Annotated in this window: 68 protein-coding genes (2 of these 68 running past the window's edge); 33 read left to right on the forward strand and 35 right to left on the reverse strand. The window is 62.0% G+C overall.

Annotation, left to right across the window (positions count from 1 at the left end):
* The 3 genes in view from AC13F2_RS15575 to ubiA are tightly spaced (at most 5 nt apart) and all read right to left on the reverse strand, a layout consistent with a single transcriptional unit that may run on beyond the window.
* Positions 1-74 carry the 5' end (the start) of a tRNA (cytidine(34)-2'-O)-methyltransferase gene (locus tag AC13F2_RS15575; RefSeq protein ID WP_222829001.1) on the reverse strand. The gene continues 379 nt to the left of window position 1, outside the view, so only the first 74 of its 453 coding nucleotides appear in the window; it begins with the start codon at positions 72-74; the stop codon falls past the left edge of the window.
* Positions 75-79: 5 nt separating this feature from the next.
* Positions 80-706 carry an SOS response-associated peptidase gene (locus AC13F2_RS15580; protein WP_482964912.1) on the reverse strand — a complete coding sequence of 209 codons (627 nt, stop codon included), beginning with the start codon at positions 704-706 and terminating at the stop codon, positions 80-82.
* Entirely contained in the window at positions 706-1620 is a 915-nt protein-coding gene (ubiA, locus tag AC13F2_RS15585; protein WP_482964911.1) for a 4-hydroxybenzoate octaprenyltransferase, read from the reverse strand. Before ubiA ends, AC13F2_RS15580 begins: the two co-directional genes overlap by 1 nt.
* A gap of 39 nt (positions 1621-1659) precedes the next feature.
* On the opposite strand from ubiA, the gene AC13F2_RS15590 reads away from it, so the two are divergent.
* Genes AC13F2_RS15590 through AC13F2_RS15600 form a run of 3 tightly spaced genes read left to right on the forward strand, consistent with a single transcriptional unit; the run spans position 1660 to position 4149 of the window.
* A complete protein-coding gene (locus tag AC13F2_RS15590) occupies positions 1660-2415 on the forward strand; it encodes a 16S rRNA (uracil(1498)-N(3))-methyltransferase (protein ID WP_482964910.1) in 756 nt (251 codons plus the stop codon).
* Between the two features lie 41 nt (positions 2416-2456).
* The gene (locus tag AC13F2_RS15595) at positions 2457-3827 is read left to right on the forward strand and encodes a glutamate--cysteine ligase (protein WP_482964909.1); all 1371 of its coding nucleotides are present in this window, start codon (positions 2457-2459) and stop codon (positions 3825-3827) included.
* 19 nt (positions 3828-3846) lie between these two features.
* Positions 3847-4149, forward strand: coding sequence for a putative quinol monooxygenase (locus AC13F2_RS15600; protein ID WP_103024376.1), 303 nt, complete (start codon positions 3847-3849; stop codon positions 4147-4149).
* On the opposite strand, the gene AC13F2_RS15605 is transcribed toward AC13F2_RS15600, so the two are convergent.
* The 5 genes from AC13F2_RS15605 to AC13F2_RS15625 all read right to left on the reverse strand — a co-directional run bounded on the left by AC13F2_RS15605 (position 4150) and on the right by AC13F2_RS15625 (position 9874).
* Positions 4150-5505 carry a methyltransferase family protein gene (locus AC13F2_RS15605; protein WP_482964908.1) on the reverse strand — a complete coding sequence of 452 codons (1356 nt, stop codon included), beginning with the start codon at positions 5503-5505 and terminating at the stop codon, positions 4150-4152.
* Positions 5506-5560: 55 nt separating this feature from the next.
* Positions 5561-6904, reverse strand: a complete 1344-nt coding sequence (locus AC13F2_RS15610; protein ID WP_103024374.1) for an outer membrane protein assembly factor BamB family protein — start codon at positions 6902-6904, stop codon at positions 5561-5563.
* Between the two features lie 43 nt (positions 6905-6947).
* Positions 6948-7748, reverse strand: a complete 801-nt coding sequence (locus AC13F2_RS15615) for a tetratricopeptide repeat protein (RefSeq protein ID WP_482964907.1) — start codon at positions 7746-7748, stop codon at positions 6948-6950.
* 117 nt (positions 7749-7865) lie between these two features.
* Positions 7866-9011 (reverse strand): glycosyltransferase family 4 protein, encoded by a 1146-nt coding sequence (locus tag AC13F2_RS15620; protein ID WP_482964906.1) that lies wholly within the window; start codon positions 9009-9011, stop codon positions 7866-7868.
* The gene (locus tag AC13F2_RS15625) at positions 9008-9874 is read right to left on the reverse strand and encodes an alpha/beta fold hydrolase (protein WP_482964905.1); all 867 of its coding nucleotides are present in this window, start codon (positions 9872-9874) and stop codon (positions 9008-9010) included. The genes AC13F2_RS15620 and AC13F2_RS15625 overlap by 4 nt, the downstream gene beginning before the upstream one ends.
* A 75-nt stretch (positions 9875-9949) precedes the next feature.
* Here AC13F2_RS15625 and AC13F2_RS15630 point away from each other — a divergent pair, with 75 nt between their 5' ends.
* Together AC13F2_RS15630 and astD are read left to right on the forward strand one after the other, a co-directional pair.
* Entirely contained in the window at positions 9950-11371 is a 1422-nt protein-coding gene (locus AC13F2_RS15630) for a protein adenylyltransferase SelO family protein (protein ID WP_482964904.1), read from the forward strand.
* A gap of 65 nt (positions 11372-11436) precedes the next feature.
* Positions 11437-12849 carry a succinylglutamate-semialdehyde dehydrogenase gene (gene astD, locus AC13F2_RS15635; protein WP_397491154.1) on the forward strand — a complete coding sequence of 471 codons (1413 nt, stop codon included), beginning with the start codon at positions 11437-11439 and terminating at the stop codon, positions 12847-12849.
* A gap of 6 nt (positions 12850-12855) precedes the next feature.
* Here the strand turns inward: astD and AC13F2_RS15640 are convergent, their stop codons facing one another.
* Both AC13F2_RS15640 and AC13F2_RS15645 read right to left on the reverse strand, forming a co-directional pair.
* The gene (locus AC13F2_RS15640; protein WP_482964903.1) at positions 12856-13566 is read right to left on the reverse strand and encodes a hypothetical protein; all 711 of its coding nucleotides are present in this window, start codon (positions 13564-13566) and stop codon (positions 12856-12858) included.
* 217 nt (positions 13567-13783) lie between these two features.
* On the reverse strand, positions 13784-14272 hold the full coding sequence (locus AC13F2_RS15645; protein WP_301641425.1) for a glycine zipper 2TM domain-containing protein: 489 nt from the start codon (positions 14270-14272) through the stop codon (positions 13784-13786).
* Positions 14273-14455: 183 nt separating this feature from the next.
* On the opposite strand from AC13F2_RS15645, the gene rarD reads away from it, so the two are divergent.
* Positions 14456-15376, forward strand: coding sequence for an EamA family transporter RarD (rarD, locus tag AC13F2_RS15650; RefSeq protein WP_221598558.1), 921 nt, complete (start codon positions 14456-14458; stop codon positions 15374-15376).
* Here rarD and pyrC read toward each other — a convergent pair.
* Positions 15336-16373, reverse strand: coding sequence for a dihydroorotase (gene pyrC, locus AC13F2_RS15655; protein ID WP_482964902.1), 1038 nt, complete (start codon positions 16371-16373; stop codon positions 15336-15338). The genes rarD and pyrC overlap by 41 nt on opposite strands.
* A gap of 38 nt (positions 16374-16411) precedes the next feature.
* On the opposite strand from pyrC, the gene ygfZ reads away from it, so the two are divergent.
* A complete protein-coding gene (gene ygfZ / locus AC13F2_RS15660; RefSeq protein ID WP_482964901.1) occupies positions 16412-17155 on the forward strand; it encodes a CAF17-like 4Fe-4S cluster assembly/insertion protein YgfZ in 744 nt (247 codons plus the stop codon).
* On the opposite strand, the gene AC13F2_RS15665 is transcribed toward ygfZ, so the two are convergent.
* Complete coding sequence (locus tag AC13F2_RS15665; protein WP_221598561.1) at positions 17136-17735, reverse strand: TetR/AcrR family transcriptional regulator; 600 nt, start codon at positions 17733-17735, stop codon at positions 17136-17138. The genes ygfZ and AC13F2_RS15665 overlap by 20 nt on opposite strands.
* A 117-nt stretch (positions 17736-17852) precedes the next feature.
* On the opposite strand from AC13F2_RS15665, the gene AC13F2_RS15670 reads away from it, so the two are divergent.
* Positions 17853-18731 carry a metal-dependent hydrolase gene (locus AC13F2_RS15670; RefSeq protein ID WP_196845815.1) on the forward strand — a complete coding sequence of 293 codons (879 nt, stop codon included), beginning with the start codon at positions 17853-17855 and terminating at the stop codon, positions 18729-18731.
* A gap of 65 nt (positions 18732-18796) precedes the next feature.
* Here the strand turns inward: AC13F2_RS15670 and AC13F2_RS15675 are convergent, their stop codons facing one another.
* The 3 genes from AC13F2_RS15675 to rplU form a co-directional block, all read right to left on the reverse strand.
* The gene (locus AC13F2_RS15675; RefSeq protein ID WP_482964900.1) at positions 18797-19339 is read right to left on the reverse strand and encodes a GNAT family N-acetyltransferase; all 543 of its coding nucleotides are present in this window, start codon (positions 19337-19339) and stop codon (positions 18797-18799) included.
* Positions 19340-19547: 208 nt separating this feature from the next.
* Positions 19548-19817: a 50S ribosomal protein L27 gene (gene rpmA, locus AC13F2_RS15680; RefSeq protein ID WP_103024360.1), complete on the reverse strand. Its 270-nt coding sequence runs from the start codon at positions 19815-19817 to the stop codon at positions 19548-19550.
* A gap of 12 nt (positions 19818-19829) precedes the next feature.
* On the reverse strand, positions 19830-20288 hold the full coding sequence (gene rplU, locus AC13F2_RS15685; RefSeq protein WP_196845813.1) for a 50S ribosomal protein L21: 459 nt from the start codon (positions 20286-20288) through the stop codon (positions 19830-19832).
* Between the two features lie 202 nt (positions 20289-20490).
* Between rplU and AC13F2_RS15690 the strand changes: the two genes are divergently transcribed.
* Positions 20491-21006 carry a hypothetical protein gene (locus tag AC13F2_RS15690; RefSeq protein WP_196845812.1) on the forward strand — a complete coding sequence of 172 codons (516 nt, stop codon included), beginning with the start codon at positions 20491-20493 and terminating at the stop codon, positions 21004-21006.
* Between the two features lie 62 nt (positions 21007-21068).
* On the opposite strand, the gene AC13F2_RS15695 is transcribed toward AC13F2_RS15690, so the two are convergent.
* The 14 genes from AC13F2_RS15695 to coxB form a co-directional block, all read right to left on the reverse strand.
* Entirely contained in the window at positions 21069-21491 is a 423-nt protein-coding gene (locus AC13F2_RS15695) for a hypothetical protein (protein ID WP_103024357.1), read from the reverse strand.
* A gap of 74 nt (positions 21492-21565) precedes the next feature.
* Complete coding sequence (locus AC13F2_RS15700; RefSeq protein ID WP_196845811.1) at positions 21566-22033, reverse strand: molybdenum cofactor biosynthesis protein MoaE; 468 nt, start codon at positions 22031-22033, stop codon at positions 21566-21568.
* Entirely contained in the window at positions 22020-22268 is a 249-nt protein-coding gene (locus tag AC13F2_RS15705; RefSeq protein ID WP_482964899.1) for a MoaD/ThiS family protein, read from the reverse strand. The genes AC13F2_RS15700 and AC13F2_RS15705 overlap by 14 nt, the downstream gene beginning before the upstream one ends.
* A gap of 3 nt (positions 22269-22271) precedes the next feature.
* Entirely contained in the window at positions 22272-22574 is a 303-nt protein-coding gene (locus AC13F2_RS15710; protein WP_221598564.1) for a Rossmann fold domain-containing protein, read from the reverse strand.
* A complete protein-coding gene (locus tag AC13F2_RS15715; protein WP_103024353.1) occupies positions 22571-22945 on the reverse strand; it encodes a dihydroneopterin aldolase in 375 nt (124 codons plus the stop codon). The genes AC13F2_RS15710 and AC13F2_RS15715 overlap by 4 nt, the downstream gene beginning before the upstream one ends.
* A gap of 11 nt (positions 22946-22956) precedes the next feature.
* Positions 22957-23874 carry an RsmD family RNA methyltransferase gene (locus AC13F2_RS15720; protein WP_482964898.1) on the reverse strand — a complete coding sequence of 306 codons (918 nt, stop codon included), beginning with the start codon at positions 23872-23874 and terminating at the stop codon, positions 22957-22959.
* Positions 23874-25265 carry a threonine synthase gene (gene thrC / locus AC13F2_RS15725; RefSeq protein ID WP_482964897.1) on the reverse strand — a complete coding sequence of 464 codons (1392 nt, stop codon included), beginning with the start codon at positions 25263-25265 and terminating at the stop codon, positions 23874-23876. The genes AC13F2_RS15720 and thrC overlap by 1 nt, the downstream gene beginning before the upstream one ends.
* 50 nt (positions 25266-25315) lie before the next feature.
* The gene (locus tag AC13F2_RS15730) at positions 25316-25888 is read right to left on the reverse strand and encodes an SURF1 family cytochrome oxidase biogenesis protein (RefSeq protein WP_482964896.1); all 573 of its coding nucleotides are present in this window, start codon (positions 25886-25888) and stop codon (positions 25316-25318) included.
* A 160-nt stretch (positions 25889-26048) separates the two neighbouring features.
* Positions 26049-26870 carry a cytochrome c oxidase subunit 3 gene (locus tag AC13F2_RS15735; protein ID WP_103024349.1) on the reverse strand — a complete coding sequence of 274 codons (822 nt, stop codon included), beginning with the start codon at positions 26868-26870 and terminating at the stop codon, positions 26049-26051.
* A 66-nt stretch (positions 26871-26936) separates the two neighbouring features.
* Positions 26937-27509 (reverse strand): cytochrome c oxidase assembly protein, encoded by a 573-nt coding sequence (locus AC13F2_RS15740; RefSeq protein ID WP_482964895.1) that lies wholly within the window; start codon positions 27507-27509, stop codon positions 26937-26939.
* A 123-nt stretch (positions 27510-27632) separates the two neighbouring features.
* Complete coding sequence (locus AC13F2_RS15745; RefSeq protein WP_103024347.1) at positions 27633-28550, reverse strand: heme o synthase; 918 nt, start codon at positions 28548-28550, stop codon at positions 27633-27635.
* Between the two features lie 23 nt (positions 28551-28573).
* Positions 28574-29533, reverse strand: a complete 960-nt coding sequence (locus AC13F2_RS15750; protein WP_482964894.1) for an alpha/beta fold hydrolase — start codon at positions 29531-29533, stop codon at positions 28574-28576.
* 83 nt (positions 29534-29616) lie between these two features.
* On the reverse strand, positions 29617-31329 hold the full coding sequence (gene ctaD, locus AC13F2_RS15755) for a cytochrome c oxidase subunit I (RefSeq protein WP_103024346.1): 1713 nt from the start codon (positions 31327-31329) through the stop codon (positions 29617-29619).
* Positions 31330-31359: 30 nt separating this feature from the next.
* A complete protein-coding gene (coxB, locus tag AC13F2_RS15760) occupies positions 31360-32421 on the reverse strand; it encodes a cytochrome c oxidase subunit II (RefSeq protein WP_482964893.1) in 1062 nt (353 codons plus the stop codon).
* Positions 32422-32632: 211 nt separating this feature from the next.
* Here coxB and pyrE point away from each other — a divergent pair, with 211 nt between their 5' ends.
* The 9 genes from pyrE (at position 32633) to AC13F2_RS15805 (ending at position 39006) form a co-directional block, all read left to right on the forward strand.
* On the forward strand, positions 32633-33214 hold the full coding sequence (gene pyrE, locus AC13F2_RS15765) for an orotate phosphoribosyltransferase (RefSeq protein ID WP_482964892.1): 582 nt from the start codon (positions 32633-32635) through the stop codon (positions 33212-33214).
* Positions 33214-33969, forward strand: a complete 756-nt coding sequence (locus AC13F2_RS15770; protein ID WP_435304227.1) for a pyridoxine 5'-phosphate synthase — start codon at positions 33214-33216, stop codon at positions 33967-33969. The genes pyrE and AC13F2_RS15770 overlap by 1 nt, the downstream gene beginning before the upstream one ends.
* Positions 33966-34367: a holo-ACP synthase gene (gene acpS / locus AC13F2_RS15775; protein ID WP_103024343.1), complete on the forward strand. Its 402-nt coding sequence runs from the start codon at positions 33966-33968 to the stop codon at positions 34365-34367. Before AC13F2_RS15770 ends, acpS begins: the two co-directional genes overlap by 4 nt.
* Complete coding sequence (lepB, locus tag AC13F2_RS15780) at positions 34325-35248, forward strand: signal peptidase I (protein ID WP_196845801.1); 924 nt, start codon at positions 34325-34327, stop codon at positions 35246-35248. The genes acpS and lepB overlap by 43 nt, the downstream gene beginning before the upstream one ends.
* Before the next feature lie 24 nt (positions 35249-35272).
* On the forward strand, positions 35273-36385 hold the full coding sequence (locus AC13F2_RS15785) for an AI-2E family transporter (protein ID WP_103024341.1): 1113 nt from the start codon (positions 35273-35275) through the stop codon (positions 36383-36385).
* Positions 36375-37613: a DUF3089 domain-containing protein gene (locus AC13F2_RS15790; RefSeq protein ID WP_482964891.1), complete on the forward strand. Its 1239-nt coding sequence runs from the start codon at positions 36375-36377 to the stop codon at positions 37611-37613. Before AC13F2_RS15785 ends, AC13F2_RS15790 begins: the two co-directional genes overlap by 11 nt.
* Positions 37589-38077, forward strand: a complete 489-nt coding sequence (gene ruvX / locus AC13F2_RS15795; protein ID WP_103024339.1) for a Holliday junction resolvase RuvX — start codon at positions 37589-37591, stop codon at positions 38075-38077. Before AC13F2_RS15790 ends, ruvX begins: the two co-directional genes overlap by 25 nt.
* A gap of 67 nt (positions 38078-38144) precedes the next feature.
* Positions 38145-38591 carry a PaaI family thioesterase gene (locus AC13F2_RS15800; protein WP_103024338.1) on the forward strand — a complete coding sequence of 149 codons (447 nt, stop codon included), beginning with the start codon at positions 38145-38147 and terminating at the stop codon, positions 38589-38591.
* A 1-nt stretch (position 38592) separates the two neighbouring features.
* A complete protein-coding gene (locus AC13F2_RS15805; protein ID WP_482964890.1) occupies positions 38593-39006 on the forward strand; it encodes a PaaI family thioesterase in 414 nt (137 codons plus the stop codon).
* On the opposite strand, the gene AC13F2_RS15810 is transcribed toward AC13F2_RS15805, so the two are convergent.
* Positions 39003-41195, reverse strand: a complete 2193-nt coding sequence (locus tag AC13F2_RS15810) for a transglycosylase domain-containing protein (protein ID WP_482964889.1) — start codon at positions 41193-41195, stop codon at positions 39003-39005. The genes AC13F2_RS15805 and AC13F2_RS15810 overlap by 4 nt on opposite strands.
* Positions 41196-41244: 49 nt before the next feature.
* Entirely contained in the window at positions 41245-42237 is a 993-nt protein-coding gene (cobS, locus tag AC13F2_RS15815; RefSeq protein ID WP_103024335.1) for a cobaltochelatase subunit CobS, read from the reverse strand.
* Positions 42238-42344: 107 nt separating this feature from the next.
* Between cobS and AC13F2_RS15820 the strand changes: the two genes are divergently transcribed.
* Entirely contained in the window at positions 42345-43190 is an 846-nt protein-coding gene (locus AC13F2_RS15820) for an oxygenase MpaB family protein (protein WP_482964888.1), read from the forward strand.
* A gap of 25 nt (positions 43191-43215) precedes the next feature.
* On the opposite strand, the gene AC13F2_RS15825 is transcribed toward AC13F2_RS15820, so the two are convergent.
* The 3 genes from AC13F2_RS15825 to AC13F2_RS15835 form a co-directional block, all read right to left on the reverse strand.
* Positions 43216-43875 carry a hypothetical protein gene (locus tag AC13F2_RS15825; protein WP_482964887.1) on the reverse strand — a complete coding sequence of 220 codons (660 nt, stop codon included), beginning with the start codon at positions 43873-43875 and terminating at the stop codon, positions 43216-43218.
* A complete protein-coding gene (locus AC13F2_RS15830) occupies positions 43872-44078 on the reverse strand; it encodes a helix-turn-helix transcriptional regulator (RefSeq protein ID WP_482964886.1) in 207 nt (68 codons plus the stop codon). Before AC13F2_RS15830 ends, AC13F2_RS15825 begins: the two co-directional genes overlap by 4 nt.
* Before the next feature lie 114 nt (positions 44079-44192).
* Entirely contained in the window at positions 44193-44795 is a 603-nt protein-coding gene (locus AC13F2_RS15835; protein ID WP_482964885.1) for a winged helix-turn-helix transcriptional regulator, read from the reverse strand.
* Between the two features lie 320 nt (positions 44796-45115).
* On the opposite strand from AC13F2_RS15835, the gene AC13F2_RS15840 reads away from it, so the two are divergent.
* The 9 genes from AC13F2_RS15840 (at position 45116) to AC13F2_RS15880 (ending at position 51136) form a co-directional block, all read left to right on the forward strand.
* Positions 45116-45841, forward strand: a complete 726-nt coding sequence (locus tag AC13F2_RS15840) for a DUF1428 domain-containing protein (protein WP_482964884.1) — start codon at positions 45116-45118, stop codon at positions 45839-45841.
* 3 nt (positions 45842-45844) lie between these two features.
* Positions 45845-46498: a glutathione S-transferase family protein gene (locus tag AC13F2_RS15845; protein ID WP_482964883.1), complete on the forward strand. Its 654-nt coding sequence runs from the start codon at positions 45845-45847 to the stop codon at positions 46496-46498.
* The gene (locus tag AC13F2_RS15850; RefSeq protein ID WP_482964882.1) at positions 46491-47267 is read left to right on the forward strand and encodes a VOC family protein; all 777 of its coding nucleotides are present in this window, start codon (positions 46491-46493) and stop codon (positions 47265-47267) included. Before AC13F2_RS15845 ends, AC13F2_RS15850 begins: the two co-directional genes overlap by 8 nt.
* Before the next feature lie 3 nt (positions 47268-47270).
* Positions 47271-47900: a glutathione S-transferase family protein gene (locus tag AC13F2_RS15855; protein ID WP_221598580.1), complete on the forward strand. Its 630-nt coding sequence runs from the start codon at positions 47271-47273 to the stop codon at positions 47898-47900.
* Positions 47893-48372, forward strand: a complete 480-nt coding sequence (locus tag AC13F2_RS15860) for a VOC family protein (protein WP_482964881.1) — start codon at positions 47893-47895, stop codon at positions 48370-48372. Before AC13F2_RS15855 ends, AC13F2_RS15860 begins: the two co-directional genes overlap by 8 nt.
* A 4-nt stretch (positions 48373-48376) precedes the next feature.
* Positions 48377-49051 (forward strand): dihydrofolate reductase family protein, encoded by a 675-nt coding sequence (locus tag AC13F2_RS15865; RefSeq protein ID WP_482964880.1) that lies wholly within the window; start codon positions 48377-48379, stop codon positions 49049-49051.
* Between the two features lie 206 nt (positions 49052-49257).
* Entirely contained in the window at positions 49258-49575 is a 318-nt protein-coding gene (locus tag AC13F2_RS15870; RefSeq protein WP_482964879.1) for a hypothetical protein, read from the forward strand.
* Positions 49576-49747: 172 nt separating this feature from the next.
* Positions 49748-50404: a hypothetical protein gene (locus AC13F2_RS15875; RefSeq protein ID WP_482964878.1), complete on the forward strand. Its 657-nt coding sequence runs from the start codon at positions 49748-49750 to the stop codon at positions 50402-50404.
* Between the two features lie 33 nt (positions 50405-50437).
* Positions 50438-51136, forward strand: a complete 699-nt coding sequence (locus AC13F2_RS15880) for a glutathione S-transferase family protein (protein ID WP_482964877.1) — start codon at positions 50438-50440, stop codon at positions 51134-51136.
* Between the two features lie 60 nt (positions 51137-51196).
* Here AC13F2_RS15880 and AC13F2_RS15885 read toward each other — a convergent pair whose 3' ends face one another.
* Positions 51197-51523, reverse strand: a complete 327-nt coding sequence (locus AC13F2_RS15885; protein ID WP_482964876.1) for a hypothetical protein — start codon at positions 51521-51523, stop codon at positions 51197-51199.
* A 101-nt stretch (positions 51524-51624) separates the two neighbouring features.
* Between AC13F2_RS15885 and AC13F2_RS15890 the strand changes: the two genes are divergently transcribed.
* The 5 genes from AC13F2_RS15890 to AC13F2_RS15910 all read left to right on the forward strand — a co-directional run.
* Positions 51625-51825 (forward strand): hypothetical protein, encoded by a 201-nt coding sequence (locus AC13F2_RS15890; protein WP_103024323.1) that lies wholly within the window; start codon positions 51625-51627, stop codon positions 51823-51825.
* A gap of 88 nt (positions 51826-51913) precedes the next feature.
* Positions 51914-52282, forward strand: coding sequence for a cupin domain-containing protein (locus AC13F2_RS15895; protein ID WP_482964875.1), 369 nt, complete (start codon positions 51914-51916; stop codon positions 52280-52282).
* Between the two features lie 164 nt (positions 52283-52446).
* On the forward strand, positions 52447-52605 hold the full coding sequence (locus AC13F2_RS15900) for a hypothetical protein (protein ID WP_482970476.1): 159 nt from the start codon (positions 52447-52449) through the stop codon (positions 52603-52605).
* A 492-nt stretch (positions 52606-53097) separates the two neighbouring features.
* Positions 53098-53772 (forward strand): hypothetical protein, encoded by a 675-nt coding sequence (locus tag AC13F2_RS15905; RefSeq protein WP_482964874.1) that lies wholly within the window; start codon positions 53098-53100, stop codon positions 53770-53772.
* A 40-nt stretch (positions 53773-53812) separates the two neighbouring features.
* Positions 53813-53986 carry the start of a hypothetical protein gene (locus tag AC13F2_RS15910; protein ID WP_482964873.1) on the forward strand. Its footprint extends 600 nt past the window's final position, so 174 of the gene's 774 nt are visible here — the first part of the coding sequence; it begins with the start codon at positions 53813-53815; its stop codon lies off the right edge, out of view.

Here is a 53986-nt window from a genome sequence, read left to right on the forward strand (position 1 = left end):
CCCATGCATGCGCCGAGGCGCATGACGTTGCCGACATTGCCCGCAATCTCGGGTTCGAACAGGGCAATGCGCATGGGCGTTACAGGAGCCGCTGCATGGCCGTTGGCTCTCCGGCCCATGGCTGATCGGTCCGGTCGATAATCAGATCGCCCGACCACGGCTCGCACAAGGCGCGCGCATCCGCGGGCGAACCGTCGATCCACACGGGCCACTCTTCCTCTCGCAGCAGCACGGGCATTCGCGTGTGAAGGTCGGCAGCTGCGGCCGCCGCATCGGTCATGACCATGGAATAGCAACGCCCCCATTCGTCGCTGTCGCGCCATACGCCCGCTACGGCGAAAAGGTCCGCGTCCGGACGCGACAGCCAGGTGCGGGTCTTGCCCCCTTTTGGGCCTTCGGCTTCGGCCCAGGCGGTAACGGGGATAAGGCAGCGCCGCTCTTCGAAGCTGTAGCGCCAGAAGAAACTGTCGAGCTTGTCGGTGCGCGTGTTGTTGACCGGCCTGGGCTTCAATGGCTGACCATTCTTGCCCTTTAGGATGAGAGGAAACCCCCAGGTCATCTGGCTGAGCGTGCCTTCGGCCACCACGGCACCGGGATAGCCGGGAAATACCTCTTCGCCGAAATTTGCGCCGCTCAGATCGTTTACCGCCCTGAACAATCTGGCGACCTCGTCCCTGCCCTTGGTCATGCGGTAGAGATTGCACATCAGGCATTGCCTACGACGAAGCACGCGGCAGCGACGAGCGCGCCGGTCCACCGATTGGCGCGGAAGCGATCCAGCGGATTGCCCGGCGCCTCTCCGTCGAGCGTTGCAACCTGCCAGAGGAGATGTCCCGCTGCTGGCAGGAGCGCCAGCAGGGCAACCCAGTCTGCCCGGTAGAGCCAGAAGGCCAGCGCCCAAAGCGCCACGGCCGCAGCGTAGCAGAATGCTACCCCGCCGCGCACTTTGGTACCCATACGCAAGGCGGAAGACCGAATGCCGACAAGCGCATCGTCTTCGCGATCCTGCATGGCATAGATCGTGTCATATCCGATGACCCACAGCGCCGCGCCGGCGTACATGGCGGCCAGCGCGTCGAGATTGTCGGCGCGCAACTGTGTCCAGCCGACCAGCAGTCCCCAGGTGAACACCATCCCCAGCCAGGCCTGCGGCCACCATGTGATGCGCTTCATGAACGGATATGCCGCCACCAGCAGGACACTGGCAAGTGCCACGCCCTGCGCGATCGGGCGCAGTTGCAGCAGCACCAGCAGTCCGACAGCGCCCAGAGCGCACAGCCAGCCCCATGCCAGTTTCTTCGAAATGCGCCCGCTCGCCACGGGCCGGGCAGCGGTGCGGGCCACCTTGCGATCCAGATCCGCATCGACGATGTCGTTGTATACGCAGCCTGCGCCGCGCATGGCGATGCTCCCGAGAAGGAGCCAGGCGACGAGTTCCAATTGCCAACCCGCCCCCGTCAGCCACACGCCCCAGGCGCAGGGCCAGAAGAGCAGCCACCAGCCGATCGGCCGATCGAAACGCGCCAATTGCGCAAGATCGCGCGGCACTTGCGGCAGTCTCGCGACAATGCCGCGATGTTCGCTGTCGGGTACGACATCTATGTTGGCGGTTTCGCTCATCGCTTGCTCCCTAACCGCAGGCGTGCCACCTGCAAAGCCATGCCCGCAACACCAGAATGGCCGCCCAAATCCGCTCCTCGCCTTTTCGTCGAACAGGAACTGTCGTCGAAACAGCCTGTGCAGGTCGAAGGCAATCAGGCGCACTACCTTGCAAAGGTCATGCGCGTTTCGTCAGGCGACGCCGTGATTTTATGCGACGATATCAGCGGTGAATGGGCGGCAGAAGTGGTTGAGACCGGCAAACGGCATGTCCTGCTTCAACCCACCGACCATCTGCGCCCGCGCGAGCCGGTGCCGGATTTCTGGCTTTGCGCGGCTCTGCTGAAGAAAGACCGGTTCGACATCGTGCTCGAAAAGGCGACCGAGCTGGGGGTCGCCCGCATTGCGCCGATCGTCACGCGACGGTGCGTGGCGGACAAGCTGAATCCCGAGCGTGCCGATACGATCGTCACAGAAGCGGCCGAACAATGCGCCCGTACGGCGCTGCCCGAAATCGCTCCCGTCACGAAGCTGGAGGCGCTGCTGCGTGACTGGCCGCAGGAACGGCACCTGTACTTCGCCGACGAGGAAGGCGGCGAAGCGGCTGCCGATGCCTTTTGCTACGCCGAAGGCCCCGCTGCCTTGCTGGTCGGTCCGGAAGGCGGCTTCGACGATGCGGAACGCGCTGCCATCCGTGCGCATCCAGCGTCTGTGGCGATCAGCCTGGGCCCGCGCATCCTGCGCGGCGAGACGGCAGCCATTGCGGGAATATCGGTCTGGATGGCCGAGGCAGGTGACTGGCTCGGCGAAGAATAATTTCCTTTCCACGCAAGGTTCGGTTTCCTATCGCAACCAGCATGAGCACGCGCGACACCTCCAGCAGTGAAGATCCCATCATCGAATCGCGCGACCAGCTCGTTGCGCCGATGGCCGGTGGGGAGAAACCGAAAGACGCCTGGCGGATCGGTACGGAGCATGAAAAGCTCGTCTACTGTCGCAAGACGTTCAAGGCGCCGTCATATGACGAGCCCGGAGGTATTCGGGATATCCTGCTGAGTTTGCGGGAGTTCGGGTGGGAGCCCGTCGAAGAAGGCGGCAAGGTCATCGCCATGCGCGGCGACGACGGGACCGTAAGCCTCGAACCGGCAGGTCAGCTCGAACTGTCCGGCGCTCCGCTCGAAAACCTTCACGAAACTTGTGCTGAAACTGGGCGCCATCTCGATCAGGTCAAACAAGTCGGCGAACGGTTCGGTGTCGGCTTCCTCGGCCTCGGCATGTGGCCCGACAAGACGCGCGAAGATCTGCCGATCATGCCCAAGGGCCGCTACGACATCATGCTTCGGCACATGCCGCGCGTCGGCAGCCTCGGCCTCGACATGATGCTGCGTACCTGCACCATCCAGGTAAACCTCGATTATTCGAGCGAGGCGGACATGGCGCACAAGTTTCGCACCAGCCTGGCCCTCCAGCCGCTTGCCACAGCACTGTTTGCCAATTCGCCCTTCACCGAAGGCAAGCCCAACGGGTACCTGTCCTATCGCAGCCATATCTGGAGCGATACCGATCCGCATCGTACCGGCATGCTGCCCTTCGTGTTCGAAGACGGCTTCGGTTACGAACGCTGGGTAGATTACATGCTCGACGTGCCGATGTATTTCGTCTTCCGTGATGGGAAATACATCGATGCCGCCGGCCTCAGTTTCCGCGATTTCCTCGACGGCAAGCTGTCGGTTCTGCCGGGCGAAAAGCCGACGCAGAGCGACTGGTGGGATCACCTCTCGACCGCATTTCCCGAAGTCCGCCTCAAGAGCTTCCTGGAAATGCGCGGCGCCGATGGCGGCCCGTGGAGCCGGATCTGTGCCCTCCCCGCATTCTGGGTGGGCCTGCTCTATGAACAGAGCTCGCTCGATGCGGCATGGGATCTCGTCAAGGACTGGACCGTGGAAGAACGGGAAGACCTGCGCAATGCCGTGCCCAAACTGGCGCTCGACGCGCCGATCCCGGGCGGTGGCACATTGCGCGACCTTGCAAAGCAGGTGCTTCCCATTGCCCTATCCGGTCTTGCCAAGCGGGCGCGCCTCAACTCGTCCGGCGATAATGAAACGGGCTTCCTGGAAACGCTGGACGAAATCGTGGCCAGCGGCAGAGTGCCGGCTCAGGTCCTGCTGAACCGCTATCATGGTGAATGGGGCGAAGACATCAGCCGCGTTTACAAATACAGCTTCTGACAAGCCTGGGAGAACGGCAATGATCCAGATCAACGGAATGATTAAGCTGGGTCGTCCGCTCGACGCCGCAACGCGCAAGGCACTGGTCGAAATGGTGCGCGCCAGCCGCGCAGAGGACGGGTGCATCGATTACAGCTTCGCCAGCGATCTTGCAGACCCCGATACGCTGGTCCTTTTCGAACGGTGGCGCGATCAGCAGGCGCTGGATGCGCATGGCAAATCTGCCCATATGGAACAGTTCCGTCAGGTGATGGCAGCCAACCCGCCGGAAAAGCGCGATCTGCGTATGTACCAGACCGACGACGGCCAGCCGCTCGGATAATTATCGGGCCGCTTCCACCGAAATCGCGGGGCGCGGCCTGAAGCGGTTCCACAATTTGGTCAGCGGCGCGGTTATCAGGCCGTTATGCGCCATCCACGCGTAATATTCCCGATACTTCGGATCTTCGGCCAGGAGATGCGCCTCCTCCGTCTTGGCGCGCCAGAAGTAGATTCCGTTCACGACCAGCAGAAAGAAACTGTTGCGTATCGCCTCAACCGGCGAACCGGTGGTGACGAGAAACGGCAGGACGGAACACCACCAGAAGAGGTTCTTCGACAGATAGGCAGGATGGCGCGTGAAGCGATAGGGGCCGTTCGTCAGCACGCCGCGATAGGTGAGATTGGAAAACCGAAGCCCGAAAGCAAAGGTGGCCCAGGCATAAATGCCCGTCAGCAGGACCAGCACCCCGCCCCACACGGCGATCAGTGTATCGTGGCCTGCAAGCCAGTGGAGCCAACCTGCCGCGTTCTGTTCGTAATTGATCGCCCTGCCGTCACCCAGAATTCCCCACACCAGGGGTGGGTAGCAGATCAGTGCGGCGACCCATCCTGCTAGCAGGGGATTGCCTGACCGGATATGTGCATCGAGCGGTCGCATCGTGACGATGTAGCCAACCGTGCCGATCATCACATCGATCATGAACATCGCTTCGATAGCCGTCAGCACCATCCGTTCCGGCCGCGCCATGACTTCCGCGATGTCCGTCGTCACGACCGTGCGGAAAGCGAACGGAATGATCGAAATCATGAAGGCGGTAAAGAAGGCCTTGATAATCCACGCGCGCCAGTGCCTCTTGATTTCTTCCACGTTCCAGCCGGGCCGCATCAGCAAAAGGGCGCCGAAATGCCAAGTGTGATCGCGTTGCTTTACGAGCGCGCGGTCAATCCAGAAGATGTACGGCAGAGACAGCACCACAAGCGGAAGGGCGGCGTAAGCAAGCACTTGTATAGAAAAGACATACTGACCGTCCCAATACCACCGGCACAGACAATACAGACAGGCGATGATGGCCCATGTCGCCCATAACCCGGCCAGTTTGACCAGCGTTACACCGCGATCCGGCTTTCGGCTGCGTACCAGCGACCAGTCGAGCCCGGTCGAAGGGCGTCGATGAACCTTGTCGATCAGAACGGACCACGCCGCCATGGGCAGCGCGGCCGCCAGCAAGCCGACCAATGCGGAATTGGGGCCGCCCAATGTCTCGCGAGGGACGGCCAGATCGAAAGCCTCGGCGATGTCCGGAAAGGATCGGGCGAATACGACCCAGGCAAGCAGCCCTGCAAGCCCCACCAACCCCACGGCCGAGGAGACGTCGCTCTTCGGCCGGGTGGGTGGTGCTGGCGCTATCGCAGTCATGACCCTCGCTCGTTAGCCTTCATTGGTTAACACACGGGTCACGGTAGCAGTAAAATCAGCGAAAGGCGGTAATCCGTCCGCTATCGTCAAGAATGTAAAGCGTGTTGTTCGCAACGACCGGCGCCAGCGATACCGGCTCCTTCAGGTCCGTGAATTCGGACGCTGCACCTTCGCCGGTGCTGATACGGTACACCTTGCCTTCGGAATTGACCGCCCACAGATTGTTGCCGGCAAGGACCGGACCGGACCAGAAGATCGGATCTTCCTTCTTCTTCTCGTTCCGCCAGCGCGGCAGCTGGGTCAGCCACCGCACCTTGCCGGTGGAGCGGGCGATCGCCAGCAGACGGGCATCGTCGGTAAGAGTGAACAGCCATTCGCCTGCGATGGCAGGCGTGGAAATGCCCGCGAGATTGAGCTCCCAAATCCGTTGCCCGCTGACCAATTCATAGGCAGCCATCCGGCCACCCTGGCCAAGCGCATAGACGCGGCCGTTGTCGATGATCGGGTCGGCATCGATGTCGGTGAGCGATCCGACCTGCGTCGAGATCGACGTGAGCGCCAGAGCATCCGCCCACAATGTACGGCCATTTTCGTAGCGGTGAGCAATGAGTTCGCCCGAACTGTAACCGGCGATAACCGTACCCTGCCCTGCCGCAGGTGCGGCGACGCCGAAGACCCCGGCCTGAGTGGATGATCCCGATTCCTGCCACTGAACCTCGCCATTCGTGGCGTTCAGGGCGAATATCTGGTTATCCTGAGTCATGACGAAGATGGAACCGAAGGCTACGGTTGGCGAACCGCGCAGCGGGCCGGACGGCTTTACCTTCCAGATTACCGAACCATCGGAGGCGTTCAGCGCGACCACATCGCCGACACCGTCGGTCATGTAGATCTTGCCGTCGTCGTAGCTTGCACCACCGCCGAATGCGGACGGTTTGAGATTGTTGGCGACCCCAGGATTATAGCCCCAGCGCCGCGCACCCGTCTGGGCGTCGAAAGCGGTCAGAGCGCCGTCCCCGCCGACCACGAACATCATGCCGTCACCGATCACCGGCGATGCGCCGAGACGGCGGCGCTGACTGGCCCCTTCGACATTGACGCTGAAGAGCCGGCTTGGTGTATCGGCCAGCGCCAGATGCCCGTAAGATTTGGCCGCATTGCCCCCGGCCTGCGCCCAGGTTTCGTTGACCCGCGCAGGAGGGAGAACCACCGACACGTCCGCCAGCGCCGGATCGACCTTCGCGCCGGTTTCGATGCGCGAGAGGATCGGCTGGCGTTCACCCATCGTGGGCGTGACCTTCTTGCCGTCGCCGCCGCCGAAAAGCCCGCCGCTGCAAGCCCCGAGGCCGATGGCCAGTGCTGCGACAAGCGCGGTGCGCGAAATATTGCTGCAGTTCATCTGTTTCCTCGTTTCGTCAGTATTCGGCAAAGCCAGGGCGTTCCTATTCGGTTTCTACCGAGGGGCCGGCGCCTTCAGGATTATCGCGTCCGATTCCCTGGGCTTCGAGCAATGCATCGACATCTTCGATCGCATCGACGCCCAGAACTCCGGCCATCTGCCGCGCGCGCGAACGCGCTGATTCAGGGCTGTTTTCGTCTTTCGCGATCTGCGCGAACAAGGCACCCGCTTCGGCACGCTTTCCCTGATCGAGATAGGCGTGGGCTACCAGTTCGCCCGCACTCGCGAAGAACGCGTTGCCGGGCGTGGCCAGCGGTTTGAGCGTGGCGACGATGTCGGCGCTTGTCATCTTGTCGTAATTCAGCGTGACATCGCGCAGACGGGCAAGCTCGCGCATTGCGGGCGGCGCCTTGTCGTTTGCAGCCACGCTTTTGAAAATGGTTGAAGCTTCCGCGGCATCGCCGCGCTGCTGGGCAATCCCCGCGCGCATCATTGCCGCGGCAACGCCTGCCCCGCTTTTGTCCGAAGCGGCCAGTTCCTCCAGCCGATCGTAAGCGGAATCGACATTGCCGGCCTGGACCTGATCCAGCGCTGCAACGAGAGCTTCGGAATTACGCTCCATCGCAGCTTCCTGTCGGCTCTGCCAGAAGAGGTAACCGCCGAATGCCAGAAGGCCGACGATCAGGAGTGCGAAAAGCGGCTTCCCCCACTTGCTGAGGAATTCTTCGGTGTCGCCCTGACGGACGGCGTCGTCGACTTCGCGCATGAGCGCTTCCTGCTGGGCGTTATCCTGCTGGGCGCGCTTGTCTTGGCGGGTCAGTTGGTTCTTGGGTGTCAGGGCCACAGGGCCGGGCTCCATCTCGGTAGATATCGGTTTGCGCGGCTCTTTAAGGATAGGCGCGGACAAGGGCAATGGTCGCTAAAACGTGTCCCCGCCCGGGTTAACCGCGGCTGAAACGCTTTAGAGATCAATTTTCATCGCACTGGAATACAGTCGACGATAGGTCGCGATCATCTTCGCTTCGTCGAATTCGGCTACGGCCTTGGTTCGATTGGCTTCTCCAACCTCCTTGCGCAGGTCTTTCGACCCGGCCAGCCTCGCCAGCGCCGCGCCCAGTTCCTCCTCGTTTCCGGGACTGGCAATAAACTCGGCGTTTCTGTCGGAAACCATATTCGCAATATCGCCCACCGCGGGGGCAACAACGGGCAGTCCGGCCGCCATTGCTTCGACCACCGACAGCGGGAACTGCTCCGAATCGCTCGACAGTGCGAAGATGTCGAACAGGCCGACGACGCGTGCCGGGTCCGAAACGGCGCCCGGCAGGTGGACCCGGTGATTGATCTGCAATCGATCGGCTTCGGCGAGGATGGCGTTGCGCGCCTCGCCCTCGCCAAGGATGACGAGATGCCAGTTTTCATCAAGTTCGGTAAAGATCCGAACCAGTCGCGGCAGGTTCTTGACCGTGCGCAGTCCGGCCAGTGTACCGACCCAGAACTCCCCGGGGTGCTTGATCAGACGGAGAGCGTCTTTCTTGGGTCGCATTGCGAAGGCTTTGGTATCGACCCCGTTGGGGATGCGCTTCACCCTGCCCAGCGGCTGCTGCCAATCGACCAGCGCAATTTCTTCCAGTCGTTCGGAAGGAACGACCAGCCCCGACGCCTTGCCCAAAGCGATGCGGCGATACCACGTCCTGCTTTGCTTGAGCTTTTTCAGCTCCGTTTCGTCAAAACCGTCCTCGTGGTGAATGAGCGGCGGGAGGCCATGCAGATCCTTGAACAGGGTGTGCGCCATGGCAGCATCCATCGCGCCCCAATTATACGTACAGACGAGATCGTAGCCCTTCATGGCCTTGGCCAGCTTCTGCAGCCGGCCCGGCAGGGGCCATCCCTTCAGGCTCGGAAATTCCGGCTGCATGCCGACTTCCAGACCTCGCGTGATCCGGTCCGCAGCGCCCTGCTCCGCCGGTTCGCCCGATACGATCGTGTGCCGCGCCTTCTTTCCCAGGGCATTGATCAACTGCACCGTGCGCAGTTCCTTGCCGCCGGGCGCAAAGGTGGAATGCAGATGCAGGATATGCGGCACCGTGCCCGGTCGTGCCCGCGTCATGCGCAGCGCGCCAACAAAGCGTCGATCGCCGCACGTGCCTCGGGCTCGTCCAGCGTTGGCGCATGGCCGACTGCGGGAACCGTGGCAGCAATGGCGCCAGGGGCACGGCGCTGCATTTCTTCGAAGGCCTGTACCGACAAGAGCTGCGACAACTCGCCGCGCAACAGCGCCAATGGCCTGTCAGCCAGAACGCCGAATGCCGGCCATAGGTCCGGCGGAACCGCTGCTTCGTCCGCAGCCATGATCGGCTCTGCAATTTTCATATCGTAATCGAAGGCGATGCGGCCGTTGTTGCACAGCGTCAGCGTGCGCTTGGCCATGGCGATCCACTCTTCGGTTCCGTAGTCGGGAAAGGCATCGCCATGCACTTCTTCGAGCGCACGGGCCGCGTGCATCCAGGTGGGGAAGCTGCGGCCCTGGCCGACATATGTCTTGATCGCATCGAGTCCTGCGGTTTCCAGCAAGGGCCCGACATCGTTTAGTACCGCCCCCTTGATGCGATCGGGGTGGACCGCGGCCAGTGCCAATGTGATCAGCCCGCCCATCGATGTCCCGATCGACACGAAGCTGCCGATTTCTTCTGTATCGAGCAGGGCCAGAACGTCCAGCATGTAGGTGCCGACCTGATAGCTCTCCGGATCTTCGGCATAGTCGCTGTCGCCGCGTCCCCGCATCGAAGGGACCAGCACACGCCAGCCCTGCCCCGCAATGTGCGGCGCGAGATCTTCGAAATCGCGCGCATTGCGCGTCAGGCCGTGCAGGCAGATCACCGGCGGGCGATTGCCGGCACTGCCATATTCCCGGAAATGCAGGGTGAGACCGTCGGCGCTCTGCCAGTGGCGGTCGGTAAAGCTTTTATCCATGTCTGGCGGCGAAAACCTTGGTGGCTTGTCTCAGGTGCCCTTGTAACAGATGGGCTTGCCGCCCACTATCGCTGCATGCGCGCCGAACCGCAAGCCGTGAGCTATCGCCCCGACACGCCGATCGAATCTTTGGCCGATTGGCTGGGTGATCCCGTCGCGCCTGCCGATTTCCCGAAAACCCGCCTGCGGTTTCGCAATGACCTGCATGCCGCAGGTGTCGGACTGGACGGGTTGACCGACGACCAGTGGCAAAATCATTTCGGACGGTTCGAGCCTCTGGCAGACAATCTCGCCCGTCCGCTGGCCCTGCGGTACCACGGCCACCAGTTTCGCGTGTACAATCCGGAAATCGGGGATGGCCGCGGTTTTCTGTTTGCACAGATGCGCGATGGAGAAAATCGCCTGCTCGATCTCGGCACCAAGGGATCGGGCCAGACACCATGGAGCCGTGCAGGCGACGGTCGGCTCACCCTGAAAGGCGCGGTAAGGGAAATCCTCGCCACCGAAATGCTCGAAGGCCTTGGCGTTTATACGTCCAAGACCTTCAGCGTCGTGGAAACGGGCGAGGAATTGTGGCGCGGGGACGAACCCAGCCCGACGCGTTCAGCCGTCATGACCCGGCTCAGCCACGGTCATATCCGCATCGGCACCTTCCAGCGTCTGCTTGCCCTGGAAGAAGCCGAGCACATGGCACGGCTCGTAGATTATTGCCTCGAGCAGTTTCCCGGCCCTCCCCCGCCAGCCGATGCTCCGGGCCGCGACGATCCATCGGTGCGCCTGATGCACCTGGTGGTCGAACGTATGGCCGATCTCGCCGCCAGCTGGATGGTGGCCGGCTTCGTCCACGGCGTACTGAACACAGACAATATGAACATTTCGGGTGAAAGCTTCGACTATGGCCCATGGCGTTTCCTGCCCAAGTGGGATCCTGGCTTCACGGCCGCCTATTTCGATCATCAGGGCCTCTATGCTTTCGGGCGCCAGCCCGAAGCGCTTCATTGGAACTGCGGCCAGTTCGCCGTCGCCTTGCGTCTCCTTACCGATGCCCCGCCCCTGATCGCAGCGATGGAGCGCTTCGGTCCGCTCTACATGGAGGCAATCGGCAGACGCTGGTGCTGGCGACTGGGGCTGGAAAGCCGCGATGCCGAGGCCAACGCGGGCCTGGTGAATGCTTGCGAAAAGCAGATGACCGAAAGCGGTATCGCGCCCGATCAGTTCTTCTTCGATCATCGCGGCGGACGCAGCGCGACCGGCGCATTGGCCGAGATCATGCAAGGCTTCAAGCCGGTCGGCGACACCCATTCCTACTGGCATGGCGACGGCCCTGAATCGATGCTGATCGACGAGGTCGAAACCATCTGGGCAGCGATTGCCGAAAACGATGACTGGGCACTCCTTCATGACAAGGTGGCCGCTCTTCGCCGGATGGGCGACGCGCATGGCGCCCCTCCGCTGCCCCAAGGCCACTTGCCACCCCAGGCCGACGACTTGAATTGACGCGGAGCCTGTTACCTCCCACTTAGGCCCCACTTCGCGCCCCCATAGAGGAAAACCACATCAAGATGGCGACCGACCTGGTCTCAACCGAACCCGCAACCGGCCGGGAAATCTGGCACGGACAATCCGGCAATGTCGATGAGACGGTCGAACGCGCGAGAGTGGCGATGCGCAGTTGGGCACGCGAACCTCTGGGTCGCAGGATCGAGCTCATGCGGCGGTTTGCCAATCAGGTTCGCAAGCATTCCGAAACATTTGCCGAACTCATCGCCCGTGAAACCGGCAAGCCGCTCTGGGAAGCGCGGACCGAAGTGGAAGCGGTCATCGGCAAGGTCGAAATCTCGGTTACCGCCTATGCGGAACGTACCGGCCAGAAAAAGCTCAATAGCGCGCTTCAGGGAACGGCGGCGCTACGCCACAAGCCGCATGGCGTGATGGCGGTTCTGGGGCCCTACAATTTCCCGGCTCATCTGCCGAACGGACACATCATTCCCGCGCTGATTGCCGGCAATGTCGTGATTTTCAAACCGAGTGAAAAGACGCCCGCCGTGGGCGAATTCCTTACCCGCTGCTTCCACGAAGCCAAGGTGCCGGAAGATGTGATCCAGTGCATTCACGGCGGCGTCGAAGTTGGTCAGGGGCTCGTCGAACACTGGATGGTGGACGGTGTTCTGTTCACGGGTTCGGCCCGTGCGGGCATCGCCATCAACCGCAAGCTGGCTACGGACCCTGGCAAGATCGTTGCGCTGGAGATGGGCGGCAACAATCCCATCGTCATGCTCGACACGCCGAAGATCGAAGATGCTGCGGCCACGATCATCCAGTCGGCCTTCACCACGGCTGGCCAGCGCTGCACGGCTGCACGTCGGCTAATCGTCGTCGATTCCATGTTCGACAAGATCGTACCCGCAGTGAAGGAAATGGCGGAAAAGCTGATCGTCGACGAACCGTTTGCCGATCCCCAGCCTTTCATGGGCTGCGTGATCGACAATGGCACGGCCGATCTCCTCTCGGAAAGCTTCGTTGCGCTGATGAGCCGCGGTGGCCGCCCGATCATGCATATGAAGAGGCCAGACGAGAGTCTGCCGTTCCTTTCGCCGTCCATCCTGGACGCTACCGATATTCACGAACGGCCGGACATCGAACTGTTCGGGCCCTTGCTACAGGTCATTCGCGTCCCCGATTTCGAAGAAGCGATCAAGGAAGCCAACAACACGCGTTACGGGCTCTCGGCCTCGCTGATCGGCGGTCAGCCGGAAGATTTCGAGACATTCTGGAGCGAGATTCGCGCCGGGATCGTCAATTGGAATCGGCCGACCAACGGGGCTTCATCCGCAGCGCCCTTCGGCGGCGTTGGCTTGTCCGGCAATCATCGCCCGGCGGCATTCTACGCCGCAGATTATTGCGCCTATCCGGTCGCCAGCAATGAGATGGAACAACCGCGCGCCACTATCGGCGTGGGTCTCAAGAACGAGTGAGCCGTATCAGTTGGTGGTGACCAGGTCGATCTGGGTCACACCCTGGGGCAACCGCTTGCCATAAACGACATAGGCGGCATCACCTTTCATTCCCGAAAGAATGTTGTCGCCTGCTGCCGTGACGTGTTCGGCGCTGTACCCGGCGCCCTTCGCGCGGGTGTAATAGAAGGCCAGAACCTCATCCAGCGCGACGGGGGTGAAGAACGACACGATGCGTAGGGCGCAGGCGCCTTCATCCGTTCCGGCAGCTTCCTGCGTATTGGCACGCGGATAGACCGGGAAAGCCGGTGGTAGCTTCGCTGCCCAGGCACTGGTGTAATTTACTTTCTCACCGCAATTTTCGCCGCCGGGAGCGACCGCTGCCTTGGCCGCGGCAACCATGGCCCGGCTCGGCGTAGCATTATTGCCAAGCGCCTTGGCCCCCGGTGCAAAAACCATATTGCTGCGCCCGCCAACCAGTTCGCCCGCACGATCGCGCGCAGCTTCCACGGCACTGGCCGATTCGTCGATATTGGGGATCGCCGCGTTTCCGGTACCGGAAAGGGCAGCATTGGCCTCGTTGCGACCGGCCATATCGGGGTCGGTCATCATTTCGTCATTGAGCGCCTGTTCGCTGGCCGGGTCCATCGCATCGGCTTCGGCCTTGTCATTGCCCTTGTCACCGCACCCGGCGATGAGGACAAACGGCAGAACGGAGGCAAGCAGGCGACGTTTCATCAATGGACCTTTCGGCTTTAAAGCATTGATCGACTAACGCCTGAACCCGCACCCGTTCCAGTCCGATGCGGATGCATGCACCATTGCGGGACAGCCCGCTGCCTGACGGAAAAGGGCGCCGCCCGCCCCCTTTTCGGGGTTCGGACGACGCCCTCACGGCTCGGTGGGAACCGTGGTTTCCGGCCACGGGTGGGCGCGGCCGGAACTCGAGAAGTGCTTAACCGCAGCGGGTGCTGGAGCGATCGATCGTACGGCCGAGCAATGCGCCAGCCGCGCCGCCCAGAAGCGCACCGATGGTACGGTCACCGCGTCCGGCCACTTCGTGACCGAGCAGTGCGCCTACGCCAGCACCCACCAGCAGACCCGTGGTGCCATCGTCGCGGCGGCAATAATAGCGGTTGTCGTTACCGCGCCAGACGCGGGTGTTCGAACGAACGGGCTGACCGTAATTGCGGTCGTAACCCATGTAATAGGGGCGCGATTGGTTGCCGCGATAGTGACGGTCACGATAGTCGCGGCCGCGATGATCGCGGTAGTCGCGATCGCGATAGCGGTGGTCGCGCTGGTGTTCGAACGTCATGTCGCCGGTCACAGCAGCATGCGCGTTAGGATTTGCATGGAGGGCCGGTGCAGCACTGGCTGGCATGGCGAATGCGAGGCCCGAAGCGGCAATGGCCATGGTGGCGGTCTTGAAAAGTTTCGACATGGCTTTTTTCCTTTTCTCTTCCAACGGACGGAGGGGGGCTCCGGCGATGTCGTTAATTTTTAGAGGGGTTAACCTGAACGGGATGCAACACCGCTGTCAGATTTGAAATTTTCGACGAACCGAGTTTCTGCCGGTGACGAATTGAGGCTTGCGGGCAGTTTGCAAGCCGCCTAGCGCGGCCCGATGGATGCAGGTGGCCCTTCTCAGCATGACCGAAAGGGTCTGGCAGCGGCGTTCGGCGCCTATATTATCTGGGGCTTCCTGCCACTTTACCTGATTCTTGTGCAGACCGTGCCAGCGTTCGAATTCGTTGGCTGGCGCATTATCTGGACGTTGCCGCTCTGTCTGCTCATCGCACTGTTCCGAAAGCAGGGGGGCGAACTGCGCGCGGCGCTCGGTAATCGCCGCACGGTCGGCTGGCTCGCCCTCAGCGCGTCGCTGATCGCCGTAAACTGGGTGGTGTATGTCTGGGCAATCCAGACAGGCGAAGTCTATGCGGCAAGCCTTGGCTATTACATAAATCCGCTCGTCAACGTTCTGCTTGGCACCGCACTGCTCGGCGAACGGCTCACACGGCCGCAATGGCTCGCAGTCGGCATAGCAGCCGTCGGTGTATCGCTTCTCGCGGCCGGCGCGGTGACGACTCTATGGATCAGCCTCACTCTGGCGCTCACCTTCGGTACCTATGGCTTGATCCGGAAGCGCGTCGTGGTGGGATCGGTCCCCGGCCTGACCATCGAATCGCTTCTGCTCCTGCTCCCCTCGATCGGCGTCGTTTGGTATTATGCCCAGACGCAGGGTTCGTCCTTCGCGGTCTCGACCGAGCTGAGCCTTTCCATCATGCTGGGCGGCGTATTAACCGCCGTTCCTCTGCTGATGTTCGCAATCGCGGCTCGCAAGCTGCCCTATTCGATGCTCGGCTTCATCCAGTTCCTTGCGCCCAGTATCGTCTTCATTCTGGGGCTGACCGTCTTCGACAAGCCGCTTCATCCGGCTGAAATTGCCTGCTTCGCCTGCATCTGGCTGGCAGCGGCGATATTCGTCTGGGATCTGGTGGCGAGGTCTAGGAAACAAGCCGCCAGGCAAGTGTTTCCCCCGCGTTGAAGGGCACGATCGGCGCTGCTCCGCCGTCTACTTCTCGAGGGACATCGACCGGAGCCTTCTCCAGAGTGATGCGCTCCTCGTTGGGCGCCATGCCATAGAAGTTCGGCCCGTTCAGGCTGGCGAAGGCTTCGAAATTCCCGAGTGCATCTTCGTCGTCGAATACCTGAATGTAGCTTTCCAGTGCGAACGGGGCATTGAAAATGCCTGCGCAGCCACAGTCGCTTTCCTTGTCGTGACGGTAGTGCGGCGCACTGTCGGTACCGAGAAAGTATTTCGCCGATCCACTTGTCGCAGCTCCGCGCAGCGCCAGCCTGTGTTGCTCGCGCTTTGCCACGGGCAGACAGTACATATGCGGGCGGATGCCCCCGACCAGAATGTCGTTGCGATTGATGTGGAGGTGTTGCGGCGTGATCGTCGCAGCGACATTGGGGCCCGCGCTTTCGACGAAACTCACCGCCTGCATGGTAGTGATGTGTTCGAAGATCACCTTCAACTGCGGCATCCGGTCGACCAGCGGCTGGAGCACGCGGTCGATGAACACCGCCTCCCGGTCGAAGATATCGATGTCCGGCGTGGTCACTTCGCCATGAACGCATAGCGGCATGCCGATCTCCGCCATCCGTTCGAGAACGCCCATGATATTGCGCACATCGGTCACCCCGTGCGCCGAATTGGTCGTCGCGCCTGCGGGATAGAGCTTGGCTGCGGTCAAGACGCCGTCCGCGTGGCCGCCAGCCAGATCGTCGGCGTCGGTTTCGTCGGTGAGATATGCGGTCATCAGCGGGGTGAAATCGGTGCCGTCGGGCACTGCATCCAGAATCCGCTCGCGGTATGCCGAAGCGAGCGCGGTGGTGGTCACCGGCGGGGCAAGGTTCGGCATCACGATCGCGCGCGCGAACTGGCGGGCGGTATGCGGCACTACGGCACGCATGGTATCGCCATCGCGGAAATGCAGGTGCCAGTCGTCGGGGCGGCGGATTGTCAGCGATTCGACCATGTGGTTGCCTATGGCGGCGGGCGGCCTATCTGTCACCCATGACTGCCACTCGACTGATGAACCGTGCCGTGATCCGCCTGTCGACCGACGATGCGGAGGAAAACGTCGCGTCCTTCCTCCAGGGTCTCGTGACAAACGACATCGCCGGGACCCTTCCCGCCTATGCCGGTCTGCTGACGCCCCAGGGCAAGACCCTCTTCGATTTCATCGTGTGGCCGGGTCCGGCAGGCGAATTGCTGATCGATTGCGAAGCGGGTGTGGCGGAGGATCTGGCGAAGCGTCTGTCGCTCTACCGTTTGCGTCGCAAGATCGCGATTGCCGTCGATCCGCATCTCGGTGTCCACTGGCGCCCGGAGATGGGCGACGGCGCGGCGACGGATCCGCGGCTGGGTGCGCTTGGCCAGCGCTGGCTCACTCCTGCAGAAGATAGCGATGAAGCTGCTGACGACGCCTGGCAGGCGCATCGCCTCGCCATGGGCGTGCCCGAAGGCAGCGCGGAACTTGGCGATATCCTCTGGCTCGAAACCAATGCCGTCGAACTCCACGGCGTCAGCTTTGCCAAAGGCTGCTACATCGGTCAGGAAAACACCGCGCGCATGAACTGGCGCAGCAAGGTGAACCGGCGGCTGGTTGTCGTGCCGCTGGATCAGTCTGATGAAAAGCGGCGCAAGGCGGAATATCCTGCGCACGGGTTTGCCGTCGATCACTTGCGCGTTGCCGATATCGACCCCGCGCTGGCCCCGGAATGGATGCGCCCCGGGCTCACCCCTGCGGAAGAGTAAGCTCCATCGAGCGGACCAGCATCCGCTCCGCCCTGTCGCGTGCGGCAGTTTCCGGAAGCCCCAGCGACCGCGACAGCGCCTTGCCGATCAGCGCATCGCCCATCGCCATCAGTACCAGCGCCAGCGTTTCTTCATGGACCTGCATCGGCGCCGCGCCATGAGCGGCCTCACCCGGTGCGATTTCGTCGACCAACTGGTGAATGGTTTCCACGATCGGCGTCAGCGCATCTTCATTGCCGGTCAGGATCATCCAGCTGGCCAGCGCGCCTGCGCCTTCCTTGTCGAAGGCATCGAATGCCAGATCGACCACTTCGCGCGGGCTGCCCAGCCCTGCCCGGCTCGCCCGCACGGCATCGATGATCGTGTCGCACACCGTGCCCGCCAGATGCCCCGCAAGCGCCTTCTGCAGGCCGGCGGCCGATCCGAAATGGTGCAGCAGATTGGCATGGGTGCGGCCGATGCGGGCGCCCACCGCCTTCAGCGTGACCGATTGCGGGCCAGTTTCGATGAGCAGGCCCCGGGCCGCCTCCAGCGCAGCCAGGCGCGATTCTTCTGGAGAAAGTCGTTTACGCGTCGCCATATGTCCCACGAACTATCCCATTCATCGCAAGTGGGAAACCCGTTAACCGCATGTTATTGACAGTAATGTCAGTAGGACTTACTTACATTCATGTCAGTTAACCCCACGGAGCTTTCCATGAACGCCCCCGTTTCCATTTCCCCCGACGTCCGCAATGCCGCGCCCACGCCGGAAGACCTTACCATCACCGTCCGCGACGAACGCTTCAATCGCGATTCGACACCGCGCAGGTGGTGGGCCGGCGATGCGTTCGGCACCGCCTGGCACAATGCCCTGTCGGCCACCTTCCCTCGCGGCGAAGCCTTCTTCATCGAAGCGGTGAAGGCCCATCGCGATGGGGCCGATCCCAAGCTCGAGGCCGAAATTCGCGCCTTCGTGAAGCAGGAAATCAACCACACCCGCGAACATATCGCCTTCAATCGTCTGGCCGAAGATCACGGCTACGATATCAAGGGCATCGACAAGCGCGTGGCCGAACTGCTCGCGCTGACCAAGGATCGTCCCGCCATCGCCAATCTGGCGGTGACCATGGCGCTCGAACACTACACCGCCATGATGGCCGCCGAATTCCTGGCCAATCCACAGCATTTCGCCGATTCCGATCCGGAAGTGCGCGACATGTGGCGCTGGCACGCGGTCGAGGAAATCGAGCACAAGGGCGTTGCCTTCGATACCTGGAATCACGCGACAAAGGACTGGAGCGACGGCAAGCGCTGGCGTGTGCGCAGCATCGTCATGCTCAGCGTGACCGTCCGGTTCTTCAAGAATCGCTGGGCCGATTCACTCGCCCTGCTCAAACAGGATGGCATCACCGGCTGGAAAGCCCGCTGGGGCCTGTTCAAATATCTGACCGTCAGCCCCGGCGTCGTGCGGCGCATATTCCCGGCATGGCTCGCCTACTTCAAACCGGGCTTCCATCCGTGGGATCACGACGATCGCGCCCTGATCAATGTTTACGAGGGCGAATTTTCCGACGCCCTGATGCCCGCGGAATAAAATCCCGCCCAAGACCTGCTGGAAGAAAGGCCCCGCGAGATGATCGCGGGGCCTTTTCCGTTCGGTCAGGCCGCTTGCAGCGGCATCAGCGTCTCATTGGACAAATGCAGCCGGTAAAGCGCGCATGGCGCGTCGCTACCCCGCCCCCTGCTGTGGCGCGGAACGATCTTGCCGGTCGGCACGAAGCCGATCTTGCGCAAAACGCGGCCCGACGCCGGATTGTCGGTGAAATGGCCCGCCTCGATTCGCTGGTGGCCCAGCAGCCGCGCAACCTCCAGCACGCCGCGGGCCGCTTCGGTGGCGAAACCGCGCCCCCAGTATGGCTGCGCAATCCAGTATCCCAGTTCGGTCTGGCCGTTCTCGTCCGGATCCATGCCGATGCATCCGACGATCTCCGACCCTGACGGCGTCGGCAGGGTGATCAGGAAACGCGTATAGAAGGGATCTGTGTTGCGCATCACGAATTCGTGCGCATGTCGGGGGAGATAGGGCCAGGGCGCGCTGGCAAGGTTGCGGACGACGCCTTCGTCGGCAATCGCGCGCAAAAGTGCATCGGCATCTTCGGGCCAGGCAGGCCGCAGCAGCAGCCTCTCGGTAACATGGAACATCGGTATTCTCCCCGTATCTCCACGCTCCGGGCTCCTAGGCCGGACGCGTGACAATTGCGTGGCGGCGAAAGGATTTTTCGCCGACGAAATCGAAGAGGGAGAAACGACGAGAGGGAGACGGGTTGGTCCCATCTCCCTCTTCGGTTGCCGGATCATGGACCCGGCTGGGACCGTCCCGTTTGGACGATCCCGTTATCGGAGCGTCCGGTTATTCCGCGGCTTCGGCCATCATATCGACCGAGACGAATTTGCGGTCGAGTTTGCCCTTGTGGAATCGCACAATACCGTCGGTAAGCGCGAAAAGGGTGTGGTCCTTGCCCATGCCGACATTGGCACCGGCATAGAACTTGGTACCGCGCTGGCGCACGAGGATGTTGCCGGCGACGACGTTCTCGCTGCCGAACTTCTTCACACCAAGGCGACGACCGGCTGAATCGCGACCGTTACGCGACGAACCGCCTGCTTTCTTATGTGCCATCGTCCGTGCTCCTTACTTCTTGTCTTCGGTCTTCTTGGCTGCGGCCTTCTTGGGCGCTGCCTTCTTGGCCGGTGCCTTGTCGGCAGCTTCCGTCTTCGGAGCAGCCGTCTTCTCGTCGGCGTCAGCCTTCGGAGCCGCTTCCTTCTTCGGAGCCGCCTTCTTTTCGGCCTTCGAATCGCCGACCGCCGTGATGCGCAGCAGCGTCATCTGCTGGCGGTGGCCGTTCTTGCGGCGATAGTTGTGGCGGCGACGCTTCTTGAAAACGAGGACCTTCTCGCTCTTGGCCTGCGCAATGATCTCCGCCGAAACGGTAACCTTGCCGGCATCCGAAAGCTTCTCACCTTCGCCTGCAAGCAGGACGTCACCCAGCGTGATGGTGTCGCCGGCTTCTCCAGCCAGCTTCTCAACCGCGATCTTGTCTCCGGCGGCAACCCGGTATTGCTTGCCGCCCGTGCGCACTACTGCGAACATGGTACGTGTCTCTCGTTCAATTTGCTGTGCCCTAACCCACAAGACGAACTCTTGCGAATAAACGGCGCGCCCGTCAGGCCGCCAGAAGCAGCCCCGGAAAGAAGCGTGCCGTTAGGCCAAAGGCGGTCCCAAGTCAACGCCCGGTACGAGGAAATTTGCATCCTCGCTGGCGCGCTGCGACGCGCGTGATATGGAGGGTGTGATGATCGACCGCAAGCATCTTGTCTTTCCGTTCGCCGCACTTCTGGTGGCAGGCTGTGCCGCCTCCTCGGACCGCTATCCTTCGCTGGCCGTGCGCGATGTGGAACGTGCGGAAGGTACGTTCGACCCCGTACCGGGCCCGCAACTCGACGTTCCCGAGGTAGAGGTGGATGTCGGCCCGGATCTCGGCGCGGGCCTCACATCCCTCGTTGCAGACGCCCAGGCCGCCCATACCGCCTTCACCGACGCCGTCCCTGCGGCAGAACGCAGCGTTCGGGCCGCATCGGGCAGCAGTATCGGCAGCGACAGCTGGGCAGCGGCTCAGGTCGCTCTTGCCGATCTCGATTCGGCGCGCAGCAATGCGGCCATCGTGCTGGGCGAACTCGATACGCTCTACACCGCTGCCACGGTGCAGGCAGAAGATGCCACGGCGATCGTCGAAGCGCGCAACACGGTCATCGCTCTCGTATCGGAAGAAGATTCGGTGCTGGAACGGCTGCGCGCGCAGGTTCGCTGAACGCCAGGGGCACGAAGCCGGTTTCCCGGCTCCGCGCCCCCGCCCCCATAAACCGGTACCGATCAGACCAGCGCGGCGATCGTGACCGTGGTCACTCCCCAGCAGAAGATCAGCACCGGCAGGATAAGGACCTGCACCGCGGCATCGCGCGCAGTCACCCGGCCCGTATGGGTGGCAATTCCGTCGCGGACGAGCTTTGCCCAGCTCATGTTCCGCCCCCGGTGTTCCGGCGCCATCCGTGTCCACACCGCCGGCAGACCGAATCCCGCAACAATGAAGAGGGTGAAGATCACCATCGGTATGATGAGCCCGGGCGATGACAGTCCAGCCGCCATGACCGCGAGAAAGCCGAGATAAAGCCCCACGGTCGCGACATAGAGCCCCTTGGGCAGTTCGAAGCTGCGATCGACTTCGTGCGTTACCTGGGGCGAATCGAGGATGATCGCCTGTTCGGCAACGAGTTCGCGGGTGAAATGCTTGGACATGGCGTGCTCCTTTGATGGAGCAGTGATGCGCCGGTCAGACCGCGCTTTCCTTGATCTGGATCAAGAAACCCGAATTATTTCCAGCGCGCCAGATCGCTATGGTCCTGCCCACGCGGTTCGATCCAGTGCCAGCCATCGCCGCGCCGTTCGCGCTTCCACAGCCATGCTGCCGATTTGAGATGGTCCATCAGGAAATCGGCGGCCTCGAAGGCGTCGCGGCGATGCCGCGCGGCTGCGGCAACCAGCACGATGGCATCGCCCGGCGCCATGACACCGACCCGGTGCCACACGAGCGCGCCATCCAGCGAAAACCTCTCCTGCGCCTCTTGCGTCAGCTCTTGCATGCCGGGCAGCGTGAGCGGTTCGTAATGCGACAGTTCGAGCGCTTTCACATTGCCGTCGGGCCGCACCTTGCCGAGGAAGGACACGATCCCGCCTGCCTCGCCATGCGCGGCATTGAACGCCGCCAGCGCTTCGCCCACCGACAGTCCCTTGTCGAGCAGGCGAACGTCCAGCGGGACGGAGATGCTAAGCCTGGCCACCGCTCACCGGGGGCAACAGGGCGACTTCATCGCCGTCCTGGGCATTGAGGGCGGTCTTGTCCGCCAGAACCCGTCCCTGGCACGCGATATTCACCCGCGTCTCGCGAAGCTGCTGCGCAATCTCGGCGTCGACCTGCTCCAGCAAGCCTTCCCAATCGAGCGGGGCGGCAACTTCGATTTCCGATTCGCCGGCCAGATCGCTCAGCGGACCAAGGAAAAGAATGCGTACACCCATCGATCAGGTCTCCAGATACTGCCCGGTTATGCCGGGCGCCGCCGCAAGATAGGTTTCGGTCGCATCGACCGCTTCGCCCCCATCACCGGCAACCATGTTGATCCGGCGCGGCGCATATTTACGGGCAAGCCCTGCAACCATGGCCAGGCGCCACTGTCGATGGGTGTGATCGGCAGGCGGGACGAGTATCAATGCGTCTTCGCCCCCATCCAGGGCTTGCTCGACCTGCTCCAGCCAGTGCTGGTGGAATGCACCCGCCGCGGCGAGCGGGTCTTGCGGCAGGCCGTCTACGGCGATTCGCTTCATTCCCGGCGCTCGCGGTGCAGGGTGATGCCGATCTGCTCGCCCGCCTCCGCGATCGCCAGCTTGACGATCTTCACCGTCACCGCTTCGATCCTTCTGTCCTGCAGGAACAGGGTCTCGCACACGTGGTCGGCTACGGCCTCGATCAGCTTGAAGTGCACACCTTCGGGCAAGGCACCCGATGCGGCGAACTTCAGATCCATGTAATTCTTCGAATCGTCGAGCGGCGTGTCCGGATCGTAACGGCGAAGCGGCTTCATCCGCACCTTGATGGTGAAACGCAGCGGCTGCGGGCGGCCGGTTTCTTCCGAATAAATACCGGTGAGCACATCGTGCTCGAACTCGGCCACTTCGAGGATCAGCGAATCGTTCATGCGCGCGCCTCCTAGCGCGGATTGGACCAGCGCGCGAAAATCGCGGTGGGTAGCAGGCGCCCTGCCCGTTGTTCGTCTTCGGCCTGTTCGAGGCTGTCTTCCTGCACTGCCAGATCGCCATGCTCGATCTTGCCGGGCAATCCGGCGAACAGCTCTTCCAGCAATCCACCCAGGGCAAGGCTGCTCATCCGTACGGCATAGACGGTCAGGAACAGGAACCGGCTGTCTGCATCCAGCAACTGGCGGCAGTCCGAAACGAGGCCCGGAAGCCCCTCTTCCAACCGCCATACCTCGCCGTCGGGCCCGCGGCCGAATTTGGGCGGGTCGAGGATGATCCCGTCATAACGCCGGCCGCGTCGCACTTCGCGCGCCGTATATTTCATCGCATCTTCGACCAGCCAGCGGATCGGGCGATCGTCGAGCCCGGCAAGCGCCGCATTCTCGCGCGCCTGCGCTACAGATTTCTTGCTCGCATCGACATGCGTGACCCGGCCGAACCGGCTCAGCGCCTGTGTACCGACCCCGGTATAACCGAACAGGTTCATGGTCTCGGCGTCGGTGGCACCGGCCAGTTGTTCGCCCATCCAGTCCCACACCGGCGCCATGTCGGGGAAGAACCCGAGATGCCGGAAGGGCGTACACTGCGCGGTAAAGCGCGCCTCGTCGCCCCAACCGAGTTCCCATCCATGTTCCGGTACTTCGCCGGAATATTGCCAGCGGCCTCCGCCGTCCTCGTCGCTGCCAGGCACGAATTCGCCATCCGCATTCCACTCGGGCAAGCGCGGCGACCACATGGCCTGCGGTTCGGGGCGAATGAAGCGATAGGGTCCGTATTCTTCGAACTTGCGACCATGGCCGCTGTCGAGCAGGAGATAGGCATCCCAGCCCTCGCCGACCATCAAAACCGGATCGCGTATCAAATCCGCCATCAGGCAGCGTGTCCCAGAATGTGGTCGCGCACCGCCTCGTACGTGCCGGGGAGCTCGGTATAGGCTTCCTCGCGCGCGAACAGGTCGCCTACTCGCGCGGGCAAGGACGGCCGCGTCCCGGTGGAACGTTCGACGGCATCGGGAAACTTCGCCGGGTGCGCCGTCGCCAGTGTGACGACCGGCACGTCGTGAGGAAGCTCCACCGCGCGCGCTGCATGCAAGCCGATCGCGGTATGCGGGTCGACGATCTCGGCACAGTCCTCGCACGCCCAGCGCATGGCCCGCGCCATGTCGTCCTCGTCGGCACGCATGCTGGTGAACAGCGCAGCCGCCCCATCGCGCTGTGCATTGGTCAGCTGCATCGCTTTGCTAGCCTCGAAACCGCGCATCTGTTCGGCCAGAGCGATCCCGTCACGCCCCCCGACATCGAACAGCAGCCGTTCGAAATTGGAACTGACCTGGATATCCATGCTCGGCGCAGCAGTCGGCGTGACTGTTCCGGTCGAATAGTCGCCGTTCGACAGTGCTCGATACAGTATGTCGTTGGTGTTCGTCGCCACAATCAAACGTTTGATTGGCAAGCCTATCCGTTCGGCAACGTGCCCGGCAAAGACATCGCCGAAATTGCCCGTGGGTACGCTGAAGGCCACTTCGCGCTCCGGCCCACCCAATTGGAGGGATGCCGCGAAGTAATAAACAACCTGCGCCATAAGCCGCGCCCAGTTGATCGAATTGACGGCCCCGATCCGGTGCTTCGCCGTCACGTCCCGATCGGCGAAAATGCGCTTAACCATCGCCTGCGCATCATCGAACGATCCGTCGATCGCGATGTTATGGACATTGGGCGCACGCACCGTCGTCATCTGGCGGCGCTGCACGTCGCTGACGCGCCCCTTTGGGTGAAGCATGAAAATCTCGACCCGGTCGAGACCTGCCACGGCATCGATCGCCGCGCTGCCGGTGTCCCCGCTGGTCGCGCCGACGATGGTCAGCGTGCCATTTTCCCGCGCGAGAAATTCCTCGAACAGCAGGCCCAGCATCTGCAGCGCCACGTCCTTGAAGGCGAGTGTCGGACCATGGAAGAGCTCCAGCAGCCACTGCCGCTCGTCGAGCTGCGTCAACGGCGTCACCGCGGCATGGGCGAAGCGCCCGTAAGCCTTGGCCGTCAGCCCGCGCAGGCTTTCCGGCGTCAGGCAGTCGCCCACGAAGGGCTGCATGACCCGGGCAGCCAGTTCGGCATAGGGCAGGCCCCGCATCGATGCGATCTCTTCAGGCGAGAAACGCGGCCAATCCGCAGGAACGTAAAGACCGCCATCGTTGGCGAGGCCGGCGAGCGTGACGCCAGCAAAATCGAGCGTCGGGGCGCTGCCGCGAGTAGAGACATATTGCATCGTGTCAGCCGGTTAGCGCCGGTAACTGGCGCGGGCAAGCAAGCCGCTCTTTAATCCGCCCTAGCCCGCGTCGCCTTGCGCCGTAACGCCAGCACATAAATCACCAGGGCAGTCAGCGCGAAAAAGAACCACTGTCCGGCATAAGCCAGGTGATTGTTGGGCAGATCGCGCGGATCTGGAGAGGCGAGAGGTTCGAGTCCCGCAATAGACTCGCTCGCGACGATCCTGCCGCCGGGCGCAATCGTACCGCGAACCATGCCGCCGTCCCAGCTCACCGGCGCCGGGTCGCGTGAAAATCCGAGGTCGATGGTTGCGCTCTCTCCGCTCCCGAGGCGACAGGTCGCCCGCTGAGCCACGCCCTTTTCTCCGCGCTCGCTCGTACCGGCAACCGTCGTGATGCCATCGACACGGGCGCAATCGACGCTCGTGCGACGGTAGAGGACCTCATCCAGCGCATCTGGCGAGCGCGGATAGTCAACCTCCGCCGACATCTGCAGGGCCTGCTCTGCTCGTGCAATCAGCGCAGCCTTTTCATCCATTCGGCCCAATTGCCAGATCCCGAGCGCGATCATGGTGGCAATGGCCGCAGCGACGACAAGCGTGGGAAGAATGGGAACGCGCATCAGAAAATCCTGCTTCAGCCCTCGCGGGCACCACTGTGACGCCCGTCGATCAATTGCTCACTAGTCGCGACCATTGTCGGGAATCCCTGCGCCAAACCGAGAAGGGCAGCCTCGGTGAGACCGGGCTGCCCTTCGCGTGTTTCGAATTCTGCCGAGCCCATTAGTGGACGGCAGCACCCCAACCGCCCCAGACATAGATGGCGACGAAGAGGAACAGCCAGACGACATCGACGAAGTGCCAGTACCAGGCGGCCGCTTCGAAGCCGAAGTGCTGACGCGGCGTGAAGTGGCCCTTGTAGGTACGGATCAGGCAGACGATCAGGAAGATCGTGCCGACCAGCACGTGGAAGCCGTGGAACCCGGTCGCCATGTAGAACGCCGAGCTGTAGGTATTCCCGCCGAAGGCGAAGGGCGCATGCATGTATTCATACGCCTGGATCATGGTGAAGACCGCGCCCAGGATGATGGTCAGCCAAAGACCCTTCTTCAGCCCTTCGCGATCGCCGTGGATCAGGCTGTGATGGGCCCAGGTCACGGTCGTGCCCGAGCAGAGCAGGATCAGCGTGTTGAGCAGCGGCAGGCTGAACGGATCGATCACCGCTTCGATGGCGACCGGGGGGAAGACCCCGCCGACGACTTCGGAAATCTCGCTCGGGAACAGCGCAAAATCGAACCAGCTCCAGAACCAGCCAACGAAGAACATCACTTCCGAAGCGATGAACAGGATCATGCCGTAGCGCATGTGCAACTGCACGACCGGCGTGTGATCGCCGCGCTCGGCTTCCTTCACGATGTTGGAAAACCAGCTGAAGAAGGTGGCGATCAGGCCTGCGATACCCAGACCAAGCACGAGATGGCCATTTGCCATGTCGTGCATGTAGAGCACCATGCCGCTGGTGAAGACGAGCGCCGACAGAGAGCCGACGAACGGCCAGATATCGGGTTCGAGAATGTGATATTGGTGATTGACGTTGCCAGCCATTGTACTCGCGTCCTGGGTTTCGCTTTGCGGGTGCCCTTAATGCGCCAATGCCCGCTGGTCTAGGGGCTACTCGGCAGATTCCAGAGCCCGGTGAAAAGTATACGATAATGTGATCTGCTCGACATCATCCATATTCGGATCGTCGAGCGCCGTGGGATCGACATAATAGAGCACAGGCATGCGCACTTCCTGACCCGGTTTCAGCACCTGCTCGGTGAAACAGAAACACTGGATCTTGTTGAAATAGGCGCCTGCCTGTTCAGGCTCGACGTTGAAGGTCGCAGTGCCGGTGATCGTTTCGTCGGAATTGTTCTTGGCGAGATAAATTGCCATATCGCGCTGACCGATCGTTACCGTGTCCGTGACCTGTTCCGGCCGGAAGCTCCACGGCACGTCGTTGGCCGTCGTGCCGTCGAAACGGATCGAAATGGTCTTGGCGCCCGCACTGGCGCCCAAGCGTTCGGCCAAGGCAGCGTCGCTTTCGCTGGCGCGCTGCGTGGTACCGCCGAAACCGGTCACCTGGCAGAACATCTGGTAGAGAGGGACCGCTGCGAATCCCAGGCCGAGCATGCCTAGGGCGCCCAGAAAAGCGAAAATCGCCGTGCGGTTCTTGCGTGAATCGAGAGTTGCAGCCGTCATGCGTCCCTCACATCCGCGCGATGGTTATCACGTAGAATAGAACGGCCAGAAACAGCAGAATACCGCCCAGCACGAGATTACGGCTCTTCTGACGGCGTTTGTATTCGGTTTCTTCTTCGGGGGTCATGCGATCCATCCCAGATTGGCCAATACCCTGTCAGCCACCAGCGCGGCAAACAACGCGAAAAGATAGATGATGCTGAATGCGAACAGGCGCTTTTCGGGCTTCATCGTGTCGTTCTCGCCAGTGTGGCGGAAAGCGACGGGAAACGAAAGGGCAAGAAAGGCAAGCGAGAGCGCAAGCGATGCAACACCATAGACATAACTGGTCCCGCCGATGAACCACGGCGCCGCCGCGACCGGCACAAGCAGTACGGCGTAAGCAAGGATCTGATGCCGCGTCGACGTTTCGCCGCGCACCACGGGCATCATGGGAATGCCGACATTGGCGTAATCGGTCTTCACGAACAGGGCGAGCGCCCAGAAATGCGGCGGCGTCCACATGAAGATAATCAGGAACAGCAGCACTGGCATGAGTGTGATGTCGCCGGTCACGGCAACCCAGCCTATCATCGGCGGAAAGGCCCCCGCCCCGCCGCCGATGACGATGTTCTGCGGTGTGCGCGGCTTGAGCCAGACGGTATAGATCACCGCGTAGTAGAAGATCGACAGCGCCAGGATCGTCGCTGAAAGCCAGTTCACCGCCAGGCCCATGATCATGACCGAAGCAGCCGATATCAATACGCCGAAATCGCGCGCATCGGTGCGGTTCATGCGGCCTGCGGGAAGCGGCCGCGCCGCCGTGCGTTTCATGCCGGCATCGATATCGGCTTCCCACCACTGGTTGAGCGCTGCAGCGCCGCCCGCGCCGAGCGCGATGCACAGGATCGCGGTAAAGCCGAGTACCGGATTGATATGCCCGGGTGCAGCCAGCAAACCACATAAGCCGGTAAAGATCACCAGGCTCATGACGCGTGGCTTGGTCAGCGCGAAAAAGTCGCGCCATTCCGTAGGGAGCTGGGTGGGAACGGTCTGGGTCATGGAATCGAGCGCCCTATAGGGCGTCAGAGGCGCTTTAGCCAGTCAATCAGGATGCGGTTCACCTCGCCCGGCCTTTCCTGCTGGGTCCAGTGCCCCACTCCGTCGAGTATGTGACCTTCGACATTCGGCACGAACATCTTCACCAATCCGATCGGATCCTCGACCGCACCGAACAGGAAAGTGGCCGGATCGCGTGTGCCGCCGATGAACAAAGCGGGCTGTTCAATCAATTTGCCCGCCCAACCCTGTAGCCATTCATAGTCGGCTTCATGGTTGCGGTAGCGATTGAGCGGCCCGCGAAAGCCGGAGGATTTGAACTCCGCTTCATAAAAATCGAGATCGTCCTCGGTCAGCCAGCCCACCGGCGCTGGATCGGGCAACCCTTCGAGGAAGGTGGCACCCAGCGGCTTGTCGAAATAATCTCCGGGCGGGACATCACCGCTGATCGAATACATCATGCGGGCCACCCATTCGCGCGGATCCCGCTCGGCTTCCGCTTCGGCGACGCCCGGCTCCTGGAAGTATTCCTGATAAAAGAACCGCCCTTTGGACGTGAAATGTTCGCGAAACACCTCCGTGAACGGGCGGTTGGGAACGCCTGCGAAGGGAACGGAAAGTCCCGCAACGGCGCGAAAATGTTCCGGATGCGTCAGCGCGGAATTCCACACGATGGGCGCGCCCCAGTCGTGCCCGATCAGGCTCGCCGGCTCATCGGGCGAAAGAGCGTTGCGCAGTCCAACGAGATCGCCGACGATCCGCTGCAAGGTGTAGGCTTCGATCGGATACGGTTTGTCCGAACCGCCATAACCGCGCACATCGATCGCACAGGCGGTGAACCCCGCCGCTGCAATCGGTCCGATCTGGTGTCGCCAGCTGTACCAGCTTTCCGGAAAGCCGTGGACCATGATGACCAGCGGTCCTTCGCCCTCGATTGCACAGCGCAGGCTTGCGTCGCCCGTATCGATCGTCCGCATTTCACGCATTCGGTTTCTCCCGTCGAGATATGAAAACGGCCGGTCCACCATGGAACCGGCCGCGCTTTCATGTCCAGTCTTTCGAGCGTGGATCAGGCCGGATGGGCCTTGCTGATGTGGTCGTCGGAGGTGTGGTGATCCTCGATCACCGGCAGCTCGCTGAACTGGTGGTACGGCGGAGGGCTGGACAGCGTCCACTCGAGCGTCGTCGCGCCTTCGCCCCAGTAGTTTGCAGGAGCCTTCTTGCCGGCCACGAATGCGTAGACCAGGTTGGCGAAGAAGAAGATCATCGAACCGGCCATGATTTCGTAACCGATGGAGCTGATCTCGTTCCAGTAGGCATAGGCATCCGCATAGTCGGGATAGCGACGCGGCATGCCCTGCAGACCCAGGAAGTGCTGCGGGAAGAAGATCACGTTCACGCCGATGAAGAAGCCCCAGAAGTGCAGGTGCGCCAGCAGTTCGGAGTGCATCTTGCCGCTCATCTTCGGGAACCAGTAGTAGAAGCCCGCGAAGAGCGAGAACACGGCACCCATCGACAGCACGTAGTGGAAGTGCGCGACCACGAAGTAGGTGTCGTGAACGACGTCGTCGATGCCGCCATTGGCGAGATAGACGCCGGTCACACCGCCGACGGTGAACAGGAAGATCATGCCGATCGCCCAGACCATGGGGGATTTGAACTCGATCGAGCCGCCCCACATGGTTGCGATCCAGCTGAAGATCTTCACTCCGGTCGGAACCGCGATGACCATGGTCGCTGCGGTGAAGTACATCTTCGTGTTCACGTCGAGACCGACGGTGTACATGTGGTGCGCCCAGACGACGAAGCCGACGACACCGATCGCGACCATGGCGTAGGCCATGCCGAGGTAACCGAACACCGGCTTGCGGCTGAAGGTCGAGACGATCTGCGAGATCATGCCGAAGCCCGGCAGGATCATGATGTACACTTCGGGGTGACCGAAGAACCAGAACAGGTGCTGGTAGAGGATTGGGTCGCCACCACCGGCCGGATCGAAGAACGTCGTACCGAAGTTACGATCGGTGATCAGCATGGTGATCGCGGCCGCCAGAACCGGCAGGGCCAGCAGCAGCAGGAAGGCGGTAACCAGAACCGACCACACGAACAGCGGCATCTTGTGCAGGGTCATGCCCGGCGCACGCATGTTGAAGATGGTGGTGATGAAGTTGGTCGCGCCCAGGATCGAACCTGCACCGGCAAGGTGCAGCGCGAAAATGGCGAAATCGACGGCCGGGCCTTGCGAACCCGTGGTCGAAAGCGGCGCATAAACCGTCCAGCCCGTACCTGCACCCGGACCCGTGCCGCCCGGCACGAAGAGCGAGAACATCAGCGAGCAGAAGCCCGCAACGGTCAGCCAGAACGAAATATTATTCATGCGCGGGAAGGCCATGTCCGGCGCGCCGATCATCAGCGGGACGAACCAGTTGCCGAAGCCGCCGATCATCGCCGGCATGACCATGAAGAAGACCATGATCAGGCCGTGAGCGGTGATGAACACGTTCCACATGTGCAGCGCGGTGTCGAAATCGGCACTGCCGCCCATGAACTGGGCCCAGAACTGCAGATACTGGATACCCGGCTCAGCCAGCTCCATCCGCATGATGCCCGAGATCGCACCACCCACGATACCCGCAATGATCGCGAAGATCAGGTAGAGCGTACCGATGTCCTTGTGGTTGGTGGACATGAACCAGCGCGCGAAGAAACCGGGCTTGTGGTCCGCATCGTGATGCGCGTGATCTTCGTGGTGGGCCTCGAAGTGGTCGGCGGTAGTAGCCATCGTGCTATACTCTCGAGCTAATCGTAAATCTTAAGCGGTCGGTGCGACAGGAGCAGCGCCTGCCCCGGGAGCGCCGGGTTCGGCGCTTTCGGGTTGCTGCAGCGGAGCGGCGGCAGGTTCTGCTGCCGCATCTTCCTCTTCGGCACCGGCGATGGTGCCACCCTGGGCCAGGACCCAGGCATTGTACTGATCCATCGGCAGCGCTTCGATCGCGATCGGCATATAGCCGTGACGCGCACCGCACAGTTCCGAACACTGGCCATAATAGACGCCGGGTTCGTCGATGAAGAGCATCTTTTCGTTCAGGCGTCCGGGGACCGCGTCGAGCTTGAACCACAGGCTCGGCACCGCGAACGAGTGGATCACGTCGGCCGCAGTCGTCTGCAGACGGATCGGTACACCGGCGGGAACGACCATACGATTGTCGACGGCCAGCTGATGGGGCTCGCCCACCGCGTCGGCTTCTTCCTTGCTCAGCATGTTCGAAACGACTTCGAACTCGCCGTTGTCGGGATAGGAATAGCCCCAGTACCACTGATAGCCGATGGCCTTGATGGTGATCGCATCCTTGGGCGGCGATTTGTACTGCGCGCTCAACAGGCCGATCGAAGGCACGGCGATGCCGAGCAGGATCAACGCCGGAACGACAGTCCAGATCACTTCGATCAGCGTGTTGTGGCTGGTCTTCGAAGGCACCGGATTGGAGCGCTTGTTATATTTGAGGATGACCCAGACGAACAGGGCCAGCACGAACAGGCTGATGATGACCATGATCCAGACCAGCCCGATGTGAAGGGCGTTCGCCTGGTGGCCGATCGGCGAAAACTGCTGCTGGACATCGATTGCCTTGGCGATCGGCATGCCCTTGCCTTCGGTCGGCTTCATCGGCGTGTAGGCATCGGCACCGGGGCCGACATCCTCGCTCGAAGCTTGCGCAACATCGGCCGCAGCGACTTCTTCAGTCTGCTGCGCCGCAGTCGTTTCGGTGGCATCCTGTGCCATCGCGCCCTGCGCGCCGAAAGCCAGCATCGCCGCCATCGTAAGGCTGGCGACAATCCGGTGGAACCCGTGGAGGGAGCCGAGAATTTTCATCGTCTTGGCACTCTTTCGTGTCGTGTCTCGTTCCGGGCCTGCCACACTGCGCGAATCTCGCGTACGCGGCAAGACGCGCCCCTGCGAGGGCCCGGTTGCGCCCGCCCTATAGGCAGGGATCGCGCTTGCCTCAAGCGGCTGGCCGATAAAAATGTGCACGCACCTTTGCCTCTTGCGAAAATGTGCGCGACGCGCTTTGGACGCAGGCATCATGACTGAAGACGAAATTATCTCCGAATTCCGCGCCAGCGAAGCTCTCCTCGAAGGCCATTTCAAGCTTTCGAGCGGGCGCCACAGCGGGCATTATCTCCAGTGCGCGCGCGTACTTATGAATTCGGAAAGGGCGGGCAGGCTCGCTTTTGCCCTCGCCCAGAAAATCCCTCGCGAACTGCGCAACCAGATCGATGTGGTCATCAGCCCGGCCATGGGCGGCATCATTATCGGCCAGGAAATGGGCCGCGCCCTCGGCAAGGATGCCATGTTCCTCGAACGGCCCGAAGGCACGTTTCACCTTCGCCGTGGCTTCCGCCTCGAACCGGGGGCGAAGGTCTTGATGGTCGAAGACGTCGTCACGACCGGACTTTCCAGCCGCGAGGCGATCGCGGCCGTGAGTCGCGAAGGCGGCGAAGTTGTTGCCGAAGTCGCGCTGGTCGATCGCTCGAACGGCGCGGCCGATCTCGGCGTGCCTTTCTATCCGCTCGTGGACATCAACTTTCCAACATACGCGGAAGACGAAATTCCCGCCGATCTGGCAGCCATCCCGGTGACCAAGCCCGGAAGCAGGGCAGCTTGATCGATCTGCCGCATCCCCCACGCCTGAGACTGGGCGTCAATATCGATCACGTGGCAACCATCCGGAATGCGCGCGGCGGCGATCATCCGGACCCCGTCCGTGCGGCAGAAATCGTGGCGCAGGTCGGCGGGGACGGCATCACGGCGCATCTGCGTGAAGATCGTCGCCACATTCGCGATGCGGACCTCGAGCGCATACAAAAGGCCACCGACCTTCCGTTGAACCTCGAGATGGCGGCGACCGAGGAAATGCTGGCCATCGCGCTCGCCCACAAACCGCATGCCGCCTGCATCGTGCCCGAAAAGCGCGAAGAACGGACGACCGAAGGCGGGCTCGATGCGGCGGGGTTGCACAATCAGCTCGCGCCCATCGTGTGGAAGCTGGCCGACAACGGCATCCGCGTGTCCTTGTTCATAGAAGCGAGCGAACGACAGTTGGAAGCGGCCCAACTCCTGCGTGTGCCGGTGGTCGAATTTCATACCGGCGAATATGCCCATGCCGGGCTCGACAGTGATGAAGAGCGCGAAGCGCGCGAACTCGAACGCATCGCCACCATGTCGAAGATGGCTCGCCAGATGGGGATCGAGCCGCATGCCGGGCACGGCCTGACTTATGAGAACGTAAAACCTGTCGCCGCGATCCCCGAACTCGCCGAACTCAATATCGGCCACTATCTCGTCGGCGAGGCAGTGTTCGTCGGCCTGGAAACGGCAGTTCGGCGCATGCGCGATCTAATGGACGAGGCACGCTCATGATCATCGGCCTGGGCTCCGACCTGTGTAATATAGAGCGGATCCAGAATTCGCTGGATCGTTTTGGCGAGCGGTTCGAGAATCGCGTCTTTACCGAGATCGAGCGCGCCAAGGCCCGCCGCCGTCCCTTCACCATCGCCGGCACTTACGCCAAGCGTTTTGCGGCCAAGGAAGCTTTTTCGAAAGCAGTTGGCACGGGATTCCGGCGCGGGGTCTTCATGAAGGACATCGGCGTGGTGAACGCGAAATCGGGTGCGCCTACGCTTTCGCTGACGGGCGGCGCCGCAATCGTGCTTGCGGAAATGGTGCCAGAGGGCCATGAGGCGCGCATACACCTCACCCTCACCGACGATCACCCATGGGCTCAGGCCTACGTCATCATCGAGGCCCTACCCAAGTGACCACCGGCACACCGGCAGTGAACGACACCAGCAAAAAGAAAAAGAAAGCTGACGACAAGGTCGACTGGATCGCGGAAATCCGCGGTCTGGCCTTGATGCTGTTGGCTGTTTTCGCGTTTCACAGCTTCATCGCGAAGCCATTCTATATCCCGTCGGAATCGATGATGCCGAACCTGCTGGTCGGAGACCGGCTGGTGGTGAGCAAATATCCCTACGGCTGGAACTGGTCGTCGATCAGCTTTCACCTTGCCCCGCGTGGCAAGTGGCGCCTGTTCGGCTCGACCCCGGAATATGGCGACATCGTCATTCCCGTGCACCCGCAACGCGATGAGGATTACATCAAGCGCGTCGTTGCACTCCCGGGTGACCGGATCGCGGTACGCAACGGCCAGATCATCCTCAACGGCACCCCGGTCGAACAGAAGGTCGAACCCGCCATTGCCCTGCCGCTCGATGCCAACTCGCGCTGCGACGGCTTCGGTTTCGACGACTTCCGCTCTACCAACGCCGATGGCAAACCTATTTGCCGCGTACCCGTGATGCGCGAAACCCTGCCCAATGGCGCAACCTATCTCATCATCGACCACCAGAATCAGGATCTGGACAACTTCCCCGAAATCACCGTTCCCGAAGATCATGTCTTCGTGATGGGCGACAATCGCGATCACTCGGCAGACAGCCGCGAACTGAACCACCCGCGCGGCCTCTTGGGCCCAATTCCGCTCGAAAATATCGGCGGACGTGCCGAGTTCATCACCTTCTCGCTCGACGGTACGACCACGATCAATCCGATCAGCTGGTGGACCAGCCTGCGCGAAGGGCGCGCCTGGTCGACCCTGCGTCCCGCCATTGCGGAACGAAAACCCGCTCCCGAGCGCTAAAGCCACACAATACAGGGGGCGCGCATGGCCGATAAGACGCAGGATATCCACGAAGCGGACCTCGGCACCAGCCCCTCCCGCATCAACGACCCGCATATTCGTCAGGAAATTTCGCGCGCCGTCGTCTGGGTGGGTGTCGTCGGCGCGGTGGCGCTGGCGGTCTGGATTGCTCGCCCGCTACTGGTGATCTTCGGCGCAATGGTTTTCGCGTCCATGATCGATGGCGGCGCTCGTCTGCTTGGCCGTGCCCTTCCCATCGCGCGCGCATGGCGCGTCGCGATCGTACTGGCCGCAACCGTCGCCTTTCTGGCGTGGCTCGGATATTTCGCCGGGTCAACGATTTCGCAGGAAGCAGCCCAGTTTCCCGAGATTATCGAGCGCCAGGTGGGTGAACTGATCTCCTGGGCGCGTTCGCAGGGTTTTGAAATCAACCAGCCGCAATTGCAGGACTATCTCGGTAATATCGGCAGCGGGATCAGCACCGTTACACGCGCGCTGAGCGGGCTCGTCGGCGGGCTGGCAACGATAGTCCTCATCCTCGTAATCGGCGTCTATGTCGCGATCGACCCGCAACTCTACGAACGCGGCGTCGCCTGGATGCTGCCAAGCGAAAAACGGGATCGTTTCCATGTCACCCTTGCCCGCATGGGCAAGACGATGCGCCGGCTGATGGCAGGTCGCCTCCTCGGCATGCTGGTCGAGGCTGTTTTTACCTACATCATGCTCGGTGTGGTCGCGCCAATGGTTGGCATTGGCGCAGTGCCGATGGCAGCACTGCTCGCCATCCTAACCGGCCTGCTCGCTTTCATTCCCAATCTGGGCGCGATCATCTCAGGTCTGCTGATGGTTCTGGTGGGCTTTTCCGGTGGGGTGGAAATGGGTATTTACACCATCACCGTCTATTTCTTCGTCCAGAACTTCGATGGCTATGTAATCATCCCGATGATTGCGAAGAAGACCGTCGATCTGGCCCCCGCGCTCGTGCTCGCATTCCAGCTGATCATGGGCATTCTGTTCGGCATTCTCGGCCTTTTCCTCGCCGACCCCCTACTGGCGATGATCAAGGTCGCGCTGGAACGCCGGGCGGAACAGGCGCATGAAAACAAACGTGAAGAGGTTGCCACGAATGGCGCGTAAGTTTCTGTATTTTATTGCCGTTTGCATCGTTCTGGTCATCTTGGGAGCAATCGCACTGTCGATCTGGTCTCGCGAGGCGACTGAAATCGCCTTCGTGCCCCGCGGCGAATTCGTCGAGCAGGAACCGTTCGCCGAAAACGCCTATCAGGACCCGAACATGTGGTATTCGCGGCCTGGTCTCGGCACGAACGATCCTTCGCGCTACCAGCCTGCCATCGCGGAAACCGCGCCCGATCCGGCCGATCAGGATCCTTCGCCACAAGCCCCGGCTGCCGAGCAGAGCCTCGATGCAGGCAACCCTCTGCAGACTACCGGCACCGTCACCGGCGAGGCGGCCGATCCACAGACGCTGCCCGAATATGCGGTCTTCTTCGTGCCTCCCACCAGTTACATTCAGGCCGGTGGCGACTGGAATTCCAAGATCGACGATGCGACCACCAACAATCGTGCGCGCATCTTCCTTCAAGGGCTCGCCAGCCCGTTCAATCGCGCGGATGAACTCTGGGCGCCCAAATACCGGCAGGCGGCCGCAGGGGCTTTCCTGACCGACAAGCCCGAAGCGCAGCAGGCCATCGATGCGGCCTATGCCGATGTCGCCCAGGCCTTCGATTATTTCATCGACAGCGTGGACGAAAACAAACCGATCGTACTAGCCGGGCACAGTCAGGGCGCTTCCCATGTTCTGCGGCTACTACAGGAAAAGGTTGCCGGTACGCCGCTCGAGGCGCGCATCGCTGCCGTCTATGCCCCGGGGTGGCCGGTGTCGGTCGAACACGATCTTCCCGCGCTGCCATTCCCGGCCTGTGCATCAGCTGGCCAAGCGCAGTGCCTGCTCGCCTGGTCGGCATTTTCCGACGATGGCGATGCCGATCTGATCATGCGCCGCTACGAAGCAACCGTTGGCTACGATGGTCAGCCGCGCGGCACCGGGCCGATCCTGTGCGTCAACCCGCTAACGGGGGCCACCGGGGGCTCGGCTCCCGCCAGCGCCAATCTCGGCACGCTGATCCCCGATCAAAACCTGTCAAAGGGTGAACTGGTCGCAGGCGTCGTTTCCGCGCGCTGTGGCGAGAACGGCCTGCTCTATATCGGCGATCCGCCGGAGCTCGGCCAAGGCGTCCTTCCGGGCGGTAATTATCATGTCTACGACATTCCCCTGTTCTGGAAGAACCTGCAGGAAGACGTCGTTACACGGGTGAAGGCATGGACGGCGGCGCAGGCCTCGTAACGGACAACGCCCTGACCTATGGCGACGTGCTACCGGAAGGTGGCGCGCTGCTCGGTCTCGACCTCGGCACGAAGACAATCGGCGTTGCGACCTGCGATGCGGGGTGGCGATATGCGACCGCGGGCAAAACGATCGCGCGCGGCAAGTTTACCAAGGATTGCGGCATCTTGCGCGCGCTTGCTACGGAACGCTCTATTCGTGGCCTCGTCATCGGCCTGCCCCGCAACATGGACGGAACCGAAGGTCCGCGCGCGCAGGCCAGCCGCGCCTATGCGAGGAACCTCTCCGCGGCATTGGAATTGCCGGTTCTCCTGTGGGACGAACGCTGGTCGACTTCCAGCGCGGAAGCGGCCATGATCGGTCAGGACATGAGCCGCAGCAAACGGGCCGCAAGGATCGACAGCCATGCCGCGGCAGTGATCCTTCAGGGCGCCATCGACACGCTGGCGGGCGGCGGCTTTTGATAGCGGCCACGGCGGCTTCACAAACACCCTGTCAACTTGCCTGCAGCCTCGCTATCGCCCTTCCATCATGAGCGAACAGGACCGTAAATTCGATCCGGCCAAGGCCACCGCGTTCTTCACCGGACGCGGTCATTCAGGCTGGCTCGGTCTCAGATATTCGGACCACGGCGACGACTGGGTCGAACTCGAACTGCCCTGGCGCGAAGACCTGCTCGGCGAAGACGGGCAACGCGTCCTGGCATCGGGTCCCATTCTCAGCCTGATGGATATGGCTAGCGGCATGGCCATCTGGCGCGCCATGGACGAATTCACTGCCATCGCGACGCTCGACCTGCGCGTCGATTACGTCCGCCCCGCGCGCGAAGGGGCCAGCGTCTTCGGCCGATCGCAATGCTATCGCCTGACGCGCAGCGCCGCTTTCGTGCGCGGCCTCGCCCATGATGGCGATGCGGATGATCCGGTAGCCCATATCCAGGCGGTCTTCATGAAGATCGCCCCCACGGCGAGGCTCTGACATGACGGACATTCCCGATATCGAAGCGCTGACGCCTTACGCCCGCTCGCTCGGCATTGCGCTGGACCGCTGGGAAGACGGCACGCCGATCATGGCCGTTTCCTTCGACGAGATGGTCGAGGGCCGGCCGGATCACTACCACGGCGGCGCGACCGGCGGCTTGCTCGAAACGGCAGGCTATGCAGCGCTGCGTGCCGAACTCGCCCGGCTGGAGCGCGAGGCCGTTCTCAAGCCGATCAATATCACGGTACAGTATCTCGCCGCCGGCAAGAGCCGCACCAGCTATGCACGCGGACGGATTACCAAGCTGGGCCGCCGTAGCGCGAACATCACGGTCGAAGCCTGGCAGGACGATCCGGCCCGGCCCATCGCCACCGCGGTGATGAACGTCCTGATGGCCGAACCTTCCGGCTAATTCGCCGCGCCGCCCGACCCTGCGCTTTCTTCGCGCCGGTTCCGGGCTTCAAACCGTCTTTCGTCTACACGTCTGCGCGCTTCCTCGATCGCCGCCTCGTCGACCGCCACGCCCTGATCGCCCACGCTGATATCGACGGGGATACCATCGATCTCGGTCGACAGTACCGCTTCGCCCTCGCGGATGCGCAGGCGCGAATTTCCGTCCCCGAGGGGAATATCGCCGAGATCGGGCACGTCCAGCGGCTCGATCGGTGTTCCCGGGTCCGCCTGTTCGCGCGGCTTCGGCTGGCTTGGCACACCCCTGACATTCATCGCGCTGTTCATGAAATCGCGCCAGATCCGCGCAGGCAGGCCCCCGCCGCTGATCCCGCCCTGCAGCGGGGAATTGTCGTCGTTCCCGATCCACACGCCCACAACCAGGTCACCGGCATAGCCGACGAACAGTGCATCGCGATTGTCCTGCGTTGTGCCGGTCTTGCCGAAATTGGGGCCCGACAGCATTGCTGCCCGCCCCGTTCCGTTATTGATGGCTGCACGCAGCATCTGTTCCATTTCCGACTGGGTGGAAGATGAAAAGCTCGAAGGTCCATCCCACAGATTGGCAAAGAAGCCCCGTTCCGGCCGCGCGAACGCATGCGGTTCTACCGGATATTCATTGGCCGCGATCGCCGCATAGGCGGACGTCAGTTCGAGCAGCGACATGGTCGATGTTCCCAGCGCCAGGCTCGGATCGCCTTCCGGCAGTGGTGCGGTAACGCCCAGATCACGGGCGGTCGCGATCACCTTGGCGCTACCGACGTCGCCCAGCAGGCGCACCGCTGCGACATTGCTCGATTGCGCAAACGCTTCTTCCAGCGTCAGGCTTTCCGAATAGCGCCCGCGGGAATTCTTGGGGCGATAACTGCCTTCGGTGATCTCCGTATTCGCGATCCTGTCCTGCGGGCTCCACCCTGCCCGCAGCGCGGCAAGATAGACGAACAGCTTGAAGGTCGATCCCGGCTGGCGCTTGGCCTGCGTGGCGCGATTGAAGGGCGATTTCGCGTAATCCTTGCCCCCGATCATTGCTACGACCTCGCCATTGCGACGCATCGCGACGAGCGCCACCTGTGCCCCGCCCAATGGAGCATTCTGGGTCACCCGCCGGGCGATGTTCTGCAACCGGCTGTCCAGCGTGGTGGTCAGTGTCTGGCGGGAATAGCCCTGCTCGGTCAGCTCGCGCGCTTCCGGCAGCGCCCAGTCGGCGAAATATGTGCCCGTGGGCAATTCGTTGCGCGCGCGCACGTCCAGCGTCGGCGGCCTCATCTGCCGCGCCTCGGCTTCGGTAATGTATCCTGCATCGACCATGGACTGGACCACGACCCGCATGCGCTTCTCCGCCCGCGCATAATGCTTCGTCGGGGCATAGGCGCTCGGCGCCTGCAGCAGGCCGGCCAGCATCGCGGCCTGATTGGGTTTCAGGTTCTCCGGCCGGCGGTAGAAATAATGCAGGCTCGCTGCGCGCAGGCCATACACATTGTCCCCGAAATAGGCGTTGGACAGATAGCGGCTGAGGATTTCGTCCTTCGTCAGCCAGCTTTCCAGCCAGAATGCAATCAGCGCCTCGCGCGCCTTGCGCGTCAGCGTGCGCTCCGGCGACAGAAAGGTGAATTTGGCCAGCTGCTGAGTGATAGTGCTGCCCCCGCCCGTCCCGGTGAACGCGGCGCGCGCGATCCCGCGCGGATCCACGCCCCAGTGCGAATAGAATCGCCGGTCCTCTGTCGCCAGAAAGGCCTCGACCACATGCGGTGGAAGCTGCGACACTTCGACCGGCTCGTCCGTGATTGCGCCGTTGCGGGCAATCGGCGTCCCGTCCGCTGCCAGCAGCGTGATCTGCGGCGCGGCAATCGGCTCGAGCGATTTGGAAAGCGGCGCGGTAATCGCCAGCCATGCGACCAGCAGTATGAACAGGCCGATGATGGCGGCAAGGATGTGGCTGGCCCACCAGCGTTTGCGGCGGCCAAGCCAGTAATCGCGCTGCCACCACCGCCGGCGCCGCTTCTCCTCGGCATCGAGAGCATGGTCGACCCGATCCAGCCGATCGTCCCAGTCGTCGTAATCGAGAGCGTCATGCGTCGCGTAATATCCGCGATGCGGCGGGTGGTCCGCCTCCGGAGCGGATCTGCGCAAAAGGGAATCGAGAACGCCCATCGCCTACTGTGTTAACCCAACAACACAGCCAATGATAGGGGGCGCAAGCTTAACTCTTGCCGACTACGCTTTCGGGCAGGTCCTCGCCGAAAACGCGCTGATAATATTCGGCCACCAGCATCCGTTCTTCCTCATCGCATTTGTTGAGGAAGCTGAGGCGAAAGGCGAGGCCGACATTCCTGAAGATCGCCGCATTCTCCGCCCAGGTTATGACGGTACGCGGGCTCATGACGGTCGAAATGTCGCCATTGATGAAGCCCTGCCGCGACAGGTCGGCAACCTTGATCATGTCGGCAACCAGCTTGGGATCGGTTTCGGGGTTCTTCGCCTCGACGATCTTCTGTTCGGTTTCGGCCGGCAGATAATTCAGCGCGACCACGATGTTCCAGCGGTCCATCTGCCCCTGGTTGATCTGCTGCGTGCCGTGATACAGGCCCGACGTGTCGCCGAGGCCAACCGTATTGGCGGTGGCGAACAGGCGGAAATTCGCATCGGGGCGGATCACGCGGTTCTGGTCGAGCAAGGTAAGTTTGCCCTGCTGTTCCAGCACGCGTTGGATCACGAACATCACATCCGGGCGGCCAGCGTCGTATTCGTCGAAGACCAGCGCGACCGGGTGCTGCAGCGCCCAGGGCAGCAGACCTTCGCGGAATTCGGTAACCTGCAGCCCGTCGCGCAGCACGATCGCATCGCGGCCGACCAGGTCGATACGGCTGATATGCGCATCGAGGTTGATGCGGATACAAGGCCAGTTGAGACGCGCGGCAACCTGCTCGATATGCGTCGACTTGCCCGTACCGTGATAGCCCTGCACCATCACGCGCCGATCATGTGCAAATCCGGCCAGGATCGCCAAGGTCGTGTCCGGGTCGAAAACATAGTTTTCGTCCAGATCGGGCGTGCGTTCGTCGGGCTTTGAAAACGCCGGAACCTGCCAGTCGATATCGATCCCGAAGGTTTCGCGAACGTCCACAGTAATGTCGGGCGCGGCGAGCACGGTTTTGGCGGATGCGTCGAAGGTCTTGTCGGTCATGTCATTCATCTTGTTGGCGGGTTAGACGGATGGATAGGTGGCTGCAAGCAACGAAATCGCTGTGGGCCCCAAGCCGCTCTCGACTCGCCGTCCGCCCCGCCGCATAATCGCCCGCGATGCCACCGACCCCGCTTTCCGAACGTCTGCGCCTCAAGCTGGTCGAGCGTATACGCGGCGTTTTCAACGATGTCGAAAGCGGCCAGCAGCCGGTGCCGACATCCGATGAAGCGCTGTTTCCAAAGGATTCGCCGATCCGGATGGTCCATGCCGACATCGTCGCCATGATGGTCGGCGGGGTGCGCGGACTGCTGCTGCAGATGCTCCACCCGCATGCGCTGCAGGGCGTGCTCGATCATTCGAACTTCCGCACGGACATGCACGGGCGCCTGCGCCGGACTGCGCGTTTCATCGCCGTGACGACCTTCGGCCATCGGGACGATGCGATGGCTGCGGTCGACCGCGTCAACCGCATTCACGCCAAGGTCGGCGGCACCCTGCCCGACGGCACGGCATACTCCGCTACCGATCCCCGCACGCTCGCCTGGGTCCATGTTGCGGAAGCGACCAGCTTTCTGGCAGCCTATCTGCGCCACGTCCGCCCCGACATGCCCGGCAGCGAACAGGATGAATATTACCGCCAGTTCGCTGTGATCGCCCGGGCTCTGGGCGCCGATCCGGTACCGATCGACCGGCGCGAGGCCGAAGCGATCTTTCGCGACCTGCGCACCGATCTCACCGCTTCGCCAGCTGCACGCGAAATCGCCCAACTGGTCCTGACGCAGAAGCCGCCAGGTTCGCCCCCTGCTGTTCAGGCCCTGCTGGGCGCAGAAGCGGTTGCCCTCTTGCCCCCGTTTGCGCGATCGATGCTTGCGCTGGAACGTCCAGGCCTTGCCGCCATCCCTGCCCGCGCTGCGACCTGGGGCATGGGCAAGACCCTGCGCTGGGCTTTCCGCCAGAATTGAGAAGGCTGGCCTTCTGTTGAGGCGCTCACCTCATGCCGAGCATCCCGCGTTTTGCGCATACGCCGAAAGTGGCGATGATCAGTATGGCCCAGAACAGCGTCAGAATGTCGATCATCTGGGGCTGCGGCATAAAACCGAAGATCGAAAACGCCGCCCAGCCGCCTATGAAAAGCAAGACGAGGTAAAAGGCGGTAGATCCTGCCTGACGCGAAACCGTGCGCATCAATTCATCGGAATGTTTCATCGATCGCACGGATGCAAGCGTCGCGATCACGAGGAGGACACCTGCCGCGACAGCGCCTGCCATGGGCGCCAGCACAGCACCGGGACCGGTCAAGGCGAGAACTGCGAGCACCCCGCCAAAGGCTAGGCTTCCAATTCCGTTAGCCAAAAGGCTTTGCTTCATTTCACGCAATTCCTCGGCATCCTGAACGTTGAGGAATCGCGCTCCAAGGCGCGGCGACAATGCACCGAAGCCAACGAGCACGCCCATGAAGGCATACAGCATCGCCACCAGCAATGCGATCTCGCGCGAAGGGCCGAGCGAGCCTAGCGCACCGCTATCGATGAGCGTCATCAGTCCAAGCGCCCCGAAAAAGCCGGTCAGCGCGCCGCCGCCGATCATCAGCGCAAGTTTACGCCCCTTGTGCGGGGGCTGGGAAAGGTCTGTCGATGCAGTGTTCATGGCTGTGGCTCCCAGTCGTCGATGAATAGTTCGGGCACCGGCACGCCGAACAGTTTCGACATGCGCAGCGCCAGAGGCAGGGATGGATCGTATTTGTCGGTTTCGACCGCATTGATCGTCTGCCGGGACACACCCAGCCGGCGCGCGAGTTCACCCTGGCTCCAGCCCTGTGTTTCGCGAAATTCCTTCAAGCGGTTTTTCAACGACTCATCCTTCTGCCTGACAAGAGCTCTTTACTGTAAAGACTTCTTGTCAGTCAAGACCTCTTTACAGATGCAGGAGTCATCAGGCCCCCATCTTTTTTCAGGGAAAGGGGATCAGCCGATCTTCTCGGGCAGTTCGAATATGTCCATGAACCGCTCCGCCAATTCGGGATCGCCATCCAGACGGATGCCCACGTCGGCCAGTGGCATGCCGACATAGAATGCCCCGGCCAGCGCCGGCCCGTCGGGCGCATGGAAGACCACTTCGCACCCGTCCGCATCGGTCCGGGAGACCGCCATGGCACCGTCTTTCAGATCGGCAACCAAGCTCACATCCGGGAACTTGAAACCCACTCGCATCGCCAGTCCAGCGGCCCTGTCCTTGTCGAACATCGTGCGGAGCGACAGCAGGAAGCTGGTGGGCGAGAGCGGCAACGTCGGGTCGTGCTGCGAAGATTGCGCGGCCCAGCGCCCCAGTTCCTGGATTAGCGGTTCGGCCGCGTAGCCCCATCGGGTCAGCTCATAGACTCGCGCGCTCGACGGCGCTGGCAGAGTACGATGGACCAGAACACCCGCCCCCTCGAGCTTTTCCAGCCGCTCGGTAAGCACTTTGGCCGAAATACCGGGCAGATTGGCGCGAAGGGCGGAAAACCGCAGTGCGCCGAACATCAATTCCCTTACGATCAGCAACGACCACCGTTCACCGACCAGTTCCATTCCGAACGCCGTGCCGCAGGCGTCATTATACCACCTTCCATGCACATCGGCATCCGTCCGACGCGGTTTAGTTTCTTTTTGTAACTTCATAGTTGCTTTTAGTAACCCACAGGTGCACCAATCGCAAGTCGCGAGTCGGCCAGAGAGGGAGAGGCATCGATGACCCGGAGGAAATTCGCAGAGCTGCCAGACGGGCGCGTCGCGCGACCCTGTTCCAGGCGCCCCCGCACTCTTGGAATAGTCGCGCATGAGGGGCCGTCCGCCAAACCATAGCCAACGATAATAAACGGCCCCGCGCCCCATCCCCGAGGAGAGAGATGATGAGTTATTTCGACGGTTTCGTGCTTGCAGTGCCCACCGCCCACAAAGACAAGTTCATCGCCCACGCCACGCTGGGCGACGCCGTGTTTCAGGATGAAGGGGCCCTTCGCATCGTGGAAGCCTGGGGCGACGATGTGCCCAAGGGAAAGGTCACCGATTTCCAGGGCGCCGTGCAGGCAAAGGACGACGAGACGATCGTCTTCGCGTGGGTCGAATGGCCCGACAAGGCCCACCGTGACGATGTGATGGCGCGTTCGGAAGAGTGGATGGCGGATCCGCGCATGGATCCCGAAAACAACCCCATGCCCTTTGATGGCAAGCGGATGATCTACGGCGGCTTCGACACACTGGTCGACGAAGGCGATGGCGGCGGCGACTATGCCGATGGTTATCTCGTCCCCGTGCCCGAAGCGCGCAAGGAGGATTACCGCGCGCTCGCCGCAAAGATGGCGCCCGTCTTCCGCGGCTATGGCGCCACCCGCGTGGTCGAGGCGTGGGGCGACGATCTGCCCGACGGCAAGCTCACCGATTTCCGCCGCGCCGTTAAGGCGGAAGATGGCGAGAACGTCGTCTTCTCCTTCGTGGAATGGCCCGACAAGGCGACCCGGGATGCCGGCTGGGCCAAGATGATGGAGGAGGATGACCCCGGCGGTGACATGCCATTCGACGGAAAACGCATGTTCTGGGGCGGTTTCCGGCCCGTAGTCGACCTGCAGGCCCGCTGACACATGGCCGATCCCGTCACCATCTGGACGCTCGACTGGGTGCCCGAAACGCCGCGCGGCTTCGTGCGCGACCTGCGGCTGCGCTGGGCGTGCGAGGAGGCTGGCCTTCCCTATCGCATCACCACCGTTGCGTTCGACGATCGCGAAACCAACCACCTCGACCGCCAGCCCTTCGGCCAGGTACCGATGCTGGAGGACGGCGATCTGCGCCTGTTCGAAAGCGGGGCCTGCGTCATCCACCTCGCCCGCAAGGGCGGCATGCTGATCCCGGCCGATCCCAAGGCCGAGATCGAGGTTCTCCAGTGGATCATGGCCGCGCTCAATTCGATCGAGGTGGTGACCATGCCGTGGGTGGTGCTCACATGGTCGGACGAGGAATTCGTCGGCATCACCGGCTGGCTCGACAAGCGGCTGGCGCAGATCGAAGCCGTGCTGGCCGAACGCGAATGGCTGGTGGGCAACACCTTCACTGCCGCCGACCTCATCATGGCCGACGTGCTGCGCGTCGATCTGGTGCGCAAGCACGGCGATCGGCCGGCAAGCGAAACCTATGTCCGCCGCGTCACCGACCGTCCCGCCTTCCGCAAGGCGCATGCCGACCAGCTGGCCCATTTCGCGGTCGCCGATGTAAACCGAGAGGAGAAGTCCGATGGCTGACAATCAGGGTGATTTCGTCTGGTACGAACTGATGACCAGCAATGCGGATGCCGCGCAGGCATTCTACGAACCGCTGCTGGGGTGGAAATTCGCCGGCAGCGGCATGTCCGACATGGATTACCGGCTTGGCAGCGCCAACGGCGTGGAGGTAGTCGGCCTGCTCGAACTGACGCAGGACATGATCGGCGGCGGCGCACGGCCGGCGTGGATCGGCTACATCGCGGTCGCCGATATCGACGCCGCGCTGACTAGGCTCAAGGAACAGGGCGGCCAGCTGTTCATGGGGCCCAACCGTCTCGAAGGCGTCGGCCGCATGGCCATGGTCGCCGATCCGCAAGGTGCGCCCTTCTATCTCATGCAGCCCGAAGGCGAAGCCAGCCAGTCCTTCGCCAAATACGAACCGCGCCCTGGCCATTGCGCGTGGAACGAACTGATGAGCGGCGATCGGCAGGGCGCGCACGAATTCTACACCGGCCTGTTTGGCTGGGAGAAGGCCGACAGCATGGATATGGGCGAGATGGGATCCTACGACATGTACCGCACCGGCGATTACATGCTGGGTGCGATCATGCAGAAACCGGACGACATGCCCGCCAGCCTGTGGAGCTATTACTTCCGCGTTCCCGAGATTGAGCCTGCGGCAGACTATGTGCGGTCCAACGGCGGGCAGGTGATCAACGGTCCGATGGAAATCCCGGGCGGCGAACACGTGTTCAACGCCATCGACCCGCAAGGCGCGATGTTCAGCCTCATCGGCAAAGGAGCTTAAGCCATGGCAGACTACACCCTTTTCACCAATCCGATGAGCCGCGGCCAGATCGCGCGCTGGGCGCTGCACGAGGCGGGCGCCGATTACGATACCCAGCTCGTCGAATGGGACGACAGGCCGCAGGCCCTGCTGGATGCCAACCCGATGGGCAAGATCCCCACCCTCATTCACCACCACAACGGGCATGATCACGTCATCACCGAATGCGCGGCGATCTGCCATTACCTGGGCGCGATGCAGGCCCCCGAACTGACCCCGAAGGCGGAAGAGACGGCGGATTATTTTCGCTATTTCTTCTTCGTCGCCGGCCCGGCCGAACAGGCCATCACCACGCGCGCCATGGGCTGGTCTGCCGAGGATCCGCAAAAGCAGATGATGCTCGGCTACGGCACCTTCGACAAGGCGATGGACACGTTCGAAACGCTGATGACGGGCCGCGATTATGTCTGCGGCGACCGCTTCACCATGGCCGATGTCTATGTCGGCAGCCAGGTCGACTGGGGACTGACCTTCGGGTCGATGCCCAGCCGACCCGCGTTCGAGGATTACGCCGCCCGCCTGCGCGAACGCCCGGCCTACAAGGAAGCCAAGGCCATCGACGCCAGACTGATCGAGGAGCGGCAGAATGGCTGACAAGCTCACCACCGTCCTTTGGTTCGACGGCGATGCCGAGGAAGCGGCACGCTTCTACGCCGATACCTTCCCCGACAGCGCCGTGGGGGCGATCTTTCGCGCACCGTCCGATTTCCCCGGCGGGAAACAGGGCGATGCGCTGACGGTAGAATTCACCGTCTGCGGCCGCGCGTTTTCCGGCCTCAACGGCGGCGACATGTTCGAGCCCAACGAAAGCGTCAGCTTCATGGTGGTGACCGAGGACCAGGCCGAAACCGACCGCTACTGGGATGCCATCACCGGCAATGGCGGCCAGGAAAGCGCCTGCGGCTGGTGCAAGGACAAATGGGGGTTCAGCTGGCAGATCACCCCGCGCACCCTGCTGCAATCGCAGGCCGCGGGCGGCGAGGAAGCACGCCGCGCCTTCGAAGCCATGATGACCATGCACAAGATCGACGTCGCCGCCATCGATGCGGCACGCAAGGGGGACTGATCCGATGACACGCAAACTGACCGGCGCCGCCTTTGTCTCGCTCGACGGGGTGATGCAGGCCCCCGGCGGCCCGACCGAAGATCCAACCGGCGGGTTCGACGAAAGCGGCTGGGTCTTCCGCATGGACGACGACGGCATCAACGATACGCTCGGCGCGCTGTTCGGTGCGCCCTACGATCTGCTGCTGGGGCGCCGCACCTACGATATCTTCGCGGCCTACTGGCCCTATGTCGAAGGCGAGAATGCCTTCATGGGCGAATCGCTGACGCAGGCGGGCAAATACGTTCTCACCAGCAGCGACGCGCCGCTCGAATGGGAAAACTCGCACCGCCTGTCGGCCATCGACGAGGTGCCCGCCCTCAAACAAAGCGACGGCCCCGACCTGCTGATCCAGGGTTCGAGCACGCTCTATCCGCAATTGCTGGATGCGGGCCTGCTTGACCGGCTGGTGCTGATGACCTTCCCCATCGTGCTGGGCAAGGGCAAGCGCCTGCTCGATGGCGCAATGTCCGCCGGCAAGCTCAAGCTGGTCGACCACCGCGTCACGGGCAAAGGAACCGTCATCACCACCTACGAGCCGGACGGCACCATTCCGCCCATGCCCGCCAACGCCCCCGAACCTGCCACCAGCGAGCGCGAGATGGCGCGGCGGGCGCGGATCGAGGCAGGAACCTGGTGATGCCGGCGCTCTACGGCCACCGCTTTTCCTCGCAGGCTCGGAGACCGTCGGAAAGCAACCGACTATCGGAGGATGCAAATGGCTGGCCGCGAAGAAAGCGTCTGCAAATCGCTAAGAAATGATAAAAGCAGACAATCCGCTAACGACCCCATTGCGGACATAACTTGAGTAGCTAAAGTTACTCGGAAGGAGAAGGATTGGTGAGCTTGGCGCGGATCATCACATTTCGGAATTTCGCAGTAGCTGTCGGGCTTTGCTTGACTGCATCTGCTACCTTGGCGCTAGTTCCTCTTGTCAATCCGCGCGCGCCGCTCTTTCCGTTCATTGCTGCCAATTGGGTGCTCTGGATGATCGTAGCGGGTGTTTTTCGTCGCTCTAAAGCGGAATGGGTCACACCAGCGGAAAGCGTTTGGTGGGATAGACTTACATCGATCGCGCTAGTTTCCTTCACCTTAGCGGGCTTCTTTGCATTGTATCACGGTGAAGCCCTCATTCGTGCCGGAGATTTAGCTCAATTACTTTGAGCCAATCGCCTCGGGTGGCGCAACGACCGCTTCCCACCCCTAATCGGACAATTGACTGTGTTTCTCAAATTCCCAAGAGCAGTCATTCACGACTGACTTTGCGCATACAACTCTACGGGATTGCTCGCAGGCCGAGAGACCGTCCGCAAGCAACCACTATCGGAGGATGCAAATGGCTGGCCGCAAAGAAAACGTCTGCAGATCGCTAGGACATGATAAAAGCAGACAATCTGCTTGCGACCCAGTTGCGGACATTCAGGATTTTACTATCCTGACTCTGATGAGACCCGCTTTTCTCCTTGCGAGTATCGCACTTTGTGCAGCCGGATGTTCTGCCCCAAACTTGCTGGGCGAGGAAGTCTGGACCGATGAGCGGCTCGCGCAGGCCGATGTAGGATTCGGTTGGAACTTCGAAGTAGAAAGCGTGGAGGCTGCCTCTCGGAACCTCGATGTCTTAATTTACCCCGACAACACCTATCAGATTGAGATCAACGAATACCGAAAGGAAGCGCCACTAGAAACTCTCAGTCGGGTCGAGGGCAAGCTTGCTCCAGCGACTGCCGCTCGATTACGCCGCAGTCTAGCGCGTCTTCGTTCGGGTAACGCAGAAGACATCTTCACTTCCATGCCCGGATGCCCCGAGTGGTCTCATCCGGCTATCGAATACTACGTGGCTTTCGAAATTGACGAAAAACCCGCTTTGACCGTGCTTGATCTCCGCTGCGAGACGCCCGAGACCGTTGAAGGGCGTCAAATAATTTCAGAGGCGATGGCGGCATTTCCACAAGTGGATCGCAAAAGAGTGTTGGCTGGATCGATTAAACTCTGACGTCCGCTTTCCACCCCAATTTCGGACAATTGATTGTGGTTCTCAGATTCCCAAGAGCAGTCATTCACAACTGATTTTGCGCATACAACTCTACGGGATTGCTCCTACACGTGGAAAGCGCTGATCCCGCTCTACGCCAACGGCACAGAATTCGAATTTCGCGATGTCGATCCGGGCGCGCCCGATGGCCCGGCCAACATGGATTTCGTGCGCAAGGCCCACCCCGCGGGAAAATTCCCGGTGCTAGCGGACGGCGATGCCACCGTTATCGAGGCGACCGCGATCGTCGAACACCTCGCCGTGCACCACCCTGGCCCGGCCCCGCTCATCCCCGCCGATCCGGCAGAGGCCGCCGTCGCCCGGATGGTGGACCGGGTGTTCGACAATTACGTGATGGGCACCGCGCAGCTCGTCGTGAACGCCTATATCGCCGATGCGCAGAACCCCGATCCGGAGCAGCTCGACCTCGGACGCACCGGCCTGCTGCGCGCCTATCGCTGGCTCGAAGGCTGGCTGGCCGACCACAGCCTGCCGCCCCACGTCAGCCTCGTCACCTGTGCTGCAGCACCCGCGCTATTCTATGCCGACTGGGTGGAGCGCGTCCCAGAAGACTGCCCCCGCGTTACCGCCCTGCGCGCGGAAATCCTCGCCCTGCCGCCGGTCGCCCGCTGCATCGACGACGCACGCCCCTACCGCCACTATTTCCCCCTCGGCGCACCCGATCGGGACTGACCGCATTCGAACGTTCCGTACCGGAAGCAGCGGGGCAGATAACGACCCCATTGCGGACTTTCACTCGACGGGTGATGGCCAGCATTCCATACGCGTGTTGTCGGTCGAGTTCATTCCCCGTATTACAAAGTCAGGCAGTTGTTGCAGTCGAGCCAGGACCTCCGTCTCGCCGGTCGCCATCTGAGGAAAAGCGACCTTTGTTTGGCCGGTGTTGTCGTTGAGAAGCCACCAAACGTCTGCTCCCCAAGGGCCATCATCTTTGGTCTCTACATAAACAGCAGCAAGGTCTGTCATCTTGATGCGCTGCTCGGCCTGCTTGGGCGCTCGACAGACAATCTCATCGTCGGCTGTCACTTCGACCACGAATTGCGCTTCAGGATGCTTCATTCGAGCACGATGCCTTCAAGAAGGGTCTAGCGCAATGTCACCTTTCGACCCCCAAAGCAGTCGCTCTTGTGTAACGAGAAATACTATTTTATTTTGTGCGAATGGATCAGGAAAAGCGCGAGCTTCGTCATCAGTTGAAGAATGCCGAGCAGGAAAAACTCGCGCTTAAAGGCTTGGTGAAACGAGCCGCAGACGAGCTCGATGATCTGGCAGAAGCAGATTGCTCGGAAGAGGCCATTGATAGCGCAAAGGCGCAGGCTGAGCGGTTTCGAAAGGTCATCGGCTCCAAAGCTGAGCAGTGACAGCCTACCTGCTGCCGCAAGACCGGCGTGCATGATCTAGAGCCAGGGCGCGACCCGGTTTCGACCCTGCGTAATCCTGGAGGTTTGAATGCTATCGCCAACAACGCTTGCCGCCGCATTCGACCGGGTGTCGGAATACTGGTCCCCCAAGGTGATCGGTCAGGTCAACGATCAGCTTCTCAAGGTCGCAAAGCTCAAGGGCGAATTCGTGTGGCATGCGCACGAGGGGCAGGACGAGCTCTTTTACATCGTCAAAGGATCGCTTCGAATTGAGTTTGAGGACGAAGCCGTCGATCTCGAGCAGGGCGACTTCCTGACCGTACCCAGCGGCGTCCGCCACAATCCTGTCGCACGAGACGAATGCTGGGTGCTGCTGATCGAGCCAGCCGCAACAAAGCATACTGGTGAAGAGATCACATCGCGCACCCGCAGCCTGGAGGAACAGCTCGGCCAATAGCCGTACGGCTGCCTACTCCGTCCCACACCCGCCCTCGTCATTCCAGCGCAGGCGGGAATCCAGCCCGGCCCGGCGCGTCATCGCCCTCTCGCCGATGACTGCAGCGATGCCCGCCACCAGCCGTAGGACCCCCTCTCGAACAATCCTATTTCTGCTCTAAATACTTGACTTTCATACGCCTTTTCGGCATAGACCCCGCCGGATCGGGAGGGCGCGAAAGCTGGTGCACCCCCTTCCTTGCCCCCATGGCCCGCGACGGCGGTGTCCGGAAGGACGACGCGGCCGGTGCGAAAGGCGCGGGCGTCCAGATCGGGATCGGATGACCTTATCCGGATCGCAAGGACACCTCTCCTCCTTCACCGGATGCGGCAGGCAGTACGATAGCGGTTGCGGGGCCCTTTCGCCCGCACGGACAGCGGCAGGGGCTCACGCTTCATCAGGCGAACCCTCCCCGTCGCACCGATTGCCCATGTCGCACTCGAGTATAATCGGGGTTCAGGTTCGTGTTCATGCCCTGCCGCCTCAAGGCTCCGGCAGTGCATGAAATATCCGTGCGATGCGGCTTTACCGCCCCTTCGCACGAGGCCCGGCAGGCAGCCACGCGAACCGCGCCGATACTACCCGGCCACCGCCATCCCGCTCCCGGGCTACGCCGCGCGTCTCGCGCAAGGTTCGCCCCGGCCGCGTGATCTTGTTTTGTAGGCATTACAGTCCGGGCTCGCCGCCGGATGTTTTCGTGTGTGCGGAAACAACCTCATTGCCGCGCCGCTCGAAATTCGCGCATAAGGAACCTCTATCACATGCGGGAGGCGCCTATGCATTTCATGCAGCTTCTGAAGTCGCTCGATGAACTTCTCTACGAAGTCATGAGCTGGCTGGTCTTCTTCCCGCTCACGCTCTGGCGAACACTTACGCAGCCCATCACGATGATGGAGTATGCGGACAGCGAACTGCATGATCCCGAAGAACAGCAGTATGAGGATGCGCTCAGTCCACCACTGTTCCTGCTTCTCGCGATACTGATCACCCAGGCCATTTCCATGTCGGTCGACTCCGGCACGAACACGTTCGTCGCGGATCAGGCGGGCCTGGCGAGCCTGATCCAGGACGATACCTCGTTCCTGCTCCTGCGTCTGGCCGTCTTCTCGCTCATTCCGATGGCCTTTGCCGTAAGCCAGGTCGGCGGGCGGAAAAGGCGGATGACCCGCAAGGGCCTTCAGGCTCCCTTCTATGCACAATGCTACCCCGTGGCTGCCCTGGCGCTGACGCTGGGCGTGTGCACCTCCATACTCTCGTCGAACACTGGCGAGGGGCCAAGACTGGCCGCGCAGCTTCTGATTGTCGTTGCGCTACTGCTGTTCCTGGCGCTTGAAATCCGCTGGCTGCGCCGGCGCCTACATTGTGGGTGGCTCAAGGCCACCGGGCGAGCGGCAGCCGCTTTCGCCGTAGGTATTCGCACTGCCATCGGGCTGGCTTGGCTTTTCACCTAGTGGTGATACACTTTCGCGGTCATCGTGACAGGAGATGCGCATGCGACTCGCAATTGCATTTGTCTCGCTATCGGCGCTTGTGTCGGCTCAACCCAGCCAGGCTCAGGCTCCTCCCGACATTGCCGATCTGGTCGGCGCTCGCGCAGCAGGTGGGGAGACGCAGCTGGAAGCGCGCGGCTACGATTACGTGCGCGGTCAGACAGGTGACGATCGC

The sequence above is a fragment of the Qipengyuania sp. L-5Y genome (genome assembly GCF_056859455.1).

Coding starts and splice junctions, on each gene's coding strand:
- ygfZ (WP_482964901.1), top strand. CDS start 16,412: ATGACTGCCACTCGACTGATGAACCGTGCCGTGATCCGCCTGTCGACC.
- AC13F2_RS15720 (WP_482964898.1), bottom strand. CDS start 23,874: ATGGCGGATTTGATACGCGATCCGGTTTTGATGGTCGGCGAGGGCTGG.
- AC13F2_RS15845 (WP_482964883.1), top strand. CDS start 45,845: ATGGCCGATCCCGTCACCATCTGGACGCTCGACTGGGTGCCCGAAACG.
- AC13F2_RS15665 (WP_221598561.1), bottom strand. CDS start 17,735: ATGGCGACGCGTAAACGACTTTCTCCAGAAGAATCGCGCCTGGCTGCG.
- AC13F2_RS15675 (WP_482964900.1), bottom strand. CDS start 19,339: ATGTTCCATGTTACCGAGAGGCTGCTGCTGCGGCCTGCCTGGCCCGAA.
- AC13F2_RS15735 (WP_103024349.1), bottom strand. CDS start 26,870: ATGGCTGGCAACGTCAATCACCAATATCACATTCTCGAACCCGATATC.
- AC13F2_RS15740 (WP_482964895.1), bottom strand. CDS start 27,509: ATGACGGCTGCAACTCTCGATTCACGCAAGAACCGCACGGCGATTTTC.
- AC13F2_RS15785 (WP_103024341.1), top strand. CDS start 35,273: ATGGCCGATAAGACGCAGGATATCCACGAAGCGGACCTCGGCACCAGC.
- AC13F2_RS15890 (WP_103024323.1), top strand. CDS start 51,625: ATGGATCAGGAAAAGCGCGAGCTTCGTCATCAGTTGAAGAATGCCGAG.
- AC13F2_RS15745 (WP_103024347.1), bottom strand. CDS start 28,550: ATGACCCAGACCGTTCCCACCCAGCTCCCTACGGAATGGCGCGACTTT.
- AC13F2_RS15620 (WP_482964906.1), bottom strand. CDS start 9,011: ATGACGCGGGCACGACCGGGCACGGTGCCGCATATCCTGCATCTGCAT.
- AC13F2_RS15590 (WP_482964910.1), top strand. CDS start 1,660: ATGCCCGCAACACCAGAATGGCCGCCCAAATCCGCTCCTCGCCTTTTC.
- AC13F2_RS15800 (WP_103024338.1), top strand. CDS start 38,145: ATGAGCGAACAGGACCGTAAATTCGATCCGGCCAAGGCCACCGCGTTC.
- ruvX (WP_103024339.1), top strand. CDS start 37,589: ATGGACGGCGGCGCAGGCCTCGTAACGGACAACGCCCTGACCTATGGC.
- AC13F2_RS15630 (WP_482964904.1), top strand. CDS start 9,950: ATGCGCGCCGAACCGCAAGCCGTGAGCTATCGCCCCGACACGCCGATC.
- AC13F2_RS15645 (WP_301641425.1), bottom strand. CDS start 14,272: ATGTCGAAACTTTTCAAGACCGCCACCATGGCCATTGCCGCTTCGGGC.
- thrC (WP_482964897.1), bottom strand. CDS start 25,265: ATGCAATATGTCTCTACTCGCGGCAGCGCCCCGACGCTCGATTTTGCT.
- AC13F2_RS15710 (WP_221598564.1), bottom strand. CDS start 22,574: ATGAAGCGAATCGCCGTAGACGGCCTGCCGCAAGACCCGCTCGCCGCG.
- lepB (WP_196845801.1), top strand. CDS start 34,325: ATGGGCTCAGGCCTACGTCATCATCGAGGCCCTACCCAAGTGACCACC.
- AC13F2_RS15820 (WP_482964888.1), top strand. CDS start 42,345: ATGCCACCGACCCCGCTTTCCGAACGTCTGCGCCTCAAGCTGGTCGAG.
- AC13F2_RS15640 (WP_482964903.1), bottom strand. CDS start 13,566: ATGAAACGTCGCCTGCTTGCCTCCGTTCTGCCGTTTGTCCTCATCGCC.
- AC13F2_RS15580 (WP_482964912.1), bottom strand. CDS start 706: ATGTGCAATCTCTACCGCATGACCAAGGGCAGGGACGAGGTCGCCAGA.
- AC13F2_RS15605 (WP_482964908.1), bottom strand. CDS start 5,505: ATGACTGCGATAGCGCCAGCACCACCCACCCGGCCGAAGAGCGACGTC.
- pyrE (WP_482964892.1), top strand. CDS start 32,633: ATGACTGAAGACGAAATTATCTCCGAATTCCGCGCCAGCGAAGCTCTC.
- AC13F2_RS15610 (WP_103024374.1), bottom strand. CDS start 6,904: ATGAACTGCAGCAATATTTCGCGCACCGCGCTTGTCGCAGCACTGGCC.
- acpS (WP_103024343.1), top strand. CDS start 33,966: ATGATCATCGGCCTGGGCTCCGACCTGTGTAATATAGAGCGGATCCAG.
- rarD (WP_221598558.1), top strand. CDS start 14,456: ATGGATGCAGGTGGCCCTTCTCAGCATGACCGAAAGGGTCTGGCAGCG.
- AC13F2_RS15730 (WP_482964896.1), bottom strand. CDS start 25,888: ATGCGCGTTCCCATTCTTCCCACGCTTGTCGTCGCTGCGGCCATTGCC.
- AC13F2_RS15790 (WP_482964891.1), top strand. CDS start 36,375: ATGGCGCGTAAGTTTCTGTATTTTATTGCCGTTTGCATCGTTCTGGTC.
- AC13F2_RS15595 (WP_482964909.1), top strand. CDS start 2,457: ATGAGCACGCGCGACACCTCCAGCAGTGAAGATCCCATCATCGAATCG.
- AC13F2_RS15625 (WP_482964905.1), bottom strand. CDS start 9,874: ATGGATAAAAGCTTTACCGACCGCCACTGGCAGAGCGCCGACGGTCTC.
- ubiA (WP_482964911.1), bottom strand. CDS start 1,620: ATGAGCGAAACCGCCAACATAGATGTCGTACCCGACAGCGAACATCGC.
- AC13F2_RS15600 (WP_103024376.1), top strand. CDS start 3,847: ATGATCCAGATCAACGGAATGATTAAGCTGGGTCGTCCGCTCGACGCC.
- AC13F2_RS15695 (WP_103024357.1), bottom strand. CDS start 21,491: ATGTCCAAGCATTTCACCCGCGAACTCGTTGCCGAACAGGCGATCATC.
- pyrC (WP_482964902.1), bottom strand. CDS start 16,373: ATGGTCGAATCGCTGACAATCCGCCGCCCCGACGACTGGCACCTGCAT.
- AC13F2_RS15865 (WP_482964880.1), top strand. CDS start 48,377: ATGACACGCAAACTGACCGGCGCCGCCTTTGTCTCGCTCGACGGGGTG.
- coxB (WP_482964893.1), bottom strand. CDS start 32,421: ATGAAAATTCTCGGCTCCCTCCACGGGTTCCACCGGATTGTCGCCAGC.
- AC13F2_RS15840 (WP_482964884.1), top strand. CDS start 45,116: ATGAGTTATTTCGACGGTTTCGTGCTTGCAGTGCCCACCGCCCACAAA.
- AC13F2_RS15715 (WP_103024353.1), bottom strand. CDS start 22,945: ATGAACGATTCGCTGATCCTCGAAGTGGCCGAGTTCGAGCACGATGTG.
- AC13F2_RS15895 (WP_482964875.1), top strand. CDS start 51,914: ATGCTATCGCCAACAACGCTTGCCGCCGCATTCGACCGGGTGTCGGAA.
- AC13F2_RS15805 (WP_482964890.1), top strand. CDS start 38,593: ATGACGGACATTCCCGATATCGAAGCGCTGACGCCTTACGCCCGCTCG.
- ctaD (WP_103024346.1), bottom strand. CDS start 31,329: ATGGCTACTACCGCCGACCACTTCGAGGCCCACCACGAAGATCACGCG.
- AC13F2_RS15670 (WP_196845815.1), top strand. CDS start 17,853: ATGAACGCCCCCGTTTCCATTTCCCCCGACGTCCGCAATGCCGCGCCC.
- AC13F2_RS15690 (WP_196845812.1), top strand. CDS start 20,491: ATGATCGACCGCAAGCATCTTGTCTTTCCGTTCGCCGCACTTCTGGTG.
- rplU (WP_196845813.1), bottom strand. CDS start 20,288: ATGTTCGCAGTAGTGCGCACGGGCGGCAAGCAATACCGGGTTGCCGCC.
- AC13F2_RS15835 (WP_482964885.1), bottom strand. CDS start 44,795: ATGGAACTGGTCGGTGAACGGTGGTCGTTGCTGATCGTAAGGGAATTG.
- AC13F2_RS15810 (WP_482964889.1), bottom strand. CDS start 41,195: ATGGGCGTTCTCGATTCCCTTTTGCGCAGATCCGCTCCGGAGGCGGAC.
- astD (WP_397491154.1), top strand. CDS start 11,437: ATGGCGACCGACCTGGTCTCAACCGAACCCGCAACCGGCCGGGAAATC.
- AC13F2_RS15750 (WP_482964894.1), bottom strand. CDS start 29,533: ATGCGTGAAATGCGGACGATCGATACGGGCGACGCAAGCCTGCGCTGT.
- AC13F2_RS15825 (WP_482964887.1), bottom strand. CDS start 43,875: ATGAACACTGCATCGACAGACCTTTCCCAGCCCCCGCACAAGGGGCGT.
- AC13F2_RS15855 (WP_221598580.1), top strand. CDS start 47,271: ATGGCAGACTACACCCTTTTCACCAATCCGATGAGCCGCGGCCAGATC.
- AC13F2_RS15885 (WP_482964876.1), bottom strand. CDS start 51,523: ATGAAGCATCCTGAAGCGCAATTCGTGGTCGAAGTGACAGCCGACGAT.
- cobS (WP_103024335.1), bottom strand. CDS start 42,237: ATGAATGACATGACCGACAAGACCTTCGACGCATCCGCCAAAACCGTG.
- AC13F2_RS15875 (WP_482964878.1), top strand. CDS start 49,748: ATGGCTGGCCGCAAAGAAAACGTCTGCAGATCGCTAGGACATGATAAA.
- AC13F2_RS15860 (WP_482964881.1), top strand. CDS start 47,893: ATGGCTGACAAGCTCACCACCGTCCTTTGGTTCGACGGCGATGCCGAG.
- AC13F2_RS15850 (WP_482964882.1), top strand. CDS start 46,491: ATGGCTGACAATCAGGGTGATTTCGTCTGGTACGAACTGATGACCAGC.
- rpmA (WP_103024360.1), bottom strand. CDS start 19,817: ATGGCACATAAGAAAGCAGGCGGTTCGTCGCGTAACGGTCGCGATTCA.
- AC13F2_RS15705 (WP_482964899.1), bottom strand. CDS start 22,268: ATGGGTGTACGCATTCTTTTCCTTGGTCCGCTGAGCGATCTGGCCGGC.
- AC13F2_RS15905 (WP_482964874.1), top strand. CDS start 53,098: ATGCATTTCATGCAGCTTCTGAAGTCGCTCGATGAACTTCTCTACGAA.